Genomic DNA, 49151 nt, shown 5'->3' on the forward strand with positions numbered 1-49151 from the left:
TGCCGAGCCAGGCGTGTTCGAGCCAGTACGTCGTCGGTGTTGCCTGCGTGGTCAGTGGCACGCCAGCCCTTCCAGTACGTCGGCGAGTGCGGTGACCCCGGCGGCGCAGTCGTCCTCCCCCGCCGCTTCGGCGGGCGAGTGCGACACCCCGGTGGGGTTGCGGACGAACAGCATCGCGGTGGGGACGGTTCCGGACAAAATACCGGCATCGTGCCCGGCGCCGGTGCCCAGGACGGGCACGGGCCGCTCCCCCGACTTGCCGAGGATCGCGCTCAGCTCGTCCCGCAGGGCGTGCTGGAACTCCACGACCGGGGTGAAGGATTCGCGGACCACGGTCAGGTCCACACCGTCGCGGGCGGCGCGCTCGGCGGCGGCCTGCTCGATCCCGGCGATCACGGTGTCCAGGGTGTCCTGGTCGGCGGCGCGGGAGTCCAGCCAACCGCGGACGAGCGAGGGGATGGCGTTGACCCCGTTCGGCTCCACGCTGATCTTCCCGAAGGTGGCCAGGGCGCCGGCCAGCCGGGCCTGCTCGCGGGCGGCGAGCACGGTCGCGGCGTAGCTGAGCATCGGGTCGCGGCGGTCGTCGAGGCGGGTGGTGCCGGCGTGGTTGGCCTCGCCGTGGAAGTCGAACCGCCAGCGGCCGTGCGGCCAGATGGCGGAGGCGATGCCGACCGGATCACCGGACAGGTCCAGGGCCCGGCCCTGCTCGACGTGGAGTTCGACGAACGCGCCGATCCTGGCGAGCCGTTCGGGGTCCGGGCCGATCGCCTCGGGGTCGTATCCGGCGCGCTCCATGGCCTGCGGGAGGGTGATGCCGTCGCCGTCGCGCAGCCGGTGCGCGGCCTCGGTGGTCAGCGCGCCGGCGGCGAGCCGGGAGCCGACGCAGGCCAGGCCGAAGCGGGCGCCTTCCTCGTCGCCGAAGTTGACGATCGCCAGCGGCTTGCCGAATTCCGCTCCCCTCCGGCGGAGTTCGTCCAGCGCGGCGAAGGAGGAGACGACACCCAGCGGGCCGTCGAAGGCGCCGCCGTCCGGTACGGAGTCCAGGTGCGAGCCGGTGACGACGGCGTCGCCGGGGGCCACGTCCTGGTAGCCGGTGGCCCCGAGCCAGGCCCACTGGTTGCCGTTGCGGTCCAGTTCGTAGGCGAGTCCACGGGCCTCGGCCTGGGAGCGGAACCACGCACGGCAGTCGGTGTCGGCGCCGGTCCAGGCGTAGCGGCGGTAGCCCCCGGAGGAGGAGTCGCGGCCGAGGGGCCGCAGCTCCTCCCACATCTCGTGGAACGAGGCGGTCACGCGCCCCCGCCTTCGCCCTCGCGCATCGGGATGCGGACACCGCGCTCGGCGGCCACCTCATCGGCGCGCTCGTAGCCCGCGTCGACATGCCGGATGACGCCCATGCCGGGGTCGTTGGTGAGCACCCTGCGGATCTTCTCGCCGGCCAGCGCCGTGCCGTCGGCGACGGTGACCTGTCCGGCGTGGATCGAGCGGCCCATGCCGACGCCGCCGCCGTGGTGCAGCGAGACCCAGGAGGCGCCGGAGGCGACGTTGACCATGGCGTTGAGCAGCGGCCAGTCGGCGATCGCGTCGGAGCCGTCCTTCATGGCCTCGGTCTCGCGGTAGGGCGAGGCGACGGAGCCGCAGTCGAGGTGGTCGCGGCCGATGGCCAGCGGGGCGCGCAGGGTGCCGTCGGCGACCATCTCGTTGAAGCGCTCACCGGCCTTGTCGCGTTCGCCGTAGCCGAGCCAGCAGATCCGGGCGGGCAGGCCCTGGAAGTGCACCCGCTCGCCGGCCAGCTTGATCCAGCGGGCCAGCGACTCGTTCTCCGGGAAGAGGTCGAGGATCGCCTTGTCGGTGGCGGCGATGTCCCGGGCGTCGCCGGACAGCGCGGCCCAGCGGAACGGTCCCTTGCCCTCGGCGAACAGTGGCCGGATATAGGCGGGGACGAAGCCGGGGAAGGCGAAGGCACGCTCATATCCGGCGAGTTGGGCCTCGCCGCGGATCGAGTTGCCGTAGTCGAAGACCTCGGCGCCGGCGTCCATGAAGCCGACCATGGCCTCGACGTGCCGGGCCATCGACTCGCGCGCCCGCTGGGTGAAGTCGGCGGGCTTTTCCGCCGCGTAGGCGGCCATGTCGTCGAAGTCGATGCCGACGGGCAGGTAGGCCAGCGGGTCGTGGGCGCTGGTCTGGTCGGTGACGATGTCGATCGGCGCGCCCTCGGCGAGCATCTGCGGCAGCAGCTCGGCGGCGTTGCCGAGCAGGCCGATGGAGAGCGGCTTGCGCTGGTCACGGGCCTCGACGGCGAGCTGGAGCGCGTGCTGGAGGCTGTCCGCCTTCACGTCCAGGTAGCGGTGCTCGATCCGGCGTTCGATGGCCCGCGGGTCGACATCGATGCAGATGGCGACGCCGTCGTTCATGGTGACGGCGAGCGGCTGGGCGCCGCCCATGCCGCCGAGGCCGGCGGTGAGCGTGATCGTCCCGGCCAGCGTGCCGTGGAACTTCTTGGCGGCGACGGCGGCGAAGGTCTCGTAGGTGCCCTGGAGGATGCCCTGGGTGCCGATGTAGATCCATGAACCGGCGGTCATCTGCCCGTACATGGTCAGGCCGAGGGCCTCCAGGCGGCGGAACTCCTCCCAGTTGGCCCAGTCGCCGACGAGGTTGGAGTTGGCGATGAGCACCCGCGGCGCCCATTCGTGCGTCTGCATCACGCCGACCGGCCGGCCGGACTGGACGAGCATCGTCTCGTCCTGCTTGAGCGTGGTGAGCGTGCGCACCATCGCGTCGAAGGAGCGCCAGTCACGGGCGGCCTTGCCCGTACCGCCGTAGACGACGAGCTGGTCCGGGTGTTCGGCCACCTCCGGATCGAGGTTGTTCTGCAACATGCGCAGCGCAGCTTCCTGCTGCCATCCCCGAGCACTGAGCTCCGTACCGCGCGGTGCCCGCACGGGTCGCGGTCCCGACATGGGCCGTGCCTCCCTGACGTCGAATGGATTGAGCTATTCACATATTGGAGCTGCTGAATACCTCTAGTCAACAGGATCCGGCGAGCCGCTCGCCGCGAACCGCACGAACCGGCCAGCGGGCCCCGGAACCGGCTCCGGAATCGGCTCCGGAATTTTTACTTGCCCACTGGGAAAGTCTGCGCTAACTTTCCTGGTAGGCAAGTCAACGGGGAACGTCTGGACCGCCTTGGGGAGGCGATGGCCATGAGCACATCGGTGGATGCCGAACAGGCCTGGCAGGATCTACAGCGCATTCGGGTACCGCAGGAGCGGGTGTACGACGAGATCGAGAGATGCGCCCATGGCGACGCCGGGGCGACGTACACCACGGCCGGAATCATGTGGGTGTTCCTCGCCGTATCGGGCCTCGATCTGCCCCGGTGGGCGTTCTGGCTGGTGCTGACCGCGTACGTCACCCTGCTCGGCTCGCTGGCCGTGATCTACAACCGCCGGACCCGGATGCGGCTGCACCGCTCGCGTCACAGCTGGCGGTCGTTCGCCACCTTCCTCGCGGGCATGGCGGTGACCGCCGTGACCATCCTGGTCTCCGGCGCACTGGTCGACTGGCTGGCGCTGCCGTTCGGCAGCCTGATCCAGGCCACCGTCTCGGCGGGCGCATTCCTCCTCTTCGTCGGCCCCGCGAACCGCTGGGCGGTCAGCTCGCTGCGCGACCGCGCTGCGAGAGCGAGCCTCAAGGAGACGCACCGATGAGCACCCCGAGCGGCTTCGACGAACTGATCCACCCCTCCACCCGGCTGTCCGTGGTGGCGCTGCTCGCCGCCACGGAATGGGCCGACTTCCCGTTCATCCGCGACAGCCTCTCGCTCAGCGACTCCGCGCTCTCCAAGCAGCTGCACACCCTGGAAGAGGCCGGCTATCTGGAGATCCGCAAGGAGGGCGGCGGCCGCAAACGGCGCACCAAAGTACGGCTGACGAGCCGCGGCCGCACCGCCTTCGAGGGGCATGTGGCCGCGCTCCGCGCCATCGTCGAGGGCGCGGGGCCCACGGCGGTGGCCGCACCGGCGACGGAGTCCGCCGCGGCGGCATCAGGGACAGGGCAACAGCAACAGCGCGCGGAGGCGGGCCGATGACGACCACCGGGCAACTGCCTCTCCCCCCGGCCACGGCCGCTTCGGCAGCCACGGCCTCCGCCGGATCCGCCCCACCGGTCATCCGAGTCCGCGACTTGAGGATGTCGTACGGCAGCACCCACGTCCTGCACGGCATCGATCTGGACATCCGCCGCGGCGAGATCTTCGCGCTGCTCGGCCCCAACGGCGCGGGGAAGACCACCACCGTCGAGATCCTGGAAGGCTTCCGGCGGCGCTCCGGCGGGGAGGTCACCGTACTGGGCAAGGACCCGGCGCACGGCGACGACGCCTGGCGCGGCCGGATCGGCCTGGTCCTCCAGTCCTGGCGCGACCACCGCCGCTGGCGGGTGGCCGAGCTGCTGACGCACTTCGCCCTCTATTACCCGGCCCCCCGCGACCCCGCCGGGCTGCTGGCCCTGGTCGGCCTCACGGAGCAGGCCGGACAGCAGGTCGACCGGCTGTCCGGCGGCCAGCGCCGCCGCCTGGACGTGGCACTCGCGATCATCGGCCGCCCCGAACTCCTCTTCCTCGACGAGCCGACCACCGGCTTCGACCCCGAGGCCCGGCGCGACTTCCACGACCTGGTCGAACGGCTCGCGCGCGACGAGGGCGTCACGATCCTGCTCACTACCCATGACCTGGCGGAGGCCGAGCGGCTGGCCGACCGGATAGCGGTGCTGGTCAACGGCCGGATCCGGGCCGGCGGCACCCCGGCGGAACTCGCCCGGCGGGCCGCCGCCCAGGCCGAGGTCCGCTGGACGGCGCCCGACGGCACTTCCCGCCGGGAACGTACCGAGGACCCCTCCCAGCTGGTCTGGGAGCTGCATCAGGAGACGGGCGGACCGGTCGCCGACCTGGAGGTCCGCCGCCCGACGCTGGAGGACACCTACCTGCACATGGTCCACCAGGGCGAGGGGGCCGAGGCCGGGACCGGGAGCGCGGACGGGCACGGGGGCGCGGACGGGCCTGCGGTCTCGGACGGGCCTGCGGTCCCGGACGGGCCTGCGGTCTCGGACGGGCCTGCGGTCTCGGACGGGCCTGCGGTCTCGGACGGGGAGAAGTAAGCATGAGGGGGAGCGAAGTGACTGCCGGGACAGAAGCGACAGCGGCGACGGGCAGCGGCCAGGGGGCCGATGTGGCGGGGAGGCCGGACACGGCAGGGAGGCCGGAGACGGCAGGCAGGCCGGAGACGGCAGGCAGGCCGGAGACGGCAGGCAGGCCGGAGACGGCCGCTGCGAGCACGGGGGAGACCACCTCGCGGCATCGCCGCCGCTACTGGCGGGCCGGTCTCCTGCGCGGGGGCATCGAGCTCCGCCACCTCGTCCGCAACCCCAAGGAGATGAGCGGCCATCTGGTCAATGTCGTCGTCGCGCTGCTGCTCGCCGGCTACATCAGCTCCAAGGTGCCCGGTACCCATGTCCCGCTGGCCCATCTGACGCTCGCGGGCTTCGCCGCCTACCTGCTGTTCCAGATCGGGCTGGTCAATCTCCCGCAGATCCTGGTGACCGAGCGCGAGGAGGGCGCCCTGCTGCGGCTGCGCGCCACCCCCGGCGGCATACCCGCGTACCTCGTCGCCAAGTCGCTACTGGTGGTCGCGATGGCGTTCGGGACCCTGGTCGTCCTGCTGGGAGCCGCCGCCCTGCTGGTGGACGGCCCGCTGCCGCACGGGCCCGGTGGCTGGCTGACGCTGCTGTGGGTCAGCGCGCTCGGGCTGCTCGCGGTCGTACCGCTCGGCGCGGCCCTCGGCGCCGTGCTGCCGAATCCCCGGGAGGCGCTGGCGCTGATCATGCTGCCCGTGATGGCGCTGCTGGTCACCTCGGGGGCGATGTTCCCGCTCAGCTCGCTGCCCGCGGTGGTCCAGAAGATCGCCTCCGTCTTCCCGCTGAAGTGGATGGCGCAGGGCCTGCGCTCGGCCCTCCTGCCGGACGCCGCACGCGCCGCGGAACCGGCCGGCTCCTGGGAGCTGCCGACCGTGGCCCTGATACTCACCGCCTGGGCCGTCCTCGGCTTCCTGCTGGCCGTCCCGCTCCTGCGCCGCGCCGCCCGCCGCGAGTCCGGCTCCCGCCTCACCGAACGCCACCGCAAGGCGGGGTACGGCGGCGGAACGGGCTGAGCGGGGAGCGGGCGGGGAGCCGGCTGGCCCGCGCGGTCGGGGCGGTCCGGGCGGTCCGGGGGTTGGACGGTCCGGGCGTGGGTTGGAGGTCCGGCAGGCGGTCCGCGCCGGGGGCGGACGGCCCGACGGCCCTGGGCGGAGGGGCAGACGGCCCGGGAGGGGGAGACGATCCGGACGCGGGCAGATAGTCCGGAGGGGGCAGATGATCCGGACGGGGAGCGAACAGTCCGGACGAGGGGAACAATCCGGTTGGGGGTCGGACAGTCTGGACGAGGCGAATAATCCGGTCGAGGATCGGACAGTCCGGTCGGAGGTCGGACAGTCCGCGTGGTGGGCAGGCTGCCGGGGCGCCAGGGCAGCGGGCCCCGGTTGGCGTGACACCCCCACCCGATGATGGAGTTGAGGTATGAACTTCACGGAGCGAGACCGTGCCGTAGAGGCAGCCGTAGCGCGCGGGCTGGTGGGGCCCGGCGAGCCCGTCGCCGGGCTGCTCGATATCGCCGGGATCCGCCGGTCGGCGGCCGAACTCCGCGCCGCCTTTGAGGAGTTCACCGCTCCCGGCACCCCGGTCCTGCACGCCTTCGCCGTGAAGGCCGCCTCGCTCGTCCCCGTATTGCGGCTGCTTGCGCAAGAGGGGCTCGGGTGCGAGGTGGCCAGCCCCGGCGAGCTGGCGCTGGCCCGTGCCGCCGGGGTGCCGGTCGGGCGGACCGTGCTGGACTCGCCCGCAAAGACCCTCGCCGAACTCCGTGAGGCGCTGGCCCTCGGGATCGCCGTGAACGCCGACAACCCCGAGGAACTGGCTCGCATCGACGCGCTGATGGCGTCGGCGCCGAGCAGCGCACCCATCGGTGTGCGGGTCAACCCCCAGATCGGCGGCGGCAGCATCGGGGCGATGAGCACCGCCACGGACACCTCGAAGTTCGGTGTCGGGCTGCGTGACGAGGGCGCCCGCGACTGGGTCGTACAGGCCTTCCTCGCCCGCCCGTGGCTGACCCGGCTGCATGCCCATGTCGGTTCCCAGGGCATGCCGCTGGAGCTGATGGCCGCGGGCGTACAGGCCCTGTACGACCTCGCCGAGGAGATCAACGAGAAGGCCGGGCGGCGCCAGATCGACACCCTCGACATCGGCGGCGGTCTGCCGGTGAACTTCTCCTCGGACGCCACCACTCCGACCTACCGCGAGTACGCCGCGCTGCTCCACGCGACCGTCCCCGGCCTGCTGTCCGGGCGTTACGGCATCGTCACTGAGTTCGGCCGCTCACTGCTGGCCAAGCACGGCACGGTCCTCGCCCGCGTCGAGTATGCGAAGTCGGCCGGCGGCCGGCCCATCGCGGTCACCCACGCCGGCGCCCAGGTCGCCACCCGTACGGTCTTCGTCCCCGAGGCCTGGCCCCTCCGGGTCGCGGCCTACGACGCCGAGGGGCGCCCCAAGACGGGCGCTCCGGTTGCCCAGGACATCGCGGGACCGTGCTGCTTCGCGGGTGACCTGGTCGCCGAGAACCGCCCGCTCCCCCTCCTGGAGTCCGGCGACCACGCCGCCCTCCTGGACACCGGTGCCTACTACTTCTCCACCCACTTCGCCTACAACTCCCTCCCCCGTCCCGGGGTTTACGGCTATGCGACGGACGCGGACGGCACCGTCCGCTTCGCGACCGTCCGCACCCCGCAGACCCTGGAGGACCTCACCGAGGAGAGCGGCGGCGCACACGCGAAGTCGCTGGGCGACCTCGGAAAGCAGTAGGCACGGCGGCGGTAGGCGGTAGGAAGTAGGCATGTTGGCGGCAGGCGCGTAGGCCGGAGGCACGTAGGCGACAGGCGCGTAGGCCGGAGGCACGTAGGCGACAGGTCCGTAGGCCGGAGGCACGTAGGCGACAGGTCCGTAGGCCGGAGGCACGTAGGCGACAGGTCCGTAGGCCGGAGGCACGTAGGCGGCTGGCACGTAGGCCGCAGGCGCATAGGGCGTAGGCCGCAGGCCCCCGCAGGCCCGCAGGCCCGTAAGCCGCAGGTCGCAGGTCGCAGAGACGTCACCTGCCGGGTACGCGCCGGTCAGCGGTCGGCCCGTGCTCCTCGGTCAGCCGCCGGCCCACGCTCCCTCGGTCAGCGGCCGGCCCGTGCTCCCTCGGTCAGCGGCCGGCCCGTGCTCCGCCGGTCCGCGGCCTGCCGGCGCGCGCTCCCCCGCCCCGTGCCCCGCCGGGCCGCGCGTCCCCGGCCGCTGTCCCGGTCAGGAGGTACCCACGCACCTCCTTGGCGGCCGCGCCGCCCCGCCCGGCCGCCTCCGTACGCACCCACAGCAGGGCCTCGTGCTCCCGCTCCCAGCGCCCCAGCCACAGCGCCTTGCCCCACAGCCCGAGCGCGGACCCGGCCATCAGCAGCCCGCCGGCCGTCGGCAGCACGAACGACGAGCCGACCGCCGCCAGGAAGGCGAGGAGCAGCCACCAGCGGTGCGCCCGCCGCCAGATCCGGAGGGTGACCAAACGATCCTGCAAGATGACGGCCTTTCCGGCACGCGTCGCGTCGCGTGCCAGCGCCGCGTACCGTCCGCGCCGTGCCACGCACCCCACGCACGCGGCGATCACGAACAGCGCCGCCCCTGCCGACAGCCCGGTCGTCCGCCCGGTCAGCCCCGGCACCAGCACCCCGATCCCCGCGGCCAGCAGACCCGGCCACCAGAGCAGTACCGCCGGTGCCCGCACCACCACTGCCACCCGCGCCAGCGCATACACCCCGTGCCCCACGACAGACCTCCTCGCCCTGCGACCGCTCCGTCCCACCTGTCCGGCACACCTGTACCGGCGGCGGATCGTAGTCAGCCCGGATGAGGATTCCCTGAGACGGCGGGCGGGAGTTCAGCCGAGGCCGTGACGGCCGCGAGGGCCGTGAGGGCCGTGAGAGCCGTGAGAGCCGTGAGGAGGGAACGGCGGACACGCCTGGTTGTGCGGCGGCCATCCGGACGGACGGATAGCCTCCGGGCCGTCCCGGGGGAGCAGCGGACGTGCTGGGGATGTGCGGCGGTCACGCTGACGGGCCGCCTCCGGCCGTGCCGGGGAGCGGCGGAACCGCCGGGACGTGCGGCGGCCACCCGGACGGATCACCTCCCGCCCATCCCGGGGCAGCGGACACACCGGAACGTGCAGCGCCCCCGGACGGACGGATCACCTCCAGCCCCTCCGCTCGCGCCACGGCGCCTCCCCCGCCACGGCACCACCCTGCCCACCGCCCTGCCCCCGCCGTGTCGCTCCCCGCGGCTCACTCCACGAACAACCCCCGCGCCGCCGCGCCCGCGTCGAACTCCTCCAGGCGGGCCTGGGCGTCCGGGAGGGCGTCGCACATCGCTTCCAGCAGGACGCGGCCCAGGAGCATGGGTGCGCAGGCCGTGTCGAAGGCCAGGCCGGTGCCGACGGGGGCCGGGAGGAGCAGGTCGGTGTGGTGGGCGACGGGGGCGAAGGCGCTGTCGGCGACGGTGACGACGGTCAGTCCGGCCGTGCGGGCGTAGTCGAGGGCGTCGACGACCTCACGGGGGTGACGGGGCAGGGCGAAGCAGAGCAGGGCGCTCGCGCCGGCCCGGACGGCGGCGTCGATGCGGTCGGCGAGCATGGTGCCGCCCTCGTCCAGGAGGCGGACGTCGGGGTGGACCTTGCGGGCGAAGTAGCTGAAGCCGGCGGCCTGGGCGGTGGCAGCGCGCAGGCCGAGGACAGGGAGCGGCCGGGAGGCGGCGAGGAGGCGGCCCGCCTCGCTCACCGGCGCGGGGTCGGCGAGGGCGGCGGCGAGCCGGCGGAGGTTGTCGATCTCCGCCTGGACGGCCTGCTGGTACTCGTTGTAGGAGCCGGTGTCGCCGGGCTTGTCGGTGGGTGCGACCTCGCGCAGATGGCGGCGCAGCGCCGGGTAGCCGTCGAAGCCGAGGGCGACGGCGAAGCGGGTGACGGACGGCTGGCTGACGCCGGCCAGTTCGGCGAGTTCGACGCTGGAGAGGAAGGGGGCGTCGGCGGCCCGGCGCACCATGCAGTGGGCGATCCGGCGCTGGGTGGGTGTCAGCCGGTGGCCCTCGAAGAGCTTCTGGAGGCGGGCGGCGGTGCCGGTCTCCCCGGCGGTGGCGCCGGTCTCCGCAGCGGAGGTGCCGGTCCCCGCGACGGTGTCCCGACGGGCGGCGGCGGCAGCCTCCTGGCCGGCCGGCACGCCCCGGGCCCCGCCGACCCGACCCCGGACATCGTCCCCTGTCGGGACACCATCACCCGTCGGGGCACCATCGCCCGTCGGGACGCCGCCCGTCACACCGCCGTCGTGCCCGCCGTCGCCCTCGCGCGCGCCATCCTCGTGCCCGCCGTCCTCGCCACGCCCGCCACCGATGTCCCTCGGCTCGTCGCCGGCCGCGCCGCCGACGCCGTTGCCGTTGTCCCCGTCCCCGCTCATCGCCTCTTCTTCCCGGCCCGGTCGGGGGCCTTGTCCTGTGTCGACCGACTGTACGGAATTCCTGGCCCGGTCCGGCCCGGGATACGCGCCACGTTCCAGCCGTACGCGATCACCCCCGGCCCCTGTCCCCCGCGACCACGCGGGAACGCCGCGCTGCCCGGAGCCCGAGCCGGAGGCGCAGCATCGCCCCGCCGCCCGGAACCACACGACATCGCCCCGCTGCCCAGAGCCGGAGCCGGAGCCGCACAGCATCGCCCCGCCGCCCGCAGCCGCAGCCGGAGCCAGAGCCGGAACCGCACGACATCGCCCCCCCCGCCCGGAGCCACAGCCGGACCGGAGCCGGAGCCGGAGCCGCACAGCATCGCTCCGCCGCCCGGAACCGGAACCGCAGCCGCACGACATCGCCCCGCCCCCCGGAACCTCCCGGCGTCGCCCGGCCGCCCGGAGCCGGAGCCGCACGACATCACCCCACCGCCCAGAGCCACAGCCGGAACCACACGGATCCCCCCGCCCCCGAACCCCCGCCCCTCACAACTCCGCCAGCCCGTCCAGCAGGCCCGAGGCCACCGCCACGTCGTCGGTCAGGGGGCGGTCCTCCATTCGCGGGTCGAGGGCGTCGGCGGCGAGGGCGTAAGCGGTGGCGAGGGGGAGGCCGGGGTCGGGTTCCAGGGAGCGCATCCGCAACGCCCGTACGGCGGCGACCAGTTCGCAGGCGAGGATCTGGCGGTAGTACGTGCAGGACCGCAGGGTCTGGCGGGCGCCGAGGGAGGCGAAGCTGGCCTGTTCCTCGACCCCGCGGGAGAGCACGGCGTGGCCGAGCGAGGCCGGGTGGGAGACGGCGCGCATCTCGCCGAGCGCCGCACCGGCCGCGTATTCGAGGATCATCACGCCGGAGCTGGCGGGCGCCGCGTCGCCGAGGAAGGGCCGCAGCCGGGTGAAGTCGGGCTCGGAGAGCGCGGCGAGCCGGGCGGTGGACAGCCGGGCGGTCTGGAGCACGGCCAGCCGGAAGGCGTCCAGGGCGAGCACGGCATGCGCGGCGTAGAAGTTGCCGTGGTGGTAGGCGGCCTGGTCCTCGATGCTGATCAGGGGGTTCTCGGCGGCGGCGTTCACCTCGACCGTGAGCACCTCGTCCAGGGTGTCGGCGGCGTCCAGTGCCGGGCCGTGGATCTGCGGGATGCAGCGGAAGCCGTACGGGTCCTGGATACGGCCGAGGGGCGGGGAGGGTCGGGGCGGGACGCCGGAGAGGGTGCGCAGCCGGGTGGCGGCGGCCGCGGAGCCGGGGTGCGGGCGGGCGAGCATCACCGGCTCGGCGAAGGGCTCGTAGGAACCGCCGACCGCGAGGAGGGAGAGCGCGGCGATGGGGAGGGAGGCGGCCAGGAGCCGGCGCAGTTCGTCGAGAGCGAGCGCGGACTGGCCGAGGGTGAGGGCGTTGCTGCTGATCAGGGCGAGGGCGTCGTTGTTGTCGAGGGCGATGGGGGCAGGCGCCCAGCCGTCTGCCGCGCAGTGCCAGGGGTGTTCGCCGGCCAGCGCGAGGCCGGTCTGAGCGAGGGCGGCCAGGTCGCCGGTGCCGACGGCGCCGTGTTCGTTGACGACGGGGTGGGCGCCGGCGTCCAGCGCGTCGAGGAGGGAGGTGATGACGGCGGGGTTGAGGCCGGCGCCGCCCGCCAGCAGCTGGTTGGCGCGTACGGCGAGCATGGCGCGGACCTCGCGGGCGGGCAGCGGGTCGCCGATCGCGCCGGCGTGGCTGCGCAGCAGTCGCAGTCCGTGGTCGGCGTCGGCGGCCCCGACGTCCTCCGTACGGTTGGCGCCGACGCCGGTGCTGCGCCCGTAGACCCGGCCGGTGGCGGCGAGGCGGCGGGCGGTCTCCCAGGATTCCTCGGCGCGGGCGAAGGCCTTGGGGTCGGGGGCCGTGGGGTGGGCGGTGCGCTCCGCGAGGGCGGCGATGCCGTCGGTGTGCAGACCGGTGCCGTCGAGTGTGATGCGCCGGCCGGTGCGGGGACCGTTGTCCAGCATGTGAGAAACCAAGGGGCTCAACTCCCTCTTATAACGCGCTTTGTGGATGGAAGTCCGACACCTCGTTCCGTACGGTGAGCCGAAGTAACAGGCGATGTAACGGACGATTTACTTCTGCCTATTGACTTCTATTCACGTGCCTAAGACTCTGCATGACACTATGCAGGCCGGGCAAGGGGCAGCGGATGATCAAGTTCGACGCAGTCAGCAAGCGGTACCCGAATGGCACCACCGCCGTGGACGAGCTGTCCCTTGACCTCCCTGAGGGCGGTGTCACCGTCCTCGTCGGCTCGTCGGGCTGCGGCAAGACCACCACCCTGCGGATGGTCAACCGGATGGTCGAGCCGACGTCCGGCACGATCAGCGTCGGCGGCCGCGACATCCTGGAGGCGGACGCCGCGGAGCTGCGCCGCGGTATCGGTTATGTGATCCAGCAGTCCGGCCTCTTCCCTCACCGTACGATCCTGGACAACATCGCGACGGTCCCGCTGCTCCTGGGCTGGGGCAGGCGCAAGGCCCGCGCCCGCGCCGCCGAGCTGCTGGAGCTGGTCGGCCTGCCCGCCGACTCGGGCAAGCGCTATCCGCACCAGCTCTCCGGCGGCCAGCAGCAGCGCGTCGGCGTCGCCCGCGCACTCGCCGCCGACCCGCCCGTCCTGCTGATGGACGAGCCCTTCGGCGCCGTCGACCCCGTCGTCCGCGCCCAGCTCCAGAACGAGCTGCTGCGGCTCCAGGAGGAGCTGCGCAAGACCGTCGTCTTCGTGACCCACGACATCGACGAGGCGGTCCGGCTGGGCGACCGGATCGCGGTCTTCCGCACCGGCGGCCGCCTCGTCCAGTGCGCCGAGCCCGCCGAGCTGCTGGCCCGCCCCGCCGATGACTTCGTCGCCGACTTCCTGGGCGCCGAGCGCGGGCTCAAGCTGCTCTCGCTCACCACCCTCGCGGACGTTCCGTACGCGCCCGGCCAGGCGATACGCGCGGACGAGCCGGTCGGCAAGATATCCCGCAGCGGCGGCCGCTGGCGCCTGGTTACCTCCCCGCGCGGGGAGCCGCTGGGGTGGCTGGACACCGACGCGCTGCCCGCCGGCGGGACGGCCGGCGAGGCTCCCCTGGAGGCCGTACGGCCGCTGCGCGACACCGATTCGCTGCTCTCGGCGCTCAACGAGGCGGTCTCCTCCCCCGCCGCCGCCATCGCCCGGGTCACCGCGGACGGGCAGCTGGCGGGCCTCACCTCCCGGGACGCCATCCACGACCGGGCGGGCCGCAGCCACGCGGAGGCGGGCCGGGCGGCGGCCGCCGGGCCCACCGCCCCCGGGACGCCCGCTTCCGAGGTCGCCGACGGGGACGCGAACGGGGACGCCGCCGGAGACCCCGCGCCCCGCAAGACCGCCTCCGCGACGGAGCGCCCCGCATGACCATCGAATGGGGCTGGTTCCCCGACCACGCCGATCAGATGGCCCGGCTGACCGCGGACCACCTCGCCACCGCCGTGCCCGCCGTCCTCCTCGGGCTGCTGATCGCGCTGCCGCTGGCGGTCCTCGCCCACCGGGTACGGCCGCTGCGCGGCTTCATCCTCGGCGCGTCCAACATCCTCTACACCATCCCCTCCCTCGCCTTCTTCGTCCTCCTCCTGCCGGTCACCGGCCTCACCCGCACCACCGCGATCGTCGGCCTGACCGCGTACACGCTGGTCGTGCTGGTACGGAACACCGTCGAGGGCCTGGACGCGGTCCCGGCCAAGGCCCGCGAGGCGTCGAAGGCGATGGGGACCAAGCCGCTGCGCACCCTGCTCACCGTCGAGCTGCCGCTCGCCCTCCCGGTGATCATGGCGGGCATACGGGTCGCCACCGTCATGTCCATCTCCCTGGTCAGCGTGGCGAGTTACATCGGATACGGCGGCCTCGGCCAGCTCTTCACCGACGGCTTCCAGCGCAACTTCCCCACCCCGGTCATCGCCGGTGTGGTCCTGACCCTGCTGCTCGCCCTGGTCGCCGACGCGCTGCTGGTGACCGTCCAGTGGCTGTGCACCCCCTGGCGGCGCGGCACCCCCCGGCAGCGCACCTCTCTGTGGCGGAAGGCAGCGTGACGCGCCGATGCTCGAACTCCTGAAGAACCTCCTCTCCTGGCTGACCAGCCCGGCCCAGTGGTCCGGCCCCGAGGGCATCGCCGCCCGCGTCCTGGAGCACCTGGAGTACTCGGTGCTCGCCACCCTCGCCGCGGCCGTGATCGCGCTGCCCATCGGCCTGCTCATCGGACACACCGGCCGCGGCGCCTTCCTCGCCGTCAACCTCTCCTCCTTCGGCCGGGCGCTGCCCACCGTCGGCCTGGTGACCCTGGTGTTCCTCGCGGGCGGGCTGAGCGTGTGGCCGGTGTATGTGTCGCTGGTCGCGCTCGCGGTGCCCGTGATCATCACCAATACGTATGCGGGGATGGCCGCCGTCGACCCCGAGGTCAAGGACGCCGCCAAGGGCGTGGGCCTGCGCGGCCGCCAGGTCCTCTGGCAGGTCGAACTCCCGCTCGCGCTCCCGCTGATCATGACCGGCGTACGGCTGGCGACCGTGCAGGTCGTCGCCACCGCCACCATCGCCGCCTATGTCAGCTTCGGCGGGCTGGGCCGCTACGTCTTCGACGGGCTGGCGCAGCGCGACCTGGTGCAGGTCCTCGGCGGTGCGGCCCTGGTCGCCGTGCTCGCCGTCGCCGCCGACCTGGCCCTGGGCGGCCTCACCCGGCTGCTGTTCCGCGGCCGCCCGGCCGCCGCCCGCTGAGCATCTGCCGCCCCCGCCTCTCCGTACGTCCCGAGGAGTCCCGCCCATGAACCGTCGTACCGCCTTGACCACTCTCCTCGCCGGCGCCTCGGCCCCGCTGCTGGCCGCCTGTTCCTCCGGCATCACCTCCCTCAAGGGGGACGGCGCCGGCGGCGACAGCGGCAGCAGCGGCGGCGGACTGGTCATCGGCACCGCCAACTTCACCGAGAACCAGATCCTCGGCTACCTCTACGCGGGCGTGCTCAACGCCGCCGGGGTCAAGACCACCGTCAAGCCCAACCTCGGCTCCCGCGAGATCGTGGTCCCCGCGCTGCGCTCCGGCGATATCGATCTGCTCCCCGAATACCAGGGCAGCCTGCTGCTCTACCTCGACAAGAAGGCCACCGAGACCGAGGCGGGCGCGATGCAGAACGCGCTGGCCACGGTCCTCCCCGACGGCCTCGAAGTCCTCCCGTACGCGGCCGCCGAGGACCGCGACAGCTTCGCCGTGACCCGCGCGACCGCCGACCGCTACGGCCTCAAGACGCTCTCCGATCTGCGCAAGGCCAACGGAAAGCTGGTGTTCGGCGCGGCCGCGGAGATGAAGAAGCGGGTCGTCGGGGTCGTCGGCCTCAAGGACGAGTACGGCGTGGAATTCAAGGAGTTCAAGGCGCTGGACTCGTCCGGGCCGCTGGTCAAGGGCGCGCTGAAGAAGGGCGACATCGATATCGCCAATGTCTTCACCACCGACGTCGACACCGCGGAGAACGGCTGGATCCTGCTGGCGGACCCCAAGCACCTCATCCCCGCCCAGCACATCGTCCCGCTGGTCGCCTCCCGCAAGGCCGACTCCAAGGTCCGCAAGGCCCTCGCCCGTCTGGGCAACACCCTCACCACCTCCCACCTCACCGAGCTCAACCGCCTCGTCGACAAGAAGAAGCAGGACCCGGACCGGGTGGCCGACGCCTGGCTGAAGAAGCACAAGCTGGGCTGAGAGGGGGCAGAAGCCCGGCCTGCGGCTGGGTGGGAGCTCGGGCTGCGGCTGGGCGGAAGCTCGTGCTGCGGCGGGACGGGAGCCCGGCTGTGGCGGGGCGGGCGGCCGGATCACCGGCCTCGCCGTCGGACGGCCGGGCCGCCGCCGCGCGATGAGTTTCCCTGCCCGGCGGGGTCTCTTCTCCTGTGCTGCCCATACTGCCCACGCCGCCCCGGGCCGTCATCTGCCGCCTCGGCCCGTCGCTCGCCCGCGCCGACATCCCCGCGCTGTGCGACCGCCTCCGCCTGCTGCTGGGCGCCCGGCCGCGGACGACGGTGCTGTGCGACGTACGGGCCCTCGACGCCCCCGACCTCACCACCGTCGAGGCCCTGCTCCGCCTCCAGCTCACCGCCCGGCGGCTGGGGCACGGCATCCGGCTGTGTCACGTACCGGAGAGGCTGGCCCTGCTGCTCACGGTGACGGGGCTGGCCGAGATCCTGCCGGCCGTCCCTCCCCCGGGGGCGCCACCGCCCCCTCCGTGACCGCACCCGCCGTATCCGAATCCTCCGTGACCGCACGCTCCGTGACCGGGCCGCCGTAGCGGAGCGGCAGTCCGAACAGCGGGAACAGCCGCTCGGTGTCCAGGAACGACTGGAGCGCGGTGATCCGGCCGTCCGCCGTCTCGATGACCTGGATCGCCCAGGGCTCACCGTCGGCACGGTACTGCCCGAACGCCGGCCGGCCGTTCGCCGTGACCGGCACCAGATGCGATCCCTCGCAGCCGCCGCCCGGCCCCAGCAGCCACTTCAGGATGTCGTCGCGGCCGCGCAGCCACAGCTCGTACGGCGGCATGGACAGCGTGGAGTCCTCGTGCAGCAACGCCGTGAGCGCGTCCATGTCGAACCGTTCGAAGGCGTCGACATAGCGCTGGAGCAGCGCCTGCTGTGCGTCGTCCAGGGGCCGCGGCGGTTCGTCGTCGGTGTCACCGGACGCGGCGAGGGTGGCGCGGGCCCGCTGGAGCGCGCTGTTGACCGAGGCGACCGAACTGCCCAGCAGCTCGGCGACCTCGCTCGCCGACCAGCTGAGCACCTCCCGCAGGATCAGCACCGCCCGCTGGCGGGGCGCCAGCCGCTGGAGCGCGGCGATGAACGCGAGCCGGATCGACTCCCGGGCGACGGCGGTGTCCGCCGGGTCCCCCGCGGACGCCAGCACGCGCTCGTCCGGTACGGGCCCGATCCAGGTCGCCTCGGGCAGTCCGGTGCCGACCGGGGTGTCCACGCTCGACGGGGAGGCGAGATCCATCGGCCGGGCCCGGCGCCGGCTGCCCTTGAGCAGATCCAGGCAGACATTCGTGGCGATCCGGTACAGCCAGGAACGCAGGGACGCCCGCCCCTCGAACCGGTCGTAGCTCCGCCAGGCCCGCACCATCGTCTCCTGCACGGCGTCTTCGGCCTCGAAGGCCGAGCCCAGCATGCGGTAGCAGTAGCCGGTCAGCTCGGTACGGTGGGCCTCCAGCCGGTCCGCCAGTTCACCCTGCGGCGCGCCCCGCCCGGCACCGTCCGCCGCGGTGGTCCCGCCCACCGCCGCGACTTCGCCCGTCGAGACCTGTTCCGTCGAGGACCGTTTCATCGAGGACCCGCCCATCCGCCCGTCGGCCGACCACCGTCACACGCGCCCGACGCTACCGGAGCATCCGGCACCCAGTCTGCTCCTCGGCGCGGGGCTTTGCAGCCGGGGGCCGGGGCCGGGAAACGGCACACCGACGCACGACGCACGACGCACAGCACACAGCACACGGCACACGGCACACGGCACACGGACGGGCCGGGGCTCCGCCGCCCCGGCCCGTCCCGCGTCTCTCAGGTCATCTGCGCAGCTGCACGCCGCGCAGCACTCCTCCGACGGCCGCCCCTGCCAGGACACTCACCAGGAGCCGGGCGGGTTCCGTCAAACCGGAGAACACGGTATGCGTGAGCGCAAAGACGACCACGACCGCGAGAATTCCGGCGATCAATGCCTTTGTCATTTCCTGCCCATCATTTCCTGCCCCGCACTGCTTCCTCGGCATCGCTTTCCCTCATCGCCCGGCCACCGTCAGCAATCGGAGAGCGAGAGCACCGCACCGGAGACCAGGCCTCCGAAAGCCCCGGCCGTGGCCCCCGGGGCGCACCCGGTCTCGGCGCCGGCGATACATCCGCCTATCCCGCCGGACACCACATAGTCCCGGATCTTGTCGTTGGCGCACTTCGAGTAACTCTCGGCCGCCATGCCCCGCGTGGAGACACCGAGCTGCCGGAAACTACGGGTCGCCCGCACGGTGACCGTGGCGCCCTTGGCGCGGTAGCTGACGTGCGCCGTCTTGCCGTTCTTGAGTTTGATTGCGGTGCCCAGCCGGCCCACCGTCCGATGGCCGGGCCCGACCAGCGCCAGCTTCTTGCCGGCGACGGTGAAGTGGTAGCCCGTGGGCATGGACAGCGTGGCCTTCAGGGTTTTGCCGTCCGGCGAGTGGAGCGACTTCAGCTTGAAGCCTTTCGCGGCACTCACCGGCTTCGCGGAATGCAGCGCACTGTCCGCGGAGGCGGGTCCTGCCACCCCCGCAAAAGCCAGCGCGGTCAACGCGGTCGTGGCGGTCTTCCGGAACTTCATCATTCCCCGTTCCCCGTGTGGATCAAGTTCATGATCAGCCTACGAGGCACGTCGTAAATGCAAGATCCATGGCGGGCAATTTCCCGGCAAACGGGGCCGTGCACCGGGAAGTTGAACGGACGGATGAACGGGCAGATGAACTGACGGCCCGCCACCAGCGCGGCGCACACCGGCCATCGGGGTCGATGACGCCACTCCCGCAATGCCGTTCTCACGACGTCACTCGCGCCGCGGCGGTCCCACCACATCACTCCCGCGGCACCGTTCCCGCCGCATCACTCCCGCGGCGCCACCGCCGACCCGCGCTCCGAGAGGCGCGGGGCGCACAGGATGCGTTTGCGGCGGACCCGGCGGCCCTCGATGGCGGCGACGGCGAGGCGGGCGGCTTCCTTGGCGATGGCCGCCAGGCCCCAGTCGACGGAGGTCAGGGGCGGGGTGAGGACCCGGGAGACGGGGTGGTCGTCGAAGCCGACGACGGAGAGGTCGCGGCCGACGGTGAGGGAGGCCTCGGCGGCTGCCGCGTAGACGCCGTAGGCGATGGAGTCGGAGAAGCAGAAGACGGCGGTGGGCGGGGCGAGCCCGGCCGGACGGCGGCCGTCCGGGCTGTTGGCCAGGACCCGGCGGGCCATCGCGGTCGCCGCGTCCAACTCCTGTGGACAGGGCAGGACTTCGGCCTCGATACCGAGCCGGTCGGCGGCCTCGCGCACATAGACGTCGGCGGGGCGGTCGGGGGTGGAGGGGCCGGTGGGGGTCAGCACGGTGACCCGGCGGTGGCCCAGCCCGCGGAGGTAGTCCAGGACGGCGTCGATGCCGGCCCGGTTGTCGAAGAGCACCTCGCCCGCCGTACGGGCCCGGCTCAGGGCGTCGCCGATGGAGACCACCGGCACGGCATCGGCGATCTTCGACCAGCCCTCGGCGGACGGGTCGACGGGTGAGACCAGGAGGCCGTCCACCCGCTGGTCGCGCAGTTGCTTGGCGAGGGTCAGCTCGCGTTCGGGGTCGCCGCCCGCGTCGAGAATCAGCGCATAGCGGTCGCCGGCCAGCAGCTCGCGCCCTATCGCCGCCATCAGCTGCTGCTGCCACAGGTCCTGGAGATCACCGGCGAGCACCCCGACCGTGCTCGTACGGCCGCTGGCGAGGGCGCGGGCGATCGGGTCGGCCTCGTAGCCGAGGTCGGCGGCGGCCTTGCGCACCCGCTCCTCGGTTTCCTTGGAGACGTGCTTGCCGCGCAACGCGTAGGAGACGGCTGCGGTGGAGAGGCCGGTGGCCTCGGCCACCTCGCGGAGGGTGGTGCGCTTATTGGGCCTGGCCATGCCGGAAGCCTACCCAAGGAGGGGGCGGCGCCCGGCCATGATGCGCAGCTCCCGAGGCGGCTCTTCCGGTGGGGGCAAGGGCCCGGCAGCTCCGGCACGGCCTTGACAGTGCCTGCTGTTAACCGCTTCACTTAAACGCATCAGTTAAGCGGTTAAGTGAAGCGGTTCAAGGCGCCGGACCATGCGGTCCGTGTGCCGTCCGTGCGACCGCCCCGCGCCCCGAGGGAGGCCCGTGCCCACCGACGTCCACCAGCACATCTGGCCGCCCGAGTTCGTCGCGCTGCTGCGCTCGCGCAGTGCGCCGCCGCGGCTGGACGGCTGGACGCTGCACCTGCCGGGCGAGCCCCCGTACGCCGTCGACCCCGCCGACCACGACATCGCGGCCCGCGCCCGGCTCGCGCGCGCCGACGGCCTCGATCTGGCGCTGGTGTCGCTCTCCAGCCCGCTCGGCATCGAATATCTGCCGCCCGCCCAGGCCGCACCGCTGCTCGCCGCGTTCCACGACGGCGCACTGGACCTGCCCGCCCCCTTCGGCGTCTGGGCCTCGGTCTGCCTGTCCGCGCCCGAGCCGGACGCCGAGGCGCTGCGGCGCGAGCTGGCCCGCGGCTGTGTGGGGCTCCAGCTCCCCGCCACCGCGCTGCTCGACGCCGCCGGGTGGGCCCGCTGCGCACCGCTGCTGGACGCCGCCGCCGAGCAGGACGCGCCGCTGTTCATCCACCCCGGCCCGGCGCCGTCCGCCGACGGGGACGCGCCCCCCTGGTGGCCCGCCCTGGTCCCCTACCTCCAGCAGCTGCACGCCTCCTGGTTCGCCTTCCGCGCCTTCGGCCGGCCGCGCCACCCGGATCTGCGGGTCTGCTTCGCGGCCCTGGCCGGACTGGCGCCGCTGCACGGCGAGCGGCTGGTCGCCCGCGGCGGCGGCCGGGACCGGGGCCGGGTGGACTGCAAGGCGTTCTACGAGACGTCCTCCTACGGGACCCGTGCGGTCGACGCACTCGTCCGGGCCACCGGCATCGATGTCGTCGTCAGCGGCAGCGACCGCCCCTATGCCGCCCCCGTCATCCCCGACCTCGGCGCGCAGGCCGCCGTCCACGCCCTGCGTACCGCCAACCCGGCCCGCCTGCTGGGCCCGACGAAAGGAGCCCGCCCATGACGTACCGCACCTCCCTGGCCGACACCGCCCGCGAGGTCCCAGACGGCGAGGAGCCGTTCACCGCACTGCCCGAGCGCAACCTCGACAAGCGCGAGCTCCAGGCACTGGTCGACGAGCTCGCCACCCGCCCGGACCTCTGGCGCGAACAGGTCGCGTTCTCCGACACCGAGCGCCACTACGCCTCCCTGCACCGCGACGAGTTCGTCGATGTCTGGCTGCTGTGCTGGACCCGGCAGAACGACACCGGCTGGCACGATCACGACATCTCCTCCGGGGCGGTCCATGTCGTCCAGGGCGTCCTGACCGAGTCCAACCCCCGCATCGGCGGCGAGCACCTGGCCACCGCGGTCGGCACGGGCTCCTCCTTCTCCTTCGGCCCGGACCACATCCACCGGCTCACCGGCGCGAGTGACGACGCGGTGTCGGTGCACGCGTACTCGCCGCCGCTGTGGCGGCTGGGCCAGTACGACATCACCGGGGACGGGCTGATGCGGCGGGTCTCGGTCTCGTACGCGGATGAGCTGCGGCCGATGGACGGGACGACCGCGGCCTGAAAACGGCCGTGCGGCCCGGGACCGCGGGCCCCGGGCCCCTTCCTCACCGGGGCGCGGCCGTCCGCGGCCGGGCACCCGTGACCACGAATTCCGCCCCTTCCTATTGACCTTCCATTCATCGCCATCGATCCTGCATGAATCCATACAGGCGGCGACGCAAGGCGGACTCATGGCAGGTGTGGTCGAACGACGCTCCATCGACGTCGTCCCCGACGAGGAACGGCACGGCAGCGCGGTCAGCCAGTTCACGCTCTGGCTGGGCGCCAACCTCCAGATCACCGCCGTCATCACCGGCGCGCTGGCCGTCGTCTTCGGGGCGAACGCCTTCTGGTCGCTGATCGGGCTGCTGCTCGGCAACCTCCTGGGCGGTGCGGTGATGGCGCTGCACTCCGCCCAGGGGCCGCGGCTCGGCCTGCCGCAGATGATCACCTCACGGGCCCAGTTCGGGGTGCGCGGCGCGGTGGTCCCGCTGGCGCTGGTCATCGTGATGTACATCGGGTTCTTCGCCAGCGGCAGCGTGCTGGCCGGGCAGGCGGTCGGGGAGCTGACGCACCTCGGCGAGACCCCCGGGATCGTCCTCTTCGCCACGGTCACCGCGGTCGCCGCGGCCGTCGGCTACCGCCTGATCCACACCCTCGGCAAGATCGCCGGTCTGGTCTGCGCACTGGCCTTCGTCTACCTCGGCATCCGGCTGCTGGAGCGCACCGACCTCGGCACGCTGCTGGCCGACCACCGCTTCGGGCTGCCGGTCTTCCTGCTCGCCGTCTCGCTCTCGGCCTCCTGGCAGCTGGCGTTCGGCCCGTACGTCGCCGACTACTCGCGCTACCTCCCGCGGCACACCTCGGCGCGCGCCACGTTCTGGTGGACGCTGTCCGGTTCGGTGCTCGGCTCGCAGTGGTCGATGACGTTCGGCGCACTGGCGGCCGCCGCGGCGCCCGCCGCGTTCGTGGGGCACGAGGTCAGCTATATCGTCGGCCTCGGCGGCGCCGGACTGATCGCCTCGTTCCTCTACTTCGCGATCGCCCTCGGCAAGCTCACCATCAACATCCTCAACACCTATGGCGGGTTCATGTCGCTGGTCACCAGCGTCAGCGGGTTCCGGGGGCAGCGCACCCTCAGCCCGCGCGGCCGCTCCGCGTACATCGCCGGAATCATGCTGGCCGGCACCGCCGTCGCCCTCCTGGGCAAGGACTCCTTCCTGACGTCCTTCAAGGACTTCCTGCTCTTCCTGCTGACCTTCTTCACGCCCTGGTCCGCGATCAACCTCGTCGACTACTACCTGATCTCCAAGGAGCGCTACGACATCCCGGCGCTCAGCGACCCCGCCGGCCGCTACGGCGCCTGGAACGTGCGGGCACTGACGGTCTACGTCCTCGGGGTGCTCGCCCAGCTCCCTTTCCTGGCCACGCACTTCTTCACCGGCCCGCTGGTGGCACCGCTCGGCGGCGCCGACATCTCCTGGCTCGTCGGGCTCGCCGTGCCGGCCGTCCTGTACTGGGTGACCGCCCGCCGCGACACCGCGCGCACGGCGGAGCCGGCCGCGCCCCACGAGGACCAGGCGCCCGCCGGATTGGGGGGCTAGCCCTACCGCGCCGCCCGCCCGGCGGCCGTACGCTCGGCGGCATGGCGACACACGACCCCGACCTGCGCAAGGACCTCGACGCGACCCTCCAGACGCGCAAGGAGCTGGGTCCGGAGTACGAGTCGGAGCTCCTGGAGTCCTTCCTGGAGAAGCTGGACCGGAGCGTCGACCAGCGGGTACGGCGGCAACTCGCCGAGCAGCAGCTCCAGGTGGCCCGCGGCGCCCGGCCGCCGCGCCCCAGGGGCGGCGGCAAGGAGGTCTGGGAACGGTTCGGGCTCGCCGCTCTCTCGCTGGTGCTGGCCATCCCGCTGTCGGCGATCGCCGTGAGCCAGGCGGGGCAGCCGGGGCTGCTGATGTGCTGGGCCGGGATCGTCGGCGTCAACGCCGTGCAGGCCAGGGGCGCGCACAAGCTGCTGCGGCCGCGTACGGACCGCCGCGACGGCGCAGCGGACTCAGGGGACTGAAGGGGACCGGCAGAGGACCGAAGCTCCGGCGGGAGCCGGATGTGGCGGGGACCGCCGCACCCCGGCCGAAGCCAGGGGCGGGACGACGGCGGTCCCCGCAAGGGACGCGTACCGGGTCAGAGCCGGTCGTCGCATCCGGTGGCGATCGTGGAGGTCCGGGAGCCGCTCCGGAGGTCCTTATCGCCGTGACACCACTGTGCCCGCCGCGTGTTAAGCCCGTGCTGCGTACACATGACGCATACGTACACCTTGCGTCGACGGGCCGTTTCCTGACGGCCACTTGACGCCCCGAAGGGTGCGGAAACGGGCGGCGGCCGGGGCGGGGACAGTGACTGCCCCTCGCCCCGGCCGCCGGGCCGCTGCTACTTGCCGGCCTCGCGCGCCAGATAGGCCAGCAGGTCCTGCCGGCTCACCACGCCCTTCGGCTTGCCCTCGACGAGGACGATCGCCGCGTCCGCGTTCTCCAGGACCGCCATCAGATCGGCGACCGGCTCGCCCGAGCCCACCTGCGGCAGCGGCGGGCACATGTGCTTCTCCAGCGGGGCGGTCAGCGAGGCCCGCTGGGTGAACAGCGCATCGAGCAGCTCGCGCTCGACGACCGAGCCGACGACCTCCGCGGCCATCACGTCCGGGTGCCCGGCGCCCGGCTTGACGATCGGCATCTGCGAGACGCCGTACTCGCGCAGGACGTCGATCGCCTCGCCGACGGTCTCCTCCGGGTGCATGTGCACCAGCGAGGGCAGCGCGCCCTCCTTGTGCTGGAGCACCTCGCCGACGCGGGCCGCGGGGCCGCCCTCCTCCAGGAAGCCGTAGTCGGCCATCCACTCGTCGTTGAAGATCTTGGACAGATAGCCACGGCCGCTGTCCGGCAGCAGCACGACGACCACGTCGTCCGGGCCGAGCTTCGAGGCGACCTCCAGCGCACCCACCACGGCCATCCCGCAGGAGCCGCCGACCAGCAGGCCCTCCTCCTTGGCGAGCCGCCGGGTCATCTGGAAGGCGTCCTTGTCCGAGACCGCCACGATCCCGTCCGCGACGGTGCGGTCGTAGGCCGTCGGCCAGAAGTCCTCGCCGACGCCCTCGATCAGATACGGGCGCCCGGAGCCGCCGCTGTAGACGGAGCCCTCCGGGTCGGCGCCGATGACCTTGACCTTGCCGTCACTGGCGTCCTTCAGATAGCGGCCGGTGCCGCTGATCGTGCCGCCGGTGCCGACACCCGCCACGAAGTGGGTGATCCGCCCGTCCGTCTGCGCCCACAGCTCGGGACCGGTCGTCTCGTAGTGGGAGCGCGGATTGTTCGGGTTGCTGTACTGGTCCGGCTTCCACGCACCGGGCGTCTCGCGCACCAGACGGTCCGAGACGTTGTAGTACGAGTCCGGGTGCTCGGGATCCACGGCGGTCGGGCAGACCACCACCTCGGCGCCGTAGGCCCGCAGCACATTGATCTTGTCCGTGGACACCTTGTCCGGGCAGACGAAGATGCACTTGTAACCCTTTGTCTGGGCCACGATCGCCAGGCCCACACCGGTGTTGCCGGATGTCGGCTCGACGATGGTGCCGCCCGGCTGGAGCTCACCCGACTGCTCGGCGGCCTCGATCATCCGCACGGCGATCCGGTCCTTCACCGATCCGCCGGGGTTGAAGTACTCGATCTTCGCCAGGACGGTGGCCTGGATTCCTCGAGTGACGTTGTTGAGCCGCACGAGCGGGGTGTTGCCGACTAGCTCAATCATCGAATCGTAAAACTGCACGGTGGTCTCCGCGGTAGGGGGCGGCACGCTCTCCTGCGCCCGTGCGGCCAGCCTATTGCCCGGGTCCGTTAGAGGAGGGATGAGTTGCGTTCCGTGCAGGAACGGGCAACACCCTGTTGTAGGAGTTCTTGCCGATTCACGAGCGCGTCCGGCCCGCAGCGGGCCCAGGGCGCGCCCGCACTGCGCGGGGAGGAGCCCGGCCCATGCCGATGACGATGTCCAGGGCCAGAGTGGCGCGACGGATCGCGACCGCCGCCGCTTTCGGCGGCGGCGGGATCGGGCTGCTCGGGGTGGCCACGGTCGGGGTGCTGCTGACCGAGGTCCGGCTGGCCCGCCGCACGGTCGGCGGCTCCAGCGACATTCCGCCGTGCGCCGACGGCCGCTACGGCGCCGCCTTCGACCACCGCACCGACCACCCGCCGCTGCGGCTCGGCTTCCTCGGCGACTCCACCGCGGCGGGCCAGGGCGTCCACCGCGCCCGCCAGACCCCCGGCGCGCTGCTCGCCTCCGGTCTGGCCGCGCTCTCCGAGCTGCCCGTCGACTTCCGCAATGTGGCCCTGCCCGGCGCACAGTCGGACGACCTGGAGCGCCAGGTGGAGCTGATACTCGCGGACGGCAGCCAGACGCCGGACGTGTGCGTCATCATGATCGGCGCGAACGATGTCACCCACCGGATGCCGCCGGCCCAGTCCGTACGCCATCTCTCCGAGGCGGTGCGCAGACTGCGCGCGGCGGGCTGCGAGGTGGTCGTCGGCACCTGCCCCGATCTGGGCACCATCGAGCCGGTCTACCAGCCGCTGCGCTGGGTGGCCCGGCGGCTCTCCCGGCAGCTCGCCGCCGCCCAGACCATCGGGGTGGTCGAGTGCGGCGGCCGTACGGTCTCGCTCGGCGATCTGCTCGGCCCCGAGTTCGAGGCGCATCCACGGGAGCTGTTCGGGCCGGACAACTACCACCCGTCGGCCGAGGGCTACGCCACCGCCGCGATGGCCGTCCTGCCGACGCTGTGCGCCTCGCTCGGCCTGTGGCCGGAGAAGGAGCAGCCGGAGCCCGCCCGCGGCGAGGGGCTGCTGCCGGTCGAGCAGGCGGCCGCCGAGGCGGCCTCCGAGGGCGGCACGGAGGTCACCGCCTCCCGGGCGCCCTGGGCGCTGCTCAAGCACCGCAGGCGCCGCCAGCTGCCGGCGCCGGAGCCGACGGACCCCTCGTCGGTCACACGCTGACGGAACGGCCGCCGGGCGCGCCCCGGGCGGCACGGAACGAACGGGGAGGAGCCGTACGGGAATACCGTGCGGCTCCTCCCCGTTCCCATAAGCGCCCGCTTAGAAAAGAGGCCCGCATCACAGCGCGGACCCCGTGACCTCAGCACTACGTGCAGGTAACTTCCCTCACAGTCCGCCCTTTTCCCGCGCACTTGGAGCCGTGTGATGCCCGAAGCCGTGATCGTCTCAGCCGCCCGCTCCCCGATCGGCCGCGCCTTCAAGGGCTCGCTCAAGGATCTGCGTCCGGACGACCTGACCGCGAAGATCATCGAGACCGCCCTCGCCAAGGTCCCCGAGCTGGACCCCAAGGACATCGACGACCTGATGCTGGGCTGCGGTCTCCCCGGTGGCGAGCAGGGCCACAACCTCGGCCGGATCGTGGCCGTCCAGATGGGGATGGACCACCTCCCGGGCTGCACCATCACCCGTTACTGTTCCTCCTCCCTCCAGACGACCCGCATGGCGCTGCACGCCATCAAGGCCGGCGAGGGCGATGTCTTCATCTCGGCCGGCGTCGAGACCGTCTCGCGCAGCGTCAAGGGCAGCTCCGACGGCCTGCCGGACACCCACAACCCGCTCTTCGCCGACGCCGAGGCCCGTACCGCGGCGCGCGCCGAGCAGGAGGGCGCCGACTGGCACGACCCGCGCGAGGACGGCCTGATCCCGGACGCGTACATCTCCATGGGCCAGACCGCGGAGAACCTCGCCCGTCTCAAGGGCGTCACCCGCCAGGACATGGACGAGTTCGGCGTGCGGTCCCAGAACCTCGCCGAGAAGGCGATCAACGACGGTTTCTGGGAGCGGGAGATCACCCCGGTCACGCTGCCCGACGGCACGGTCGTCTCCCAGGACGACGGCCCGCGCGCCGGCGTCACCGTCGAGGGCGTCTCCGGCCTCAAGCCGGTCTTCCGCCCCGACGGCCTGGTGACCGCCGGCAACTGCTGCCCGCTGAACGACGGTGCCGCGGCGCTGGTCATCATGTCCGACACCAAGGCGCGCGAGCTGGGCCTGACCCCGCTGGCCCGGATCGTCTCCACCGGCGTCTCCGGCCTGTCGCCCGAGATCATGGGCTACGGCCCGGTCGAGGCCAGCAAGCAGGCCCTGCGACGGGCCGGCCTCTCGGTCTCCGACATCGACCTGGTCGAGATCAACGAGGCGTTCGCCGCCCAGGTGATCCCGTCCTACCGCGACTTGGGCATCGACCTGGACCGCCTGAACGTCAACGGCGGCGCCATCGCCGTCGGCCACCCCTTCGGCATGACCGGCGCCCGCATCACCGGCACGCTCATCAACTCCCTCCAGTGGCACGACAAGCAGTTCGGCCTGGAGACGATGTGCGTGGGCGGCGGCCAGGGCATGGCGATGGTCATCGAGCGGCTGAGCTGAGTCGTAGCGGAGGGTAGGGGTCGGGTGCGAGGAACGAGTGCCCGGCACCTGCCCGCAGCGGAGGCGAAGCTCAGCGCGACCACAAGCACGCGCGGCTGAGCTGAGCTGTAGCGGAGGGTGGAGGTCGGGGTGCGAGGTACGAGTGCCCCGGCATCCGCCCGCAGCGGAGGCGAAGCGAAGCGCGACCAAGAACACGCGCGGCTGAGCTGAGCTGAGCCGCGATGTAGCGGAGAGTAGGGGCCGGGGCTCAAGAACGAGCGCCCCGGCCCCTGCCCATGTCCCCACCGGGGGGCGAAGCTCAGCCCGGCCGCCGCCCCCCGCAGCTCGAAGGGGAGCGCGACAAAACGGACCAACTCCCGCCGGGCGCACACCCTTCGCTGTCGTGCGGATACCAGCGGCGACACGGCGTGACCCGCGTCACTCGTTAACGAGATCGCGACCCAATCTCCCCCAGGATTGTGACCAACGCCCTGGGGGCGAGGCGTTCTTGCAGGTCAGCATGGGGTCACTCGCACGCACGGAGCCCTGCGCCCCCTCCTTTTCGGGACATAGCGCACCGGGAGCGGTCGCCGAGGACCGGCAGGCTGATGTAGGAAGTCGGAGAACATTCTGCTAACGGGAGTACGCCGGTGAGTGAGCCGCTACCAGGAGTGATCCCGTGAGTGAGTGCGTCAGGGGGGTCACCCCGCCCGACGGCCGGGGGAAGTCCGCGTATCTGTGCGCGGCCCGCGCGAAGAGGGCCGCCGAGCGAAGTAGGGAGGACGCATGAGCGAGCGCCGCATGGGGGTACCCCCGGCCGAAAGCCGGGGGCGGGTCATCGAGCAGCGCGCGTCTCGCGCATGCGAGACCGAACGAGGAGAGGTTTCGGCATGAGCGTCACCACTGTCGTCCTGCTGAGTGCCGCGGCCGTCGCCGTGGCACTGGGCGCCGCCGCCCTGCACACCGCCCGCGCGCTGCGCCGCCAGATCGCCGAGCTGCACGCCGAGCTCACCGCCGCCCGTCAGGACGCCGTCGCGGGTGCCGAGGCGGTGCGCCCGGCCGTCGCGACCATCCCGGCCGCCCGCCCCACCCCGGCCGCCGAGACCCCGCTCGCCGATATACGCGCCGCCGTCGCCGACGCCCTGGCCGAGGAGCGGGAGCGCGAACTGGCCGAGGCCCGCGCCTTCTGGGCCGCGCAGGAGGCCAGGGACGCCGCCGACGCCCCGTCGCTGCTGGGCGGCCTGGCCGGCCTCGGCGACGAGGGCCTGCTGGACGCCCGTGCCGACCGCGAGCTGCCCGAGCGCCAGGAGCCCGACCGGCTCGACATCCAGCCGTTCCTGCCCCGTCAGGCGGACCTGGCCGGACTGGAGCCGCTGCTGGGCTCGGACGCCATGGAGGCGATGGACGCACTGGAGTCCATGGACGCCCTGGACGCGCCGGAGTTGGAGCCGGTCGAGGAGACCGAGTCCGCCGAACTGGCCGCCGCGCGCCGGCGCCACCCCTCGCACCCCGACTTCTCCCCGTCCCCGGTGATCAGTGATCACGAGCGCACCGTGGCGCGCCTGGAGGAGCTGGCGCAGCAGGCGACCCCGCTCGCGGACGTACGCCCCGGCCCGCTGGGCACCCTGGACGTCTATGTCTTCACCGACGGCACCACGCTCTGCCTGACCCCCGGGCAGCGCGAGACCGCGGAGCGCGTGGCCGGCGCACTGCACGCGGGGCACGCCCCCGTGCTGCTGGGCGGCTCCGGCATCTCCGGTGCGTATGCGCTGACCTTCGCCTGGGGCGAGAGCCGCGAGGAGAGCGTCTACATCCTCGCCGACCGCGTGATCGCCTCGCTCTGACCGGGCGCGGCGACAAGCCCCCGGGGCTGTCCCGTCACCCCTGACGGGCGCACGACGACAGCTGGGGCCTGATCCGGACGCCAGGCTCTAGCAGCGTGCCGCCGTCGCCCGGACGCATCGCACGGCCTCCGCCAGTTCTTCGGCGGGGGCCACTTTCGCGTCAGAATCCCCCGCCCCGTCGGCCATCCGCGCCGCCGCGGCCCGCAGCGCCTCGACGAGGTCGTGTCCGGCCACCGCGAGCTGGTCGCCGGCCGCGAACATTCCGGCGTCCGGTAGCTCGTACGGGGGCTCCTCCGGCCGCTCGATCAGCTGCGCCCGGGTCGCCAAGTGTCGTGCCAGCGCGAGTGCTTCGCCCGCGGCGCCTTGGCCGAGCCTGCTCTGCGGCAGCGATCTGAGGCGGTCGGCGAGGGCGTCAACCGCGGTCTGCAAGGGGGTCACGTCAAGCACGCCGTGAGCCTATGCGCCACCCCGGGGTGGTTGCCAACGCCCGAACGCTCAGGCACGGTGGGCTGAAGTACCAGCATCGACCGCGTCCGGAGGCGCCGATGTCTCAGCTCTTCTCCGAAGAGACCCACCGGAACATGCTCTCCCGTATCCCGCACTGCACCGGCCGGGAAATCTCCGACTGGCTCCGCACCGTTGAGGAAGGCCCCGCTCTCTTCCGCTTCGACGAAAAGGTCAGCTGGCTCCGCGGCGAGCACAATCTCGCCTACGGGCACGCCAAGGCAATCGTCCATGAACACGACCTCAGGCGCGCCGCGCGCAAGTTCTGATACCGGGTGACGGGCTCCGCCCCGGTCCGGCTCAGGACTCTCACCGTGCATCACGCCGAAGGGCCCGCAGGCACTGTGCCGGCGGGCCCTTCGTACGGCGTGCGGGCGCTTCGGCGCCCGTGTCCTGCGGGGTCAGTCGCCCCGGAGGATCGAGATCAGCCGCAGCATCTCCATGTAGATCCACACCAGCGTCAGCGTGAGACCGAACGCGGCCAGCCAGGATTCCTCGCGCGGAGCGCCGTAGGCGATGCCGTCCTCGACCTGCTTGAAGTCCAGGGCCAGGAACAGCGCGCCGAGGACCACGCCCACGATGCCGAAGACGATGCCCAGGCCGCCGCTGCGGAAGCCGAGGCCCTCACCGCCGCCGAACGCCATGAACATCACGTTGACCAGCGACAACAGGACGAAGCCCATGGCCGCGATCATCACGAAGCGGGTGAAGCGGGCGGTGACCCGCACGATCCGCGTCTTGTAGGCGACCAGCATGGCGACGAACACCGCCATCGTGCCCAGCACCGCCTGCATGGGGGCGCCGTTCATGTTCGGCAGGCCGTTGATGAAGCCGCTGAGCGCGCCGAGGAAGACGCCCTCCAGTGCCGCGTACGCCAGGATCAGCGCGGGCGACGGCTTGCGCTTGAAGGACTGGACGAGCGCCAGCACCATCGCGACCAGGCCCGCGCCGATGGCGAAGCCGAGGCTCTGGGTCAGGAAGAGCCAGCCGACGGTGGCGCCCGCGATGACCGTGCCGAGCGTCATGCCCGTGCGCGCGACGACATCGTCCATCGTCATCGGGCGGGTCTGCGGCGTGTACTGCGGTGGTGCCTGGGTGACGTCCTGCTGGCCCTGGGCGTACGGGTTGCCGCCCTGCGCGTAGGGGTTTGCTCCGGCGTACGGGTTCGCGGCGCCCCCGGCCTGCGGCGGCGCGTTGAAGCCCGCGTAGCCGGTGTCGCGGCTGAACCCCCGTCGCGAGAAGACCGGGTTGCTGCTCCTCATCTCACTCCTCCATGGCCGCCGTGCGCGGCCTTGACGGCAAGCGTAATGGCTTGGCAAAGGCGCGTCGCTAGTTCTTGAGCAGGATCTTTCCCTGAACTCGCGAGGGCACCTCCTCCATGGGGAGGACGTATGAGCGGGCGCGGAGGTGCCCGGAGCGGGGCCCGGGCGCCCGGCACGCGAGGGCGGCCGATGGTGCGGCCGTTACACCGCCGCACCGCCCCGTCCCCGGCATTCCGGGAATTCGATCTCTTGTTGTGCTCTTGTCGTTGCCTCGCCGCGCCCCTCGCACGGGATCCGATAAATGTCTGATCGCAAGGACATCACGCAACGGACGTCACACGGCGCGACAGGCAACCGATTTGCGGGGGCGCCCGTCTTCCTTCCCGGCCGGAGCCTGCCGCGGCGGGTGGATCTACTGGGCTGACGCATGGTCAAGATCCGAACGCCGGAGTACGCCTTCCCGACGCTCCCGTGACTCACTGTCCGTAGCGCTATGGGCGCGATCGGTTGTAATCCGAGGGGGCAGATAGGGCTATTCTGGCGGGAAACAGTATCGAAAGAGGGTTGAGGTGCCTGTGCCTGACGTCTCAGTAGTCGTCATCGTCTACAACGACGCCGACCGGTTGCCGACCGCGGTCCAGTCCGTACTGGATCAAACGCTCCGGGACGTCGAGGTGGTGATCGTCGACGACTACAGCACCGACCGTTCTTTCGAAGTGGCGCAGCAACTCGCGGCCGGTCATCCCGGGCGGGTCAGAGCCTTCCAGCTGCCCGAGAACAGCGGTGCGGGCGGCGAGCCGCGGAACGTCGGCATCCAGCACACCCAGGGCCGGTACGTCATGTTCCTGGACAGCGATGACGTCCTGGAACTCAATGCGTGCAGAAATATGCTGGAGGCGGCGGAGGAAACCGGGTCGGATATCGTTTCCGGTCTGACCGTCCGGCTGCACAAGGACACCCGGAACCAGAAGCGCGACGAGTGGTACGCCTGGCTGTATTCCACCACCCGCACACTGGAATCCGTCACGGAATTGCCGGACCTGTTCGTCTGGGACACTCTGTGCACCAACAAGTGCTATCGCCGTGAATTCCTCGTCGAGAACAATCTCCTCTTTCCCAAGGGAATGTTCTACGAGGACCTGGTCTTTATCGCCGAGGCCTATCTTGCGGCCCAGCGCATCACGCTGATTCCCAATCAGGTCTACTTCTGGCACGTCCACGAGCAGGCCGCCGTGAAGTCGGTGACGAACCGGCGGCACGAAATGAGCAACTACTCCCACCGGCTGGAAATCCACCGGCGTATCGACGCCATGCTGGCGGAGCGCGGGCTGGCCGAGATGAAGCTCGCCAAGGACGTCAAATTCCTCAAGCACGACCTGGTGCTGCATCTGCGCGATCTGCCGTTCCGCGACGCGTCCTACCGCCGGGAGTTCGCCGAGCTCTCCCGGGAGTACCTCGCGAGCATCGCCCCCGAGGCGTACGAGCGCGTGCAGCCGATACAGGCCATCTGTGCGTATCTGCTCCAGCAGGGTGACTGGGACCACCTGATCCCGGCGGTCGACACGCTCATCAACCGCGACAAGGTCTCCTCGCCGCTCGCCGAGCACGACGGCCGGATCTACTGGTGCGACGGCTACACCGACGATCCGTTCGGCCGCGATGTGCTGGACGTGACCGACCTCGGCTACCACGAGAAGCCGGTCAACCAGCTGTTCCTGCGCAATCAGCTCACCCGCTTCGGCGAGTCCGGCAGGTCCGTCTCGCTGACCGGCCGGATCAACAATCCGCTCGGCGTCATCCCGCCCGGCGCGCAGCTCAAGGGCGAGCTGGAGTTCAGCGCCCGGCGGCGCAGCCTCCAGACCTTCCACTTCCCGGTGCGGGTGCTGCGCCACGAAGGTGACGCCATCCACTGGGAGGCCGTCGCCGACCTCACCGCGAAGCTGCGCCCGCTGGGCATCGTCGACACCATCTGGGACGTCCGGCTGCGCCTGGACGTGGACGGGGTGCGCACCACGAGCCGGCTCACCGTCGCCGACACCGGGCTGTCCGGTGGGCTGCCGGTACGGCCGCGGCTGTCGCGGATGGTCGCCGACCGTCTCGAACCGCATGTCTCGGCCAAGGGGCATCTGGCGTTCCGCCTGGTCAGCGAGAACCGCAACGCCGAGCGCGTACAGGAGCTGATCACCCGCGGGGTGCGCGGCAGGCCGGGGACGCTGGCCAAGACCGGCTACCGCAAGGCGAAGGAGCTGCGCAAGAAGGTCACCTCCGGTGACAACAAGCTCCGCGCCTACCACGAGGTCTTCAGCCGGCTGCCGGTCAAGAAGCGCACGGTGGTCTTCGAGAGCCACCTGGGCAAGCAGTTCAGCGACAGCCCGCGGGCGATCTACGAGGAGATGCGCCGGCAGGGCCTGGAGTTCGAGGCGATCTGGTCGTACGCCGGGTCCCCGAAGGAGTTCCCGAAGGGCGTCACGCTCGTCAAGCGCTGGTCGCTGCCCTATCTCAAGGCGCTGGCGCAGGCCGAGTTCTGGGTGGACAACCAGAGCTACCCGCTCAAGCTCACCAAGCGCCCGGAGACCACCTACATCCAGACCTGGCACGGCTCGGCGCTGAAGAACATGGGCTTCGACCAGCCGTCGCTGAAGGCGCAGACCCGGCAGCAGCAGGCGGAGCAGCAGCGTTCGCTGGACCGCTTCGACCGGTTCCTGATCCGCTCCGAGCACGATGTGCACACCCTGGCCAAGGCCTTCCGGCTCAAGGAGAAGACCCTGCTGCGGGTGGGCTACCCCCGCAATGACGCACTGGTCCGGGCCCGGCAGCGGGAAGCGGCGCAGGGTGCGCGTGAACGCGGGCCGCTGGCTGCCGAGTTGGGCATTGCCGAGGACAAGACCGTGCTGCTTTACGCGCCGACGTTCCGCAAGGCGGGCGGCCGGCACGGGCGCTTCGAATTGCCCTTCGACGTGGAGCGTTTCGCCGATCAGTTCGGCGACCGCTATGTGCTCCTGGTGCGCTCGCACTACCTCAATCATGTGGTGCTGCCGCCGACCGTGCAGGGCCGGGTCATCGACGTTTCGGCGCGCCACGATGTGACGCCGCTGCTGGAGCTGGCCGACGGGCTGATCACCGACTATTCCTCGGTGATGTTCGACTATGCGCTGCTCGACCGGCCGCTGGTGTTCTTCACCTACGACTACGACGAGTATGTGCACGAGGGCCGTGGCACCTACTTCGATCTGCTGGAGCACGCACCGGGCCCGGTGGTCCGCACCGAGGACGCTTTCCACGAGGCGATCAAGTCGTTCGAGTCGCAGGCTCTGGAATACGCGAAGAGCCGCAAGGAATTCGTCGCCAAGTTCGGAGAATACGACCAGGGCAACGCCGCCCAGAGCATCGTCGAGCAGTTTTTCGCGCAGTGGAGCCGTTGATGACCAAGTCGTACGCAGCCGAGCCGCGGGACATCTTCTTCGTCTCCAACAGCGTCAACGAGATGGGCGGCATCACCAGCTGGTCGCACCAGATGGCGCGTCTGTTCAGCGAGCGGGGCCACCGGGTGCACCTCGTCGGTGTGGTGCCGCCCCCCGAGGGGCGGGTCCATGAGCTGGCGGCCGACCTGCCGTTCCAGACCACCACGCTCTACGCCGCGCATCCGCCGTCCGTCCGCCCCGTGCGCGGTCTCAAGGACAAGCTCAACCTCGCCGAGCAGCGCCGCCGGGCCGCCCGCGAGGCGGGGATGCAGGAGCAGGCGGCCAAGATGAGCGCGCTGTTCCGGGCGGCGAAGCCGGGCGGGGTGGTGATCGTCACCCAGGTGTGGGCGATGGAGTGGGTCGCGCTGGCCGACACCGCGGGGCTGACGGTGATCGGGATGAGCCATGAATCGTTCGACACCTGCCGCAAGTCGTCCCGCTTCGGCCGGGTCAAGCGGTTCTACGAGGACGTCGACCGGATGCTGACGCTCACCCGGGAGGACGCCGACCGCTGGATCCGGCAGCGGATGGACAACGTCGGCTTCATGCCGAACCCGCTGCCGTTCTTCCCGGAAATCCCCTCGGACCGCTCCGCCAAGTGTGTGGTCAGCATCGGCCGGCTCCACGAGGAGAAGGGCGTGGACCTGCTGTTGGAGGCCTGGGCGAAGGTCGCGCCGCAGCACCCCGACTGGACGCTGCGGATCTACGGCTCCGGCGAGGAGGAAGAGGCGCTGCGCAAGCAGGCCGCGGAGCTGGGGATCACCACCACGGTCGCCTGGATGGGCCGGACGAGCGATGTCCCGGGCGCGCTGCGGGAGAGCGCGGTCTTCGCGCTCAGCTCGCGCGGCGAGGGCTTCCCGCTGGCGCCCATGGAGGCGATGGCGACCGCGGTGCCGTGTGTGGCGTTCGATGTGGCGCCGGGCGTCCACGAGATCATCTCGGACGGTGTGGACGGGCTCCTCGCGCCCCCCGGCAATGTCACCGAATTCGCCCGGCATCTCGACGCCCTGATGTCGGACAAGGACCTGCGGGACACGATGGGCGAAACGGCCCGCGAGAACATCCAGCGGTTCTCCACGGAGGAGATCGTCGGCCGCTGGGAGAGCCTGTTCACGCTGGTGGAGCGCTGAGGTTCCGGGGGCGCTGAGCCGGCTTCACTCAGCGCACGACGAAGGGCCGCCGGGCTTTCCCCGGCGGCCCTTCGTCGTGCCGCAGTGGCGCACCCCCGGCCGGCGGGCCGGAGCGCGTTATTCGCCCGCGACTCCGGCCGTACGGACCGGCTGCGCCGCGACGACGGGGTGGTCGCGGTCGATCAGGCCGAGCCGGGCGGCGCCGCCCGGCGAGCCGAGCTCGTCGAAGAACTCCACGTTCGCCTTGTAGTAGTCCTTCCACTCCTCCGGGGTGTCGTCCTCGTAGAAGATGGCCTCGACCGGGCAGACCGGCTCACAGGCACCGCAGTCGACGCATTCGTCCGGGTGGATGTACAAGGACCGCTTGCCCTCGTAGATGCAGTCGACCGGGCACTCCTCAATGCAGGCCTTGTCCTTGAGGTCGACACAGGGCTGCGCAATTACGTACGTCATCACTCACTCCAGGATGTTTTCGCTACTTGCCGGGCTGCCGGGTACGGACGAGCAGTCCGGCGACCGCCGCGCACAGCGCCACCAGACAGGTGACCGTGAGGGCGGTCCCCATGCCGGACCGGAAGGCCGCACGGCTGACCTGTTCGAACACCGAGGACGGCAGCCCCGACAGCTGCGCGGAATGCCCGTGCAGACCGACGGACACCGACTGCACGGCGTGATCGAACTGCGTCGCGGACAAGCGGGTGCCGTCCGCGGCCAGCCGACGGGACAGGACGTCCCTGACACCGGAGGCCATCAGGGCGCCGAGGACGGCCACTCCGAGGCTGCCGCCGACCTGCATGGCCGTCTGCTGGATGCCACTGGCGACTCCGGAGAACCCCTGCGGCGCATTGCCCAGGACGAGCTTGGTCGCCCCGACCATGATGGGGCTGAACCCCAGGCCCATCACGAAGAGCCAGAACCCGAGCTGCCCGCTTCCCTCGTGGCCGTCGAGCCGGGAGATGCCGAACAGCGCGACCGCGTTCATCAGCATGCCGAGCGCCGCGGGGATCCGCGGGCCCGCCTTGCCGATCCACAGGGCGACGAACGGGGCGCCGACCACCATCATCACCGTGAGCGGCAGGACTTGCAGCCCGCTTTCCATCGGCGTCAGACCGCGGACGTGCTGGAGATAGAAGGCGAGGAAGAACGAGGTACCGAACAGGCTGAAGGCATTGACGATCAGCAGCAGCACACCGACGGACAGCAGCGGGGACCGGAAGAGCGGCATCGGGATCACCGGGTTCGCCGCCCGCCGCTCCCAGCCGACGAAGCAGCAGGCCAGTACGGCCGCGCCGGCCAGCGGGGCCCACACCGCAGGGTCGCCCCAGGCGCGGCCGGACACCGCGGTGAGTCCCCAGACCAGGGCGCTCAGCGTGGCGCTCAGCAGCAGCAGTCCCGGCACGTCCAGCCCGCGGGCGGCGCCCTCCTGCTTCGCGTCGCGGAGTACGACCAGCCCCAGCAGGACGGTGAGCGCCCCGAGCGGCACATTGATGAAGAAGGCCAGCTGCCAGCTCGCGTAGTGGACGATCAGTCCGCCCGCGATGGGGCCGAGCGCCATGGAGACGGCGATGACACTGCTGCGTACGGCGATCGGCAGATTCATCCGGTCCGCGGGGAACGCCGTCATGATCAGCGCCAGGGTCGCCGGCTGCATCAGCGCGCCGAACACGCCTTGCAGCACCCGGAAGCAGATCACCGCACCGACGTCCGTCGACAGGCCGATGGCCGCGGAGGCGAGGGTGAACCCCAGCGTGCCGGCCAGGAACACCTGCCGGTGGCCGAAGAGATCGCCCACCCGGCCGGCCACGACGAGCAGTACGGCGACGGCGAGCAGATAGCCGTTCGTCACCCACTGCATCTCGGTGAGCGAGGCATGCAGCCGCTGCTGCATGACGGGCTGCGCCACGGCGACGATGGTGCCGTCGAGCGAGACCATCATCGCGGCGAGGGAGAGGGTGAAGACGGTCAGCCAGGGCCGTCCCCGCCATCCGCCCGCCGGGCGGGCCGCCGTCCTCCGGTCCCCGGACCTGCCCCCGTCCGGTTCCACCGTCGTGCCCGCCGGCCCCGCCGTGTGCGCGGCATCGGCACCGTCCACCGTCATCTCCCCCGTATCCCCCTCTGTTGTGTCACGCCCCGCGGCGCGGCAAGGAGCCCCACCGGGCACCGGGCGGGCCCCCAGGGCCCTGCCGCCGCGGGACGGCCGGCCGGACGGCCGTGGTCACTTGGTGAACACCAGGCTCACGTTGTGTCCGCCGAACCCGAAGGAGTTGGCCAGCGAGGCGTTCCACTCCCCGGTCCGGTTCTCGCCCTGCACCACGTCCAGGTCGATCCTCGGGTCGAGCTCGTCGAGGTTGCGGATGGCGGGCGCCACGCCGTCCTTGAGTGCCAGCAGCGCCGCCATCGCGCCCACCGCGCCGGAGGCACCCAGCATGTGACCGGTCATCGACTTCGTGGCCGTGACCGAGGCGTGGGTGCCCACGGCCCGGCCGATCGCCTCGGCCTCCGCCAGGTCACCGGACTCGGTGGAGGTGGCGTGGGCGTGCACATGGCCGATGTCCCGCGGGGTCAGGTCCGCGTCCCGCAGGGCCAGCTCGATGGCGTGGACCTGGCCCGCCGCGTCGGACGCCGTGATGTGGTTCGCGCTGGAGCTCACGGCGCTGCCGGCCAGCGTGCCGTACGTCGTGGCGCCGCGGGCCCGCGCGAACCCGGCGCGCTCCAGGACCATGATTCCCGCGCCCTCGCCCATGACGAAGCCGCTGCGGGCCACATCGAACGGGCGGGACACCGACTCCGGGTTCTCGCACTGCGTCGAGAGCGCCTTCATCTGGGCGAAGGCGGCGATGGTGAACGGGTGCAGACAGGCCTCGACACCGCCGGCGACCACCACGTCCACCCGCCCGGCGCGGAGCAGGTCGAGGCCCATCGCGAGCGCCTCGGCACCGGACGCACAGGCACTGACGGGCGTCCTTGCGCCGCCCTTGGCGCCCAGGTCCATGCTCACCCAGGCGGCCGGTCCGTTGGGCATGAGCATGGGGACCGCGAACGGGGAGAGCCGGCGTGCCCCGGACTCCTCGAAGAGGTCGTCCTGACCGAGGGTGGTGAGCACCCCGCCGGTGCCCGTGCCGATGACCACGGCCAGCCGCTCGGGCTCGACCTCGGGCGCGCCGGCGTCCTGCCAGGCCTCCCGGGAAGCGAGCATCGCGAGCTGCTCACCGCGGTCCAGCTTCCGTGCCTGGGTACGGGGCAGCGCGGCGGCCGGGTCCTCGGTGAGTCCGGCCGCGATGCCCACCGGGAGGTCGGCGGCCCACTCCTCCACCAGCGCGCGGACACCGGATTTTCCCGCCAGCAGCCCCGACCAGGACGAGGACGCATCGGCGCCGACCGGCGTCATCGCTCCGATACCCGTCACCAGCACCTGACCGTTCTCGGCCATCTCCGTCTCCTCTGATCTCGTAGGAACCGCACAAGATCTCTGCCGATCTCATAGCGATCATGCCAGCAATCAGCTTGCCAAACAGGCCGGAAGCAGACCGATTCGGCGCCGGTAAGTTGTGCCTCTTCCACAACCGCGCGCCCGCTCCCGGCAGGCCTGGCCCTACGTCAGCCGGTGGGTTCCGCCACGCTTCCGGGCTCGATCAGCCGCAGTGCCGCCCGGTCCACCTTGCCTATCTTCGTGCGGGGCACGCCGTCCACCACCCACAGCGCGTCCGGCAGCTTGTGCCGCGCGAGGGAGTGCCGCAGCCGCGCCCGCAGTTCTTCCAGTCCGAGGTCGTCCTGCGGGTCCGCCAGGACGACACAGGCGCCGATGGCCTCTCCCAGGATCCGGTCCGGCACCGGGAAGATCCCGGCGTCGACGATGCCCACAAGTGCGGTGAGGGCGGACTCGACTTCGCTGCACGAGACCTTCAGCCCGCCGCGGTTCACCAGTTCCTTCATACGGCCCCTGACGTGGAGGCGCCCCTCGTCGTCGATCAGCCCGAGGTCACCGGTGTGGTACCAGCCGTCCTGCGCCACACTGTCCTGTCCCCAGTAGCGGACGGGGCGGGAGGCGCCGAAGACGATTTCGCCCACGACGCCGCGTCCCAGGATCCCGGAGCCGTCCCTGGCGAAGATCTCCAGACGGCCGTCGGGAGCCGTATCGGCGGGGCCCTCGAAGACCCGGTGTCCCACCGAACCCGTTTCGATCTCGGCACGGTCGGTGGTGTGGCAGAGGAATCCTTCGCTGCACCCGTAGATGTAGAAGAGCTGCACGCCGAAGGTGGCGTACATCTGCTGCAACAGCGCCCCGGGGAAGGTCGCGGCGCCCGCGACCGCCCAGCGCAGGGAGCTCAAGTCGTGTGCGCCGGGGTCGAGATGGTCGAGCATCAGCTGGAAGTGTGCCGGGGTGCCCGGCAGGACCGTGATCCGCTCGTCCGTGATGCGTTGCAGCGCCCCGGCGGGCGAGAAGCGGTCCATCAGCACCAGCCGGCTCCCGCGGGTCAGGGCCACCATGGACATCTTCAGTCCCAGGGCGTGGGCCAGCGGGAGGTACAGCAGATGCACATCGCGCTCGTCCGGCTCGAAGGCCGTGGTGAAGCACTCGATCTTCGCCCACAGTGCGCTGAAGGATTCCATGACGCACTTCGGCAGCCCGGTGGTTCCCGAGGTCAGCAGCAGCAGCGCGGTGCGGGAATCCGGAACACCCGGTGATTCCGGGCCGATCGCGGGATGCGGCCGCGATCCGTCGGCCAGGTCCGCCAGCCGGTGGGCCTCCGGCGGAAGCACGTCGCCGCCGCCGTGCACGATCAGGTGGACGTCGGGAAATGCGGCGCGTACGTCCTCCAGCGGCGCCATGGGGGTGTCGTTCCCGTATCGCGGCTGGTACAGCAGGGCGGCCGCGTCCGTGCGCCCGGTGATCGACACCAGTTCCGGTCCGGTGAGATCGTGGTCGACCCCGACGAACGTCGCCCCGCATTCCCAGGCCGCGACCAACGCCACCAGATACTCGGGCGAGTTGGGGAGCTGGCAGACCAGCCGGTCCTTGTCCTTCACGCCCAGCCCGCGATACGAGGCGGCCAGCGCCTCCACCCGGTCCCAGAACTGGCCGTAGGTCAGACTGCGGCCCTGAAAGGTCATCGCCGGGCGCTCGGGCCACTTCCGGCAGGCTTCCCGCAATGCCTTGATCAGTTCACTCACAGATTCCATGTCTGCCTTTCCATGCGCGAGGCCGCGCACGCCGGTCGTCAGTGAAAGAGCCAGGGCGCGACGGGCGCCTGCCCGCCACCGGCGAACGGCTCGAAGAGCGGGGCGAGGCGCGGGTCCCGCGGCGGATCGGACAGGTCCCGGCAGACCGCGGCGGCCGGCACACCGGCCTCGGTCAGCAACTTCTCCCACTGCGCCGCCGGGGCCTCGCGCAGGCGTGCGGTCAGCTGCTCGTCACGCTCACCGCGCCGGCCGGGCGCCACCTCCAGCACCTCGCACAGCGCCTGGTAGGCGGGGTCGTCGTCGGCGCTCACCATGAGGTACCCGTCCGCGGTGCCGGCCGGCTCGTCGATCGCACCCCACACCGGCCGGCCGTCGCTGCGCCCGGGTTCGTCGCCGGTGGCCCGGCCGAGGACCACATGGGACTGGAGCGCCATCGCACCGGTCAGCAGCGAGGACTCGGCCGTCCAGCCGTGGCCCGACAGCTCCCGCCGGTACAGCCCGGCCAGCACCCCTTCACAGGCCACCAGCGCCCCGAACATGTCGCACAGCAGCACCCGGGTCGTGGCCGGGCTCTCGTGCCGCGGGGTGTTGCCCTCGCTCACCCCGGCGTAGGCCTGCACCATGAATTCGGTGCCGATCACCTCGCGCCGGTCCAGGTGCGGACCCCATCCCGACGCCTCGCCGAAGACCAGCCGGGGGTTGGTACGGGCCAGTTCCCCGGGGGCGAAGCCCCACTCGGCGGCCTTTCCGGGGCGCCAGTTGTGCAGGAAGACATCGGCCTCCGCGATGAGTTCGCGCAGCGCGTCCCGGCCGGCCGGACGGCCGAGGTCCAGGCCCGTGCGCCGCTTGCCGCGGTGGTACAGGGAGCCCATCCCGCTCGCGTCGCCCTGGGGCGGCTCGACCCAGGTCACATCGGCCCCGAGCATGGTCAACAGCTGCCCGGCGAGCGGTCCTTGGACCCGGCTGGTGGCCTCGACCACCCGGATCCCGGCCAGCGGAAGGTCGCCGATGCGGCCCGCTCCGGCGCTCCGCGGTGCGGTGACCGGTCTGCCACCGCAGCGCGCGGCCAGCGGGGTCAGCCGGGGCTGGCCCGGCGACCAGCCCGGCTCGGCCAGTACGTCCCGGTAGCCGCGCAGCGCCGACAGGCTGAGCCCGTGCTCCTGCGCGGCCGCGACGATCCGCGGCCAGGGCGTGCCGGCCGCGGCCGTGTGCAGTGCGGCGGGCAGCAGGCAGTGGCCCTTGAGGTAGCGGTGCTGGAAGGCGGTCCAGGCGCGGCCCAGTACGGCGGTGTCCGCGCCGAGGCTGCGCCAGAACGCGAGCCACCGGGCGGGGTCGAAGGTCTCGATCTCGAAGAGGGGTCCGTCGGCGCTGCGGAACGGCGGCGGGCCGCCGTCCCCCTTGACCGAGGGTCCCCACGGGTCGGGGGAGGTGGCCTCGGCGGTGTACTGGCCGGCGAGTAACGTGCCGGCGCGCAGTACGGAGGTCTCCACGGCGTCCACCGGGATGCCACGGGCGCGCCCCACCTGAGCGGCGAGGACGCCCTGGCCGGCCAGCACTCCGGCCGCGGCCGAGGCCGCTTCCAGCCCGAGCCGGCGCGGTCGTCCCGCCTCCTGCCCGTGGAGGTGCATCAGCCCGCACAGGGCCTGCACCACCGGCTCGCTGCCGGGCCGGGCGGGGTCGAGGTCCGCGCCGCCGTGCCAGGTCAGGCCGAGCTCGACACCGCCGGCGGCCGCGGTGGCCGGGCCCGCCACCGGGCCGGGGGCCGAACCGAGCCAGGGCCGGAGCCGGGTGCGGGCGGTGCGGTGGGCGAGGTCCGGGCCGCCGCTCACGTCTCGGCCCTCCGATCCGCGTAGTACGGCTGGTGGGCGAGCAGTCCGCCGTCCACCACGAGGGTCTGTCCGGTGATGAACGAGGCTTCGTCGGAGGCGAGGAAGACGACGGCCGACGCGACGTCCTCGGGCCGTCCCAGCCGCGTGGTGAGGTGGTGGGGCAGCATCACCCGGTAGGCGTCCTCGCGTTCGGGCCTGGTGATGATGAGGCCGGGCGCGATCGCGTTGCAGCGCACGCCGCTCCGGCCCGCCTGGGTCGCCACGGAACGCGTCAGGCTGATGAGGGCGGCCTTGGACGCCGCGTACGCCGGGTGGCTCAGGTCGCCGGAGAGCCCGGCGGCCGAGGAGGTGTTGATGACGCAGCCGCCGCCGCGCGCGAGGAGATGCGGCAGCGCGGCCTGGGTGGCGACCATGGCGCCGCTGAGGTTGACCCGCATGGTGCGGTCCCAGACCTCGGGGTCGGCGTCGGCCACCGGCACGTCCAGGGAGGACGCCAGGGCGGTCGCCGCGGCGTTGTTGTGCAGGATGTCCAGACCGCCGAACTCCTCGACGGTGGCGGCCACCATGGCGCGCACCGACGCCGGGTCCGCCAGGTCCGCCCTGATGCCGATCGCGTGCGTGCCGTCCGCGCCCCGGATCTTCTCGGCCAAACTTTTCACGCCGGCCTCGTCCAGGTCGGCGAGCGCCACCCGGGCCCCCTCAGCGGCGAGCCGCTCCGCGGTGACCGCTCCGATGCCCGACGCGGCACCGGTGACGATGGCGATTTTCCCCTCAAGCCTGCCCACACCCCACCCCCTAAGGCATAACTTAGTTAACTGATTTAACGCTACCATCCCCCTGAGGCACTGTCATCCGGCCCTTCGCGCCCGCCCCATCCACCCAGGGTCACAGCTGAGTTACCGTCCGATCACGGACGGTCCACATTTCGGCGCGCAGCCTTGCTACACTCAGTAATCCTGATTGATTCATTTAATGCAATCGACTCAACAGGGCGTAAAGGTGCTCACTGCGATTTCGCCCGCACCGCGTCGTCGATGCGCGCCACCTAGGAGGAAGCGGCCTTGACTGAAGCAACCCGAGCGGTGAATAAGAGCCCTCAGAAGCGAAACGCGGCGGCACTTCGTGTGCGTGTCCCGAAGACCGCGGAACTGGTGGCGGCCAGCCTGCGCCGGGTCATCATCCGGGGCGAACTGGAGCCGGGCGACGCACTCCCGCCGGAATCGGCCCTCATGGAGCAGTTCGGCATTTCCCGCCCCACGCTGCGCGAGGCCATTCGCGTCCTGGAGTCCGAGGCGCTGATCAGCGTCCGCCGCGGTGTGCACGGCGGTGCCCGGGTCAACGCCCCCGATCCCATGGTGGCCGCCCGCTACCTCGGGCTCATCCTGGAGTACCGCGGGACCACGCTGGGCGAGATGTTCCAGCTCGTCGCCTCGATCGAGCCGCCCTGCGTACGACAGCTCGCCGGCCGGCACACCCCGTCCGGCATCGGCCGGCTGCACGAGGCGCTCGCCACGGAGGAAGAGGCGAAGGACGACCCCGCCGCACTCGCCGAGGCCAAGGCGGCATTCCACGCGACGCTGGTCGAATTGAACGGCAACCGGGCGATGCTGGCGCTGCACGAGACGCTGCAATGCATCTTCTACCAGGCCAAGAGTCCGCATATTGCGACCGGTGGAAAGACCGGCACCCGGCGTGATCATGAAGAGCACGTGAAGTTGGTGAAGCTGATTCAGGCGGGCGAGGCCGACGAGGCCGAGGCCCATTGGCGCCGTCACATTTCCCGTATGGAGAAGGAATTGAATGCGAGCGGCGCCAATACCCGTCTGGAACTCCTCGACTGAGCGTCAGCCCGGCCGGAGCGGTCCCCGGACCGTCACCCGGAGCGCTTACCGAACGCATCGGCGTTGGGGGCCGCCCGCTCGACCAGCTCGTCCAGCGCCGCGCCGGCAGTCTCCGGCTCCCATCGCTCCGCACCGACCGCGGCGGGGCCGTCCACCCAGCCCTCCGCCACCGAGATCCGCCTGCCGAAGACCGTGACGACCCGGCCCGTGACATGCCCGGACAGCGCACTGCCGAGCCAGACGACGACCGGCGGCACGCTCTCCGGCGCCAGATCGTGCTGTGCGGCCAGGTCCGGCATGACGCTCAGATCCTCGGTCATCCGCGTCAGGGCGGCCGGGGCGACCGCGTTCACGGTCACGCCGTACCGGCCCAGCTCCTGCGCCGCGCTGATCGTCAGGGCCGCGATACCGGCCTTCGCCGCCGCGTAGTTGGACTGCCCCGGATTGCCGTAGAGCCCTGAGGTGGACGTGGTGTTGATGACCCGGCCGGCCACCTCCTCGCCCGCCTTCGACCGCTGACGCCAGTGGGTGGCGGCGTGGTGGAGCACGGCGACGGTGCCCTTGAGATGGACGGCGACCACGGCGTCCCAGTCCTGCTCGGTCATACCGACCAGCGTCCGGTCCCGGAGGATCCCGGCGTTGTTGACCAGGGTGTCCAGCCTGCCGAACCGCTCGACGGCCTGCTCGGTCAGCCGCCGGGCACCGTCCCAGGACGAGATGTCGTCGAAGTTGGCCACGGCCTCGCCGCCGGCGGCCCGGATCCCGGCGGCCACCGTCTCGGCGGCGGCGGTCGAGCTGCCGGCCCCGTCCCTGGCCCCGCCGAGGTCGTTGACGACCACCCGGGCACCGGCCGCGGCGAACGCCAGGGCGTGCGCGCGGCCGATCCCGTTGCCCGCGCCCGTGATCACGACGACCCGGCCGGCACAGATCTTCGCCATGCTGTTCCTCCCCCTCATGCCGTCCGTGTGACGACGCTGGTGTGATGACGCTTCGCCGGCGCCGGGGGCTCGACCCCGACGACGGACACGAACGACAGGCACTCCCCCGGACCGCCGCCGAGGTTGTGGGTGAGCGCCAGCCCCCGTCCGAGGACGGACGCGGACAGGGCGCGCTCCTGGGGCGCTTCCCCGCGCAGTTGCAGCCAGCACTCGAACAGCATCCGCAGCCCCGAGGCCCCGATCGGATGCCCGAAGGCCTTCAGCCCGCCGTCCGGATTCACCGGCAGGGCACCGTCCCGGTCGAAGGTGCCGTCCAGGGCCGCGCGCCAGGCCTCCCCCGGCGGCGCGAAACCGAGGTCCTCCATCAGCACCAGCTCGGTGACCGTGAAGCAGTCGTGCACCTCCGCCAGCGCCAGTTCGGCCCCCGGGTCGGTGATCCCGGCCTGCCGGTAGGCGTCCGCGGCCGAGTGCCTGACCTCGGGAAAGGAGGTGAAGTCGTACTCCGGGTCGGCGGTGCCGGTGGCCGGGCCGACGGCGAGCGCGAGCGCCTTCACGAACAGCGGCCGGTCGGTGTAGCGGTAGGCGTCCTCGGCCCGTACCACCAGCGCCGCCGCCGCGCCGTCGCTCACCCCCGAGCAGTCGAAGACGCCCAACTCGCCCGCCACCCGCGGGGCCTTGCGGAGGGTCTCCCGCGACACCGCCCGGCGGAAGTGCGCCCGCGGGTTCAGCGCGCCGTTGGCGTGGTTCTTCCACGCGATCCGGTCCAGCACGTCGCGCAGCGTCCCGTCGGCCAGGCCGTACTTCTGCCCGTACGCCCGGGCGAGCAGGCTGAAGGCGGCCGGCGCGGTGAGGTCGGGTTCGGTGCCGTCGCCGGGGACGGCGGGGGCCGAAAGCCCGGACATGCCGGAGTCCTTGAGCTTCTCCACCCCGACGGCCATGGCCGTGTCGTACGCGCCGCTCGCCACCGCGTAGCAGGCGTTGCGCAGTGCGTCCGAGCCGCCGGCGCAGTAGTTCTCCACCCGGGTGACGGGCTTGTACGGCAGGCGCAGCGGGCGGGACAGCGCGAGTCCGGAGTTCCCCGACGCCAGGGTGCTCAGCCAGTACGCGTCGACCTCGACGTCGCTGACCCCGCCCGACGCACAGGCGGCCCGGACCGCCTCCAGTACGAGGTCGTCCGCCGAGGCGTCCCAGTGCTCCCCGAACGTGGTGCACCCCATACCGACGATCGCGACCTTGTCGCGGATGCCGTGTGACGGCACGGTCTCCCCCTTCCCTGGAGCCGATACAGTTAGATCATCATAAGGATCTTACTCTTTTACCGGGAGGATCACTTGACCTCGCTCGTCGCCTACGGCGCGTATGTGCCGTACTTCCGGCTCCGGCGGAGCGCGATCGCCACCGTGCTCGGCGGGAGAGCTGCCGGGGGAACCCGTGCGGTCGCCTCCTACGACGAGGACAGCACGACGCTGGGCGTCGAGGCGGCCCGCGCCGCACTGGCCGCCGTCCCCGAAGCCCGGGGGAGCGTACGCAGCCTGCTCTTCGCCACCGCCACCCCGCCGTATCTGGACAAGACCAATGCCGCGGCGATCCATGCGGCGCTCGGCCTCGCCCCGGAGGCCATGGCCGTCGACATGGCCGGCGCGGTGCGGTCCGGAGCCGGCGCTCTGCACCTGGCGAGCGGCAGCGCGGAGGACACCCTGGTGGTGCTCGCGGACGTACGGACGGGACTGCCCGGCAGCGCCGACGAACGCGACGGGGGCGACGCGGGGGCGGCCTTCCTCTTCAGCGCCCGGCCCGAACTCCCCCCGCTCGCCGAGGTGATCGCCCATGCCTCGGTGACCGCCGAGATCCTCGACCGCCGGCGCACACCGGACTCCCCGGTCTCCACGACGTCGGAGGAGCGCTTCACCGAGCAGGTCTACACCCGGCTGGCCGATGCCGCGTTCGACGACGCGCTGGAGCGGGCGCAGCTGCGGGCGGAACAGCTCGACCACCTCGCCGTCGCCGGACTGCACCAGCGCGCCCTGCGGTCCGTGGCCGGCCGGCTGTCCGCCCGTACCGGGAAGGCCGCGGACGGGAGCGCGGACGGCCTCGCCGGCACCGTCGGCAACCCGGGCACCGCCCAGCCGGGCCTGCTGCTCGCCGACGCGCTCGACCGCGCCGAGCCGGGGCGGACGATCGCCCTGGTCGTCATCGGTGACGGCGTCTCCGTGCTCGTCCTGCGGACCTGTGCCGCACTGGCCGGCCGGCGGGCCGCCGTCCCGGCCGCCGCACCGGCGGCGGCGGGCAGCGACCGGCTCTCGTACGGGGACTATCTGACCTGGCGCGGGTTCCTCGACCGGCAGCCTGCCGCCCGGCCGAAGCCGCAACCGCCCGCCGCCGCACCGTCGTTGCGCCGGGCGGGGTGGAAGTACGGCTTCGTGGCAAGCCGTTGCACGGACTGCGGGACCCGGCAGCTGCCTCCCGCCCGGGTGTGCGCCGACTGCCGGACGATCGACAAGATGACCGAGGAGCGGCTCGACGGCACACCGGCGACCGTCGTCACCTACACGGTCGACCATCTGGGCTTCACCCCGCACCCACCGCTGATCCTGGCGGTGATCGAGTTCGACGGCGGCGGCCGCTTCCGGTGCGAGCTCACCGATGCGGCCGAGGAGGAGGTGCACGCCGGGATGCGGGTCACGATGTCCTTCCGCCGGCTGCTCACCGCCGACGGCGTGCACAACTACTTCTGGAAGGCACGGCC

Annotated in this window: 43 protein-coding genes (1 of these 43 only partly in view); 22 read left to right on the forward strand and 21 right to left on the reverse strand. The window is 72.0% G+C overall.

Features of this window, described 5'->3' with window-relative positions; genetic code table 11:
- The 3 genes in view from M8I34_RS24990 to hutU are tightly spaced (at most 17 nt apart) and all read right to left on the reverse strand, a layout consistent with a single transcriptional unit that may run on beyond the window.
- Positions 1 to 61, reverse strand: partial view of a formimidoylglutamate deiminase gene (locus M8I34_RS24990; RefSeq protein WP_244414466.1) — the start only. 1295 nt of this gene lie to the left of the window's left edge; the window shows 61 of its 1356 coding nt (coding positions 1-61); the start codon lies at positions 59 to 61; the stop codon falls past the left edge of the window.
- Entirely contained in the window at positions 52 to 1269 is a 1218-nt protein-coding gene (locus M8I34_RS24995) for an allantoate amidohydrolase (RefSeq protein ID WP_284050781.1), read from the reverse strand. Before M8I34_RS24995 ends, M8I34_RS24990 begins: the two co-directional genes overlap by 10 nt.
- A 17-nt stretch (positions 1270 to 1286) precedes the next feature.
- Positions 1287 to 2957, reverse strand: coding sequence for a urocanate hydratase (gene hutU / locus M8I34_RS25000; RefSeq protein WP_030989955.1), 1671 nt, complete (start codon positions 2955 to 2957; stop codon positions 1287 to 1289).
- 243 nt (positions 2958 to 3200) lie between these two features.
- Between hutU and M8I34_RS25005 the strand changes: the two genes are divergently transcribed.
- From M8I34_RS25005 to M8I34_RS25025, 5 genes are all read left to right on the forward strand, one after another.
- Positions 3201 to 3707, forward strand: coding sequence for a hypothetical protein (locus M8I34_RS25005; RefSeq protein WP_244414465.1), 507 nt, complete (start codon positions 3201 to 3203; stop codon positions 3705 to 3707).
- The gene (locus tag M8I34_RS25010; RefSeq protein ID WP_250052649.1) at positions 3704 to 4087 is read left to right on the forward strand and encodes a transcriptional regulator; all 384 of its coding nucleotides are present in this window, start codon (positions 3704 to 3706) and stop codon (positions 4085 to 4087) included. Before M8I34_RS25005 ends, M8I34_RS25010 begins: the two co-directional genes overlap by 4 nt.
- 101 nt (positions 4088 to 4188) lie before the next feature.
- Positions 4189 to 5151, forward strand: a complete 963-nt coding sequence (locus tag M8I34_RS25015) for an ABC transporter ATP-binding protein (protein WP_250052651.1) — start codon at positions 4189 to 4191, stop codon at positions 5149 to 5151.
- Positions 5152 to 5378: 227 nt separating this feature from the next.
- On the forward strand, positions 5379 to 6200 hold the full coding sequence (locus M8I34_RS25020; protein WP_250052718.1) for an ABC transporter permease: 822 nt from the start codon (positions 5379 to 5381) through the stop codon (positions 6198 to 6200).
- A 406-nt stretch (positions 6201 to 6606) separates the two neighbouring features.
- Positions 6607 to 7941 (forward strand): diaminopimelate decarboxylase, encoded by a 1335-nt coding sequence (locus M8I34_RS25025; RefSeq protein ID WP_250052653.1) that lies wholly within the window; start codon positions 6607 to 6609, stop codon positions 7939 to 7941.
- 382 nt (positions 7942 to 8323) lie between these two features.
- Here the strand turns inward: M8I34_RS25025 and M8I34_RS25030 are convergent, their stop codons facing one another.
- The 3 genes from M8I34_RS25030 to M8I34_RS25040 form a co-directional block, all read right to left on the reverse strand.
- Positions 8324 to 8935 carry a hypothetical protein gene (locus M8I34_RS25030; RefSeq protein ID WP_250052655.1) on the reverse strand — a complete coding sequence of 204 codons (612 nt, stop codon included), beginning with the start codon at positions 8933 to 8935 and terminating at the stop codon, positions 8324 to 8326.
- 511 nt (positions 8936 to 9446) lie between these two features.
- Positions 9447 to 10232: a MurR/RpiR family transcriptional regulator gene (locus M8I34_RS25035; RefSeq protein WP_244419891.1), complete on the reverse strand. Its 786-nt coding sequence runs from the start codon at positions 10230 to 10232 to the stop codon at positions 9447 to 9449.
- Positions 10233 to 11135: 903 nt separating this feature from the next.
- Positions 11136 to 12620, reverse strand: coding sequence for an aromatic amino acid ammonia-lyase (locus tag M8I34_RS25040; RefSeq protein WP_250052657.1), 1485 nt, complete (start codon positions 12618 to 12620; stop codon positions 11136 to 11138).
- A gap of 185 nt (positions 12621 to 12805) precedes the next feature.
- On the opposite strand from M8I34_RS25040, the gene M8I34_RS25045 reads away from it, so the two are divergent.
- From M8I34_RS25045 to M8I34_RS25065, 5 genes are all read left to right on the forward strand, one after another.
- A complete protein-coding gene (locus tag M8I34_RS25045) occupies positions 12806 to 14032 on the forward strand; it encodes an ABC transporter ATP-binding protein (RefSeq protein ID WP_250052659.1) in 1227 nt (408 codons plus the stop codon).
- Positions 14029 to 14703, forward strand: a complete 675-nt coding sequence (locus M8I34_RS25050; protein ID WP_250052660.1) for an ABC transporter permease — start codon at positions 14029 to 14031, stop codon at positions 14701 to 14703. The genes M8I34_RS25045 and M8I34_RS25050 overlap by 4 nt, the downstream gene beginning before the upstream one ends.
- Positions 14704 to 14710: 7 nt before the next feature.
- Positions 14711 to 15382: an ABC transporter permease gene (locus M8I34_RS25055; protein WP_030989975.1), complete on the forward strand. Its 672-nt coding sequence runs from the start codon at positions 14711 to 14713 to the stop codon at positions 15380 to 15382.
- A 46-nt stretch (positions 15383 to 15428) separates the two neighbouring features.
- Positions 15429 to 16355, forward strand: a complete 927-nt coding sequence (locus M8I34_RS25060) for an ABC transporter substrate-binding protein (RefSeq protein WP_250052662.1) — start codon at positions 15429 to 15431, stop codon at positions 16353 to 16355.
- A 185-nt stretch (positions 16356 to 16540) separates the two neighbouring features.
- Complete coding sequence (locus M8I34_RS25065; protein ID WP_250052664.1) at positions 16541 to 16876, forward strand: STAS domain-containing protein; 336 nt, start codon at positions 16541 to 16543, stop codon at positions 16874 to 16876.
- Here M8I34_RS25065 and M8I34_RS25070 read toward each other — a convergent pair.
- The 4 genes from M8I34_RS25070 to M8I34_RS25085 form a co-directional block, all read right to left on the reverse strand.
- The gene (locus M8I34_RS25070; protein ID WP_250052666.1) at positions 16806 to 17963 is read right to left on the reverse strand and encodes a sigma-70 family RNA polymerase sigma factor; all 1158 of its coding nucleotides are present in this window, start codon (positions 17961 to 17963) and stop codon (positions 16806 to 16808) included. The two genes, M8I34_RS25065 and M8I34_RS25070, sit on opposite strands and share 71 nt — an antisense overlap.
- A 235-nt stretch (positions 17964 to 18198) precedes the next feature.
- Positions 18199 to 18360, reverse strand: a complete 162-nt coding sequence (locus M8I34_RS25075) for a hypothetical protein (RefSeq protein WP_244414455.1) — start codon at positions 18358 to 18360, stop codon at positions 18199 to 18201.
- A gap of 68 nt (positions 18361 to 18428) precedes the next feature.
- Positions 18429 to 18983, reverse strand: a complete 555-nt coding sequence (locus M8I34_RS25080) for a hypothetical protein (RefSeq protein ID WP_250052668.1) — start codon at positions 18981 to 18983, stop codon at positions 18429 to 18431.
- A 272-nt stretch (positions 18984 to 19255) separates the two neighbouring features.
- Positions 19256 to 20293 (reverse strand): LacI family DNA-binding transcriptional regulator, encoded by a 1038-nt coding sequence (locus tag M8I34_RS25085; protein ID WP_250052670.1) that lies wholly within the window; start codon positions 20291 to 20293, stop codon positions 19256 to 19258.
- 232 nt (positions 20294 to 20525) lie between these two features.
- Between M8I34_RS25085 and M8I34_RS25090 the strand changes: the two genes are divergently transcribed.
- The 4 genes from M8I34_RS25090 (at position 20526) to M8I34_RS25105 (ending at position 24043) form a co-directional block, all read left to right on the forward strand.
- The gene (locus M8I34_RS25090) at positions 20526 to 21443 is read left to right on the forward strand and encodes an amidohydrolase family protein (protein WP_250052672.1); all 918 of its coding nucleotides are present in this window, start codon (positions 20526 to 20528) and stop codon (positions 21441 to 21443) included.
- On the forward strand, positions 21440 to 21997 hold the full coding sequence (locus M8I34_RS25095; protein WP_250052674.1) for a cysteine dioxygenase family protein: 558 nt from the start codon (positions 21440 to 21442) through the stop codon (positions 21995 to 21997). The genes M8I34_RS25090 and M8I34_RS25095 overlap by 4 nt, the downstream gene beginning before the upstream one ends.
- A gap of 169 nt (positions 21998 to 22166) precedes the next feature.
- The gene (locus tag M8I34_RS25100) at positions 22167 to 23579 is read left to right on the forward strand and encodes a cytosine permease (RefSeq protein ID WP_250052676.1); all 1413 of its coding nucleotides are present in this window, start codon (positions 22167 to 22169) and stop codon (positions 23577 to 23579) included.
- 41 nt (positions 23580 to 23620) lie between these two features.
- Positions 23621 to 24043, forward strand: a complete 423-nt coding sequence (locus M8I34_RS25105) for a hypothetical protein (RefSeq protein ID WP_250052677.1) — start codon at positions 23621 to 23623, stop codon at positions 24041 to 24043.
- A 362-nt stretch (positions 24044 to 24405) separates the two neighbouring features.
- Here the strand turns inward: M8I34_RS25105 and M8I34_RS25110 are convergent, their stop codons facing one another.
- Positions 24406 to 25794, reverse strand: a complete 1389-nt coding sequence (locus M8I34_RS25110; RefSeq protein ID WP_250052678.1) for a cystathionine beta-synthase — start codon at positions 25792 to 25794, stop codon at positions 24406 to 24408.
- Positions 25795 to 25997: 203 nt separating this feature from the next.
- Between M8I34_RS25110 and M8I34_RS25115 the strand changes: the two genes are divergently transcribed.
- The 3 genes from M8I34_RS25115 to M8I34_RS25125 all read left to right on the forward strand — a co-directional run bounded on the left by M8I34_RS25115 (position 25998) and on the right by M8I34_RS25125 (position 30259).
- The gene (locus M8I34_RS25115) at positions 25998 to 27011 is read left to right on the forward strand and encodes an SGNH/GDSL hydrolase family protein (RefSeq protein WP_250052679.1); all 1014 of its coding nucleotides are present in this window, start codon (positions 25998 to 26000) and stop codon (positions 27009 to 27011) included.
- A gap of 204 nt (positions 27012 to 27215) precedes the next feature.
- The gene (locus M8I34_RS25120; protein WP_244414439.1) at positions 27216 to 28436 is read left to right on the forward strand and encodes an acetyl-CoA C-acetyltransferase; all 1221 of its coding nucleotides are present in this window, start codon (positions 27216 to 27218) and stop codon (positions 28434 to 28436) included.
- Between the two features lie 869 nt (positions 28437 to 29305).
- Positions 29306 to 30259 (forward strand): hypothetical protein, encoded by a 954-nt coding sequence (locus tag M8I34_RS25125; RefSeq protein WP_250052680.1) that lies wholly within the window; start codon positions 29306 to 29308, stop codon positions 30257 to 30259.
- Positions 30260 to 30346: 87 nt separating this feature from the next.
- Here the strand turns inward: M8I34_RS25125 and M8I34_RS25130 are convergent, their stop codons facing one another.
- Complete coding sequence (locus M8I34_RS25130) at positions 30347 to 30706, reverse strand: hypothetical protein (RefSeq protein WP_250052682.1); 360 nt, start codon at positions 30704 to 30706, stop codon at positions 30347 to 30349.
- A 98-nt stretch (positions 30707 to 30804) separates the two neighbouring features.
- On the opposite strand from M8I34_RS25130, the gene M8I34_RS25135 reads away from it, so the two are divergent.
- The gene (locus M8I34_RS25135; RefSeq protein WP_030088455.1) at positions 30805 to 31032 is read left to right on the forward strand and encodes a DUF4287 domain-containing protein; all 228 of its coding nucleotides are present in this window, start codon (positions 30805 to 30807) and stop codon (positions 31030 to 31032) included.
- Positions 31033 to 31164: 132 nt separating this feature from the next.
- On the opposite strand, the gene M8I34_RS25140 is transcribed toward M8I34_RS25135, so the two are convergent.
- Complete coding sequence (locus M8I34_RS25140) at positions 31165 to 32025, reverse strand: Bax inhibitor-1/YccA family protein (protein WP_244414432.1); 861 nt, start codon at positions 32023 to 32025, stop codon at positions 31165 to 31167.
- Between the two features lie 575 nt (positions 32026 to 32600).
- Between M8I34_RS25140 and M8I34_RS25145 the strand changes: the two genes are divergently transcribed.
- Complete coding sequence (locus tag M8I34_RS25145) at positions 32601 to 35447, forward strand: bifunctional glycosyltransferase family 2 protein/CDP-glycerol:glycerophosphate glycerophosphotransferase (RefSeq protein WP_250052721.1); 2847 nt, start codon at positions 32601 to 32603, stop codon at positions 35445 to 35447.
- Positions 35447 to 36616, forward strand: a complete 1170-nt coding sequence (locus tag M8I34_RS25150; protein ID WP_250052684.1) for a glycosyltransferase — start codon at positions 35447 to 35449, stop codon at positions 36614 to 36616. The genes M8I34_RS25145 and M8I34_RS25150 overlap by 1 nt, the downstream gene beginning before the upstream one ends.
- A 117-nt stretch (positions 36617 to 36733) precedes the next feature.
- Here M8I34_RS25150 and fdxA read toward each other — a convergent pair whose 3' ends face one another.
- From fdxA to M8I34_RS25180, 6 genes are all read right to left on the reverse strand, one after another.
- Positions 36734 to 37069 carry a ferredoxin gene (fdxA, locus tag M8I34_RS25155; protein WP_250052693.1) on the reverse strand — a complete coding sequence of 112 codons (336 nt, stop codon included), beginning with the start codon at positions 37067 to 37069 and terminating at the stop codon, positions 36734 to 36736.
- Positions 37070 to 37091: 22 nt separating this feature from the next.
- Positions 37092 to 38714 carry an MFS transporter gene (locus M8I34_RS25160; RefSeq protein WP_250052695.1) on the reverse strand — a complete coding sequence of 541 codons (1623 nt, stop codon included), beginning with the start codon at positions 38712 to 38714 and terminating at the stop codon, positions 37092 to 37094.
- 117 nt (positions 38715 to 38831) lie between these two features.
- Positions 38832 to 40046 carry a beta-ketoacyl synthase gene (locus M8I34_RS25165; RefSeq protein WP_250052697.1) on the reverse strand — a complete coding sequence of 405 codons (1215 nt, stop codon included), beginning with the start codon at positions 40044 to 40046 and terminating at the stop codon, positions 38832 to 38834.
- A gap of 167 nt (positions 40047 to 40213) precedes the next feature.
- Positions 40214 to 41797, reverse strand: coding sequence for a class I adenylate-forming enzyme family protein (locus M8I34_RS25170; RefSeq protein WP_250052699.1), 1584 nt, complete (start codon positions 41795 to 41797; stop codon positions 40214 to 40216).
- 38 nt (positions 41798 to 41835) lie between these two features.
- Entirely contained in the window at positions 41836 to 43626 is a 1791-nt protein-coding gene (locus M8I34_RS25175; RefSeq protein WP_250052701.1) for a CoA transferase, read from the reverse strand.
- Positions 43623 to 44411 carry a glucose 1-dehydrogenase gene (locus tag M8I34_RS25180; RefSeq protein WP_250052703.1) on the reverse strand — a complete coding sequence of 263 codons (789 nt, stop codon included), beginning with the start codon at positions 44409 to 44411 and terminating at the stop codon, positions 43623 to 43625. The genes M8I34_RS25175 and M8I34_RS25180 overlap by 4 nt, the downstream gene beginning before the upstream one ends.
- 276 nt (positions 44412 to 44687) lie before the next feature.
- Here M8I34_RS25180 and M8I34_RS25185 point away from each other — a divergent pair, with 276 nt between their 5' ends.
- A complete protein-coding gene (locus M8I34_RS25185; protein ID WP_250052705.1) occupies positions 44688 to 45467 on the forward strand; it encodes a FadR/GntR family transcriptional regulator in 780 nt (259 codons plus the stop codon).
- 32 nt (positions 45468 to 45499) lie between these two features.
- Here M8I34_RS25185 and M8I34_RS25190 read toward each other — a convergent pair whose 3' ends face one another.
- Together M8I34_RS25190 and M8I34_RS25195 are read right to left on the reverse strand one after the other, a co-directional pair.
- Complete coding sequence (locus tag M8I34_RS25190) at positions 45500 to 46405, reverse strand: SDR family oxidoreductase (RefSeq protein WP_250052707.1); 906 nt, start codon at positions 46403 to 46405, stop codon at positions 45500 to 45502.
- A 14-nt stretch (positions 46406 to 46419) separates the two neighbouring features.
- Positions 46420 to 47664, reverse strand: coding sequence for an acetyl-CoA acetyltransferase (locus tag M8I34_RS25195; protein ID WP_250052709.1), 1245 nt, complete (start codon positions 47662 to 47664; stop codon positions 46420 to 46422).
- Positions 47665 to 47736: 72 nt separating this feature from the next.
- On the opposite strand from M8I34_RS25195, the gene M8I34_RS25200 reads away from it, so the two are divergent.
- Positions 47737 to 49151: OB-fold domain-containing protein (locus M8I34_RS25200; RefSeq protein WP_250052711.1), on the forward strand; the 1415-nt coding region annotated here is incomplete at its 3' end.

Origin of the sequence: Streptomyces sp. MCA2 (assembly GCF_023544705.1) — a bacterium.
Lineage (GTDB): Bacteria > Actinomycetota > Actinomycetes > Streptomycetales > Streptomycetaceae > Streptomyces > Streptomyces decoyicus.

What these genes read in the sequence shown, in the direction of transcription:
- fdxA (WP_250052693.1), bottom strand. Translation starts at nt 37,069, where the DNA reads ATGACGTACGTAATTGCGCAGCCCTGTGTCGACCTCAAGGACAAGGCC.
- M8I34_RS25015 (WP_250052651.1), top strand. Translation starts at nt 4,189, where the DNA reads ATGTCGTACGGCAGCACCCACGTCCTGCACGGCATCGATCTGGACATC.
- M8I34_RS24995 (WP_284050781.1), bottom strand. Translation starts at nt 1,269, where the DNA reads ATGTGGGAGGAGCTGCGGCCCCTCGGCCGCGACTCCTCCTCCGGGGGC.
- M8I34_RS25010 (WP_250052649.1), top strand. Translation starts at nt 3,704, where the DNA reads ATGAGCACCCCGAGCGGCTTCGACGAACTGATCCACCCCTCCACCCGG.
- M8I34_RS25160 (WP_250052695.1), bottom strand. Translation starts at nt 38,714, where the DNA reads ATGACGGTGGACGGTGCCGATGCCGCGCACACGGCGGGGCCGGCGGGC.
- M8I34_RS25045 (WP_250052659.1), top strand. Translation starts at nt 12,806, where the DNA reads ATGATCAAGTTCGACGCAGTCAGCAAGCGGTACCCGAATGGCACCACC.
- M8I34_RS25085 (WP_250052670.1), bottom strand. Translation starts at nt 20,293, where the DNA reads ATGGCCAGGCCCAATAAGCGCACCACCCTCCGCGAGGTGGCCGAGGCC.
- M8I34_RS25170 (WP_250052699.1), bottom strand. Translation starts at nt 41,797, where the DNA reads ATGGAATCTGTGAGTGAACTGATCAAGGCATTGCGGGAAGCCTGCCGG.
- M8I34_RS25150 (WP_250052684.1), top strand. Translation starts at nt 35,447, where the DNA reads ATGACCAAGTCGTACGCAGCCGAGCCGCGGGACATCTTCTTCGTCTCC.
- M8I34_RS25135 (WP_030088455.1), top strand. Translation starts at nt 30,805, where the DNA reads ATGTCTCAGCTCTTCTCCGAAGAGACCCACCGGAACATGCTCTCCCGT.
- M8I34_RS25005 (WP_244414465.1), top strand. Translation starts at nt 3,201, where the DNA reads ATGAGCACATCGGTGGATGCCGAACAGGCCTGGCAGGATCTACAGCGC.
- M8I34_RS25055 (WP_030989975.1), top strand. Translation starts at nt 14,711, where the DNA reads ATGCTCGAACTCCTGAAGAACCTCCTCTCCTGGCTGACCAGCCCGGCC.
- M8I34_RS25140 (WP_244414432.1), bottom strand. Translation starts at nt 32,025, where the DNA reads ATGAGGAGCAGCAACCCGGTCTTCTCGCGACGGGGGTTCAGCCGCGAC.
- M8I34_RS25025 (WP_250052653.1), top strand. Translation starts at nt 6,607, where the DNA reads ATGAACTTCACGGAGCGAGACCGTGCCGTAGAGGCAGCCGTAGCGCGC.
- M8I34_RS25165 (WP_250052697.1), bottom strand. Translation starts at nt 40,046, where the DNA reads ATGGCCGAGAACGGTCAGGTGCTGGTGACGGGTATCGGAGCGATGACG.
- M8I34_RS25115 (WP_250052679.1), top strand. Translation starts at nt 25,998, where the DNA reads ATGCCGATGACGATGTCCAGGGCCAGAGTGGCGCGACGGATCGCGACC.
- M8I34_RS25125 (WP_250052680.1), top strand. Translation starts at nt 29,306, where the DNA reads ATGAGCGTCACCACTGTCGTCCTGCTGAGTGCCGCGGCCGTCGCCGTG.
- M8I34_RS25070 (WP_250052666.1), bottom strand. Translation starts at nt 17,963, where the DNA reads ATGAAACGGTCCTCGACGGAACAGGTCTCGACGGGCGAAGTCGCGGCG.
- hutU (WP_030989955.1), bottom strand. Translation starts at nt 2,957, where the DNA reads ATGTCGGGACCGCGACCCGTGCGGGCACCGCGCGGTACGGAGCTCAGT.
- M8I34_RS25080 (WP_250052668.1), bottom strand. Translation starts at nt 18,983, where the DNA reads ATGATGAAGTTCCGGAAGACCGCCACGACCGCGTTGACCGCGCTGGCT.
- M8I34_RS25120 (WP_244414439.1), top strand. Translation starts at nt 27,216, where the DNA reads ATGCCCGAAGCCGTGATCGTCTCAGCCGCCCGCTCCCCGATCGGCCGC.
- M8I34_RS25050 (WP_250052660.1), top strand. Translation starts at nt 14,029, where the DNA reads ATGACCATCGAATGGGGCTGGTTCCCCGACCACGCCGATCAGATGGCC.
- M8I34_RS25095 (WP_250052674.1), top strand. Translation starts at nt 21,440, where the DNA reads ATGACGTACCGCACCTCCCTGGCCGACACCGCCCGCGAGGTCCCAGAC.
- M8I34_RS25075 (WP_244414455.1), bottom strand. Translation starts at nt 18,360, where the DNA reads ATGACAAAGGCATTGATCGCCGGAATTCTCGCGGTCGTGGTCGTCTTT.
- M8I34_RS25060 (WP_250052662.1), top strand. Translation starts at nt 15,429, where the DNA reads ATGAACCGTCGTACCGCCTTGACCACTCTCCTCGCCGGCGCCTCGGCC.
- M8I34_RS25190 (WP_250052707.1), bottom strand. Translation starts at nt 46,405, where the DNA reads ATGGCGAAGATCTGTGCCGGCCGGGTCGTCGTGATCACGGGCGCGGGC.
- M8I34_RS25100 (WP_250052676.1), top strand. Translation starts at nt 22,167, where the DNA reads ATGGCAGGTGTGGTCGAACGACGCTCCATCGACGTCGTCCCCGACGAG.
- M8I34_RS25105 (WP_250052677.1), top strand. Translation starts at nt 23,621, where the DNA reads ATGGCGACACACGACCCCGACCTGCGCAAGGACCTCGACGCGACCCTC.
- M8I34_RS25040 (WP_250052657.1), bottom strand. Translation starts at nt 12,620, where the DNA reads ATGCTGGACAACGGTCCCCGCACCGGCCGGCGCATCACACTCGACGGC.